Origin of the sequence: Rhizobium mulingense (genome assembly GCF_029194105.1) — a bacterium.
In the GTDB taxonomy this organism is placed as follows: Bacteria; Pseudomonadota; Alphaproteobacteria; order Rhizobiales; family Rhizobiaceae; genus Rhizobium; species Rhizobium mulingense.
The window spans coordinates 57,672-113,620 of record NZ_JARFVE010000003.1 but is presented as its reverse complement, the minus strand read 5'-3'; the positions used below and the strand labels follow the sequence as shown (position 1 = coordinate 113,620).

57 protein-coding genes and 3 pseudogenes (2 of these 60 cut by a window edge) are annotated in these 55,949 nt (G+C 61.2%); 39 read left to right on the top strand and 21 right to left on the bottom strand.

Going from position 1 to position 55,949, the window contains the following annotated elements:
• On the top strand, nt 1-683 hold the end of the coding sequence (locus PYR71_RS05490; protein WP_275618538.1) for a bifunctional sugar phosphate isomerase/epimerase/4-hydroxyphenylpyruvate dioxygenase family protein. 1,207 nt of this gene lie to the left of the window's left edge; only the last 683 of its 1,890 coding nucleotides appear in the window; the start codon falls outside the window, past its left edge; it ends in the stop codon at nt 681-683.
• A 106-nt stretch (nt 684-789) separates the two neighbouring features.
• Here the strand turns inward: PYR71_RS05490 and PYR71_RS05485 are convergent, their stop codons facing one another.
• From PYR71_RS05485 to otsB, 7 genes are all read right to left on the bottom strand, one after another.
• Nucleotides 790-1,554 carry an SDR family NAD(P)-dependent oxidoreductase gene (locus PYR71_RS05485; RefSeq protein ID WP_275618537.1) on the bottom strand — a complete coding sequence of 255 codons (765 nt, stop codon included), beginning with the start codon at nt 1,552-1,554 and terminating at the stop codon, nt 790-792.
• Nucleotides 1,555-1,596: 42 nt separating this feature from the next.
• Nucleotides 1,597-2,325: an SDR family oxidoreductase gene (locus tag PYR71_RS05480; protein WP_275619049.1), complete on the bottom strand. Its 729-nt coding sequence runs from the start codon at nt 2,323-2,325 to the stop codon at nt 1,597-1,599.
• Nucleotides 2,326-2,350: 25 nt separating this feature from the next.
• Nucleotides 2,351-3,607, bottom strand: a complete 1,257-nt coding sequence (locus tag PYR71_RS05475) for a sugar ABC transporter permease (RefSeq protein ID WP_275619048.1) — start codon at nt 3,605-3,607, stop codon at nt 2,351-2,353.
• Nucleotides 3,607-4,425 carry an ATP-binding cassette domain-containing protein gene (locus tag PYR71_RS05470; RefSeq protein ID WP_275618536.1) on the bottom strand — a complete coding sequence of 273 codons (819 nt, stop codon included), beginning with the start codon at nt 4,423-4,425 and terminating at the stop codon, nt 3,607-3,609. Before PYR71_RS05470 ends, PYR71_RS05475 begins: the two co-directional genes overlap by 1 nt.
• 67 nt (nt 4,426-4,492) lie before the next feature.
• Nucleotides 4,493-5,563 (bottom strand): ABC transporter substrate-binding protein, encoded by a 1,071-nt coding sequence (locus PYR71_RS05465; RefSeq protein ID WP_275618535.1) that lies wholly within the window; start codon nt 5,561-5,563, stop codon nt 4,493-4,495.
• A gap of 197 nt (nt 5,564-5,760) precedes the next feature.
• Entirely contained in the window at nt 5,761-6,645 is an 885-nt protein-coding gene (locus PYR71_RS05460; RefSeq protein ID WP_275618534.1) for an AraC family transcriptional regulator, read from the bottom strand.
• 183 nt (nt 6,646-6,828) lie between these two features.
• A complete protein-coding gene (gene otsB / locus PYR71_RS05455; RefSeq protein ID WP_275619047.1) occupies nt 6,829-7,560 on the bottom strand; it encodes a trehalose-phosphatase in 732 nt (243 codons plus the stop codon).
• A gap of 175 nt (nt 7,561-7,735) precedes the next feature.
• On the opposite strand from otsB, the gene PYR71_RS05450 reads away from it, so the two are divergent.
• The 5 genes from PYR71_RS05450 to repC all read left to right on the top strand — a co-directional run bounded on the left by PYR71_RS05450 (nt 7,736) and on the right by repC (nt 13,373).
• On the top strand, nt 7,736-8,821 hold the full coding sequence (locus PYR71_RS05450; protein ID WP_275619046.1) for an ROK family protein: 1,086 nt from the start codon (nt 7,736-7,738) through the stop codon (nt 8,819-8,821).
• Nucleotides 8,822-9,229: 408 nt separating this feature from the next.
• Nucleotides 9,230-9,406 carry a hypothetical protein gene (locus tag PYR71_RS05445; protein WP_183918477.1) on the top strand — a complete coding sequence of 59 codons (177 nt, stop codon included), beginning with the start codon at nt 9,230-9,232 and terminating at the stop codon, nt 9,404-9,406.
• Nucleotides 9,407-9,671: 265 nt separating this feature from the next.
• Nucleotides 9,672-10,889, top strand: coding sequence for a plasmid partitioning protein RepA (gene repA / locus PYR71_RS05440; protein WP_183918478.1), 1,218 nt, complete (start codon nt 9,672-9,674; stop codon nt 10,887-10,889).
• Complete coding sequence (repB, locus tag PYR71_RS05435; RefSeq protein WP_275618533.1) at nt 10,886-11,875, top strand: plasmid partitioning protein RepB; 990 nt, start codon at nt 10,886-10,888, stop codon at nt 11,873-11,875. Before repA ends, repB begins: the two co-directional genes overlap by 4 nt.
• A 199-nt stretch (nt 11,876-12,074) precedes the next feature.
• Nucleotides 12,075-13,373 carry a plasmid replication protein RepC gene (gene repC / locus PYR71_RS05430; protein WP_275618532.1) on the top strand — a complete coding sequence of 433 codons (1,299 nt, stop codon included), beginning with the start codon at nt 12,075-12,077 and terminating at the stop codon, nt 13,371-13,373.
• Between the two features lie 80 nt (nt 13,374-13,453).
• On the opposite strand, the pseudogene PYR71_RS05425 reads toward repC, so the two are convergent.
• Both PYR71_RS05425 and PYR71_RS30955 read right to left on the bottom strand, forming a co-directional pair.
• A pseudogene (locus PYR71_RS05425) lies at nt 13,454-13,776 on the bottom strand (type II toxin-antitoxin system RelE/ParE family toxin).
• Nucleotides 13,776-13,928, bottom strand: a pseudogene (locus PYR71_RS30955) (prevent-host-death protein); the annotation flags it as partial. The pseudogenes PYR71_RS05425 and PYR71_RS30955, both read right to left, overlap by 1 nt.
• Before the next feature lie 126 nt (nt 13,929-14,054).
• Here PYR71_RS30955 and PYR71_RS05415 point away from each other — a divergent pair.
• From PYR71_RS05415 to PYR71_RS05340, 16 genes and pseudogenes are all read left to right on the top strand, one after another.
• Entirely contained in the window at nt 14,055-15,047 is a 993-nt protein-coding gene (locus PYR71_RS05415; protein WP_275618531.1) for an LLM class flavin-dependent oxidoreductase, read from the top strand.
• Nucleotides 15,048-15,069: 22 nt separating this feature from the next.
• A complete protein-coding gene (locus PYR71_RS05410) occupies nt 15,070-16,419 on the top strand; it encodes an LLM class flavin-dependent oxidoreductase (RefSeq protein WP_275618530.1) in 1,350 nt (449 codons plus the stop codon).
• Between the two features lie 16 nt (nt 16,420-16,435).
• Nucleotides 16,436-17,635: a M20 aminoacylase family protein gene (locus tag PYR71_RS05405; RefSeq protein ID WP_275618529.1), complete on the top strand. Its 1,200-nt coding sequence runs from the start codon at nt 16,436-16,438 to the stop codon at nt 17,633-17,635.
• Nucleotides 17,636-17,643: 8 nt separating this feature from the next.
• Nucleotides 17,644-18,195, top strand: coding sequence for a GNAT family N-acetyltransferase (locus tag PYR71_RS05400; RefSeq protein WP_275618528.1), 552 nt, complete (start codon nt 17,644-17,646; stop codon nt 18,193-18,195).
• Between the two features lie 36 nt (nt 18,196-18,231).
• Nucleotides 18,232-20,007: an amino acid ABC transporter permease/ATP-binding protein gene (locus PYR71_RS05395; protein ID WP_275618527.1), complete on the top strand. Its 1,776-nt coding sequence runs from the start codon at nt 18,232-18,234 to the stop codon at nt 20,005-20,007.
• Nucleotides 20,008-20,099: 92 nt separating this feature from the next.
• A complete protein-coding gene (locus PYR71_RS05390) occupies nt 20,100-21,044 on the top strand; it encodes an ABC transporter substrate-binding protein (protein ID WP_275618526.1) in 945 nt (314 codons plus the stop codon).
• A gap of 71 nt (nt 21,045-21,115) precedes the next feature.
• Nucleotides 21,116-22,054 (top strand): ABC transporter substrate-binding protein, encoded by a 939-nt coding sequence (locus PYR71_RS05385; protein WP_275618525.1) that lies wholly within the window; start codon nt 21,116-21,118, stop codon nt 22,052-22,054.
• A gap of 17 nt (nt 22,055-22,071) precedes the next feature.
• Entirely contained in the window at nt 22,072-23,106 is a 1,035-nt protein-coding gene (locus tag PYR71_RS05380; protein WP_275618524.1) for an LLM class flavin-dependent oxidoreductase, read from the top strand.
• Between the two features lie 59 nt (nt 23,107-23,165).
• Nucleotides 23,166-23,762 (top strand): 2-hydroxychromene-2-carboxylate isomerase, encoded by a 597-nt coding sequence (locus PYR71_RS05375; protein ID WP_275618523.1) that lies wholly within the window; start codon nt 23,166-23,168, stop codon nt 23,760-23,762.
• 108 nt (nt 23,763-23,870) lie between these two features.
• The gene (gene msuE / locus PYR71_RS05370) at nt 23,871-24,431 is read left to right on the top strand and encodes an FMN reductase (RefSeq protein ID WP_183918490.1); all 561 of its coding nucleotides are present in this window, start codon (nt 23,871-23,873) and stop codon (nt 24,429-24,431) included.
• Between the two features lie 11 nt (nt 24,432-24,442).
• Nucleotides 24,443-24,640, top strand: coding sequence for a hypothetical protein (locus PYR71_RS05365; protein WP_275618522.1), 198 nt, complete (start codon nt 24,443-24,445; stop codon nt 24,638-24,640).
• 35 nt (nt 24,641-24,675) lie between these two features.
• Nucleotides 24,676-24,843 carry a hypothetical protein gene (locus tag PYR71_RS05360; protein WP_183918492.1) on the top strand — a complete coding sequence of 56 codons (168 nt, stop codon included), beginning with the start codon at nt 24,676-24,678 and terminating at the stop codon, nt 24,841-24,843.
• Between the two features lie 12 nt (nt 24,844-24,855).
• On the top strand, nt 24,856-25,008 hold the full coding sequence (locus PYR71_RS05355; RefSeq protein ID WP_183744554.1) for a hypothetical protein: 153 nt from the start codon (nt 24,856-24,858) through the stop codon (nt 25,006-25,008).
• A complete protein-coding gene (locus PYR71_RS05350) occupies nt 25,005-25,586 on the top strand; it encodes an RBBP9/YdeN family alpha/beta hydrolase (RefSeq protein WP_275618521.1) in 582 nt (193 codons plus the stop codon). The genes PYR71_RS05355 and PYR71_RS05350 overlap by 4 nt, the downstream gene beginning before the upstream one ends.
• Before the next feature lie 11 nt (nt 25,587-25,597).
• Nucleotides 25,598-25,905: pseudogene (locus tag PYR71_RS05345) on the top strand (hypothetical protein).
• Between the two features lie 3 nt (nt 25,906-25,908).
• Nucleotides 25,909-26,679 (top strand): gamma-glutamylcyclotransferase, encoded by a 771-nt coding sequence (locus PYR71_RS05340; RefSeq protein WP_275618519.1) that lies wholly within the window; start codon nt 25,909-25,911, stop codon nt 26,677-26,679.
• Between the two features lie 54 nt (nt 26,680-26,733).
• Here PYR71_RS05340 and PYR71_RS05335 read toward each other — a convergent pair whose 3' ends face one another.
• The 3 genes from PYR71_RS05335 to tauA are packed head-to-tail and all read right to left on the bottom strand — an operon-like array spanning nt 26,734 to nt 29,444.
• A complete protein-coding gene (locus PYR71_RS05335; protein WP_275618518.1) occupies nt 26,734-27,588 on the bottom strand; it encodes an ABC transporter permease subunit in 855 nt (284 codons plus the stop codon).
• Nucleotides 27,585-28,373: a taurine ABC transporter ATP-binding protein gene (locus tag PYR71_RS05330; protein WP_183918496.1), complete on the bottom strand. Its 789-nt coding sequence runs from the start codon at nt 28,371-28,373 to the stop codon at nt 27,585-27,587. Before PYR71_RS05330 ends, PYR71_RS05335 begins: the two co-directional genes overlap by 4 nt.
• 57 nt (nt 28,374-28,430) lie before the next feature.
• Nucleotides 28,431-29,444 carry a taurine ABC transporter substrate-binding protein gene (gene tauA, locus PYR71_RS05325; RefSeq protein WP_275618517.1) on the bottom strand — a complete coding sequence of 338 codons (1,014 nt, stop codon included), beginning with the start codon at nt 29,442-29,444 and terminating at the stop codon, nt 28,431-28,433.
• Nucleotides 29,445-29,646: 202 nt separating this feature from the next.
• Between tauA and PYR71_RS05320 the strand changes: the two genes are divergently transcribed.
• From PYR71_RS05320 to PYR71_RS05250, 15 genes are all read left to right on the top strand, one after another.
• Nucleotides 29,647-31,017, top strand: a complete 1,371-nt coding sequence (locus tag PYR71_RS05320) for an FAD/NAD(P)-binding protein (protein ID WP_183918498.1) — start codon at nt 29,647-29,649, stop codon at nt 31,015-31,017.
• A 142-nt stretch (nt 31,018-31,159) separates the two neighbouring features.
• Nucleotides 31,160-31,855, top strand: coding sequence for a GntR family transcriptional regulator (locus PYR71_RS05315; protein WP_183918499.1), 696 nt, complete (start codon nt 31,160-31,162; stop codon nt 31,853-31,855).
• A gap of 422 nt (nt 31,856-32,277) precedes the next feature.
• On the top strand, nt 32,278-32,880 hold the full coding sequence (locus PYR71_RS05310) for an amino acid synthesis family protein (RefSeq protein ID WP_183918500.1): 603 nt from the start codon (nt 32,278-32,280) through the stop codon (nt 32,878-32,880).
• 16 nt (nt 32,881-32,896) lie between these two features.
• Entirely contained in the window at nt 32,897-33,742 is an 846-nt protein-coding gene (locus PYR71_RS05305) for an alpha/beta fold hydrolase (protein ID WP_275618516.1), read from the top strand.
• Nucleotides 33,739-34,674 carry a flavin reductase family protein gene (locus tag PYR71_RS05300; protein WP_183918502.1) on the top strand — a complete coding sequence of 312 codons (936 nt, stop codon included), beginning with the start codon at nt 33,739-33,741 and terminating at the stop codon, nt 34,672-34,674. Before PYR71_RS05305 ends, PYR71_RS05300 begins: the two co-directional genes overlap by 4 nt.
• Entirely contained in the window at nt 34,671-35,711 is a 1,041-nt protein-coding gene (locus PYR71_RS05295) for an LLM class flavin-dependent oxidoreductase (RefSeq protein WP_183918503.1), read from the top strand. Before PYR71_RS05300 ends, PYR71_RS05295 begins: the two co-directional genes overlap by 4 nt.
• Nucleotides 35,712-35,715: 4 nt before the next feature.
• Nucleotides 35,716-37,179, top strand: a complete 1,464-nt coding sequence (locus PYR71_RS05290; RefSeq protein ID WP_275618515.1) for an aldehyde dehydrogenase — start codon at nt 35,716-35,718, stop codon at nt 37,177-37,179.
• 4 nt (nt 37,180-37,183) lie between these two features.
• Entirely contained in the window at nt 37,184-37,507 is a 324-nt protein-coding gene (locus PYR71_RS05285) for an NIPSNAP family protein (protein ID WP_183918505.1), read from the top strand.
• Between the two features lie 48 nt (nt 37,508-37,555).
• Nucleotides 37,556-38,566 carry an ABC transporter substrate-binding protein gene (locus PYR71_RS05280; RefSeq protein WP_183918506.1) on the top strand — a complete coding sequence of 337 codons (1,011 nt, stop codon included), beginning with the start codon at nt 37,556-37,558 and terminating at the stop codon, nt 38,564-38,566.
• Nucleotides 38,567-38,677: 111 nt separating this feature from the next.
• On the top strand, nt 38,678-39,550 hold the full coding sequence (locus PYR71_RS05275) for an ABC transporter permease (RefSeq protein WP_275618514.1): 873 nt from the start codon (nt 38,678-38,680) through the stop codon (nt 39,548-39,550).
• A 1-nt stretch (nt 39,551) separates the two neighbouring features.
• The gene (locus tag PYR71_RS05270) at nt 39,552-40,352 is read left to right on the top strand and encodes an ABC transporter permease (RefSeq protein ID WP_275618513.1); all 801 of its coding nucleotides are present in this window, start codon (nt 39,552-39,554) and stop codon (nt 40,350-40,352) included.
• Nucleotides 40,349-41,428, top strand: coding sequence for an ABC transporter ATP-binding protein (locus PYR71_RS05265; protein ID WP_275618512.1), 1,080 nt, complete (start codon nt 40,349-40,351; stop codon nt 41,426-41,428). Before PYR71_RS05270 ends, PYR71_RS05265 begins: the two co-directional genes overlap by 4 nt.
• 10 nt (nt 41,429-41,438) lie before the next feature.
• Nucleotides 41,439-42,893 carry an NAD-dependent succinate-semialdehyde dehydrogenase gene (locus PYR71_RS05260; RefSeq protein WP_275618511.1) on the top strand — a complete coding sequence of 485 codons (1,455 nt, stop codon included), beginning with the start codon at nt 41,439-41,441 and terminating at the stop codon, nt 42,891-42,893.
• A 45-nt stretch (nt 42,894-42,938) separates the two neighbouring features.
• Nucleotides 42,939-43,739: a phosphate/phosphite/phosphonate ABC transporter substrate-binding protein gene (locus PYR71_RS05255; protein WP_275618510.1), complete on the top strand. Its 801-nt coding sequence runs from the start codon at nt 42,939-42,941 to the stop codon at nt 43,737-43,739.
• A gap of 101 nt (nt 43,740-43,840) precedes the next feature.
• Nucleotides 43,841-44,092, top strand: coding sequence for a ribbon-helix-helix domain-containing protein (locus tag PYR71_RS05250; protein WP_323115698.1), 252 nt, complete (start codon nt 43,841-43,843; stop codon nt 44,090-44,092).
• 386 nt (nt 44,093-44,478) lie between these two features.
• Here the strand turns inward: PYR71_RS05250 and PYR71_RS05245 are convergent, their stop codons facing one another.
• The 5 genes from PYR71_RS05245 to PYR71_RS05225 all read right to left on the bottom strand — a co-directional run bounded on the left by PYR71_RS05245 (nt 44,479) and on the right by PYR71_RS05225 (nt 50,872).
• Entirely contained in the window at nt 44,479-45,456 is a 978-nt protein-coding gene (locus PYR71_RS05245) for an ABC transporter ATP-binding protein (RefSeq protein WP_275618508.1), read from the bottom strand.
• A gap of 4 nt (nt 45,457-45,460) precedes the next feature.
• The gene (locus PYR71_RS05240) at nt 45,461-46,288 is read right to left on the bottom strand and encodes a carbohydrate ABC transporter permease (protein ID WP_275618507.1); all 828 of its coding nucleotides are present in this window, start codon (nt 46,286-46,288) and stop codon (nt 45,461-45,463) included.
• A complete protein-coding gene (locus PYR71_RS05235) occupies nt 46,285-47,163 on the bottom strand; it encodes a carbohydrate ABC transporter permease (protein WP_275618506.1) in 879 nt (292 codons plus the stop codon). The genes PYR71_RS05240 and PYR71_RS05235 overlap by 4 nt, the downstream gene beginning before the upstream one ends.
• Nucleotides 47,164-47,229: 66 nt before the next feature.
• Entirely contained in the window at nt 47,230-48,513 is a 1,284-nt protein-coding gene (locus PYR71_RS05230; protein WP_275618505.1) for an ABC transporter substrate-binding protein, read from the bottom strand.
• Nucleotides 48,514-48,550: 37 nt separating this feature from the next.
• Nucleotides 48,551-50,872: an alpha-L-rhamnosidase gene (locus PYR71_RS05225; protein ID WP_275618504.1), complete on the bottom strand. Its 2,322-nt coding sequence runs from the start codon at nt 50,870-50,872 to the stop codon at nt 48,551-48,553.
• Between the two features lie 142 nt (nt 50,873-51,014).
• Here PYR71_RS05225 and PYR71_RS05220 point away from each other — a divergent pair, with 142 nt between their 5' ends.
• The gene (locus PYR71_RS05220) at nt 51,015-52,073 is read left to right on the top strand and encodes a LacI family DNA-binding transcriptional regulator (protein WP_275618503.1); all 1,059 of its coding nucleotides are present in this window, start codon (nt 51,015-51,017) and stop codon (nt 52,071-52,073) included.
• A 51-nt stretch (nt 52,074-52,124) separates the two neighbouring features.
• On the opposite strand, the gene PYR71_RS05215 is transcribed toward PYR71_RS05220, so the two are convergent.
• Nucleotides 52,125-53,036, bottom strand: coding sequence for a dihydrodipicolinate synthase family protein (locus PYR71_RS05215; protein ID WP_275618502.1), 912 nt, complete (start codon nt 53,034-53,036; stop codon nt 52,125-52,127).
• A 127-nt stretch (nt 53,037-53,163) separates the two neighbouring features.
• Here PYR71_RS05215 and PYR71_RS05210 point away from each other — a divergent pair, with 127 nt between their 5' ends.
• Nucleotides 53,164-53,868, top strand: coding sequence for a GntR family transcriptional regulator (locus PYR71_RS05210; protein WP_275618501.1), 705 nt, complete (start codon nt 53,164-53,166; stop codon nt 53,866-53,868).
• Between the two features lie 190 nt (nt 53,869-54,058).
• Here the strand turns inward: PYR71_RS05210 and PYR71_RS05205 are convergent, their stop codons facing one another.
• The 3 genes in view from PYR71_RS05205 to PYR71_RS05195 are tightly spaced (each overlapping or abutting the next) and all read right to left on the bottom strand, a layout consistent with a single transcriptional unit that may run on beyond the window.
• Nucleotides 54,059-54,895, bottom strand: coding sequence for an HpcH/HpaI aldolase/citrate lyase family protein (locus tag PYR71_RS05205; protein WP_275618500.1), 837 nt, complete (start codon nt 54,893-54,895; stop codon nt 54,059-54,061).
• Nucleotides 54,892-55,344, bottom strand: a complete 453-nt coding sequence (locus PYR71_RS05200) for a MaoC family dehydratase (protein WP_275618499.1) — start codon at nt 55,342-55,344, stop codon at nt 54,892-54,894. Before PYR71_RS05200 ends, PYR71_RS05205 begins: the two co-directional genes overlap by 4 nt.
• On the bottom strand, nt 55,344-55,949 hold the 3' portion of the coding sequence (locus tag PYR71_RS05195; protein WP_275618498.1) for an acetyl/propionyl/methylcrotonyl-CoA carboxylase subunit alpha. Its footprint extends 1,260 nt past the window's final position; the window shows 606 of its 1,866 coding nt (coding positions 1,261-1,866); the start codon falls outside the window, past its right edge; the stop codon is at nt 55,344-55,346. The genes PYR71_RS05200 and PYR71_RS05195 overlap by 1 nt, the downstream gene beginning before the upstream one ends.

The window sequence follows — 55,949 nt, the reverse complement described above, 5'->3', positions numbered from 1 at the left end:
TTCTCTATTTCCTCGACCGCCAGAGCGAGCTTGCCCGCATCTGGGAGATCGAATTCGATGCGATCGACGACGACACACCGCTGCAGCCGACCGGGCTGCAATCGATTGATCACATGGCGCAGACGATGAAATACGAGGAGCTTTTAACCTGGCTGTTGTTTTACACCTCGCTCATCGAGGCCGAGAAGACGCCGATGGTCGATATCGTCGATCCCTCCGGCATCGTCCGAAGCCAGGTGGTCGAGAACAAAGAAGGCTCGCTGCGCATCACCATGAACGGCGCGGAAAACCGCAACACGCTCGCCGGCCGCTTCATCGCCGAGACTTTCGGCTCCGGCATCCAGCATCTCGCCTTCAGGACCGACGACATCTTCGCGACCGCCGCTGCGCTTGCGGCCAACGGGTTCGTTTCCCTGGCGATCTCGCCGAACTATTACGACGATCTCGAAGCCCGCTTCGGCCTCCAGGCCGAATTCGCCGATCGCCTCAAGGCCAGCAACATCCTCTATGACCGCGACGAGGCCGGCGAATATTTCCAGCTCTACAGCCCGACCTATGGCGAGGGGCTGTTTTTCGAGATCGTCGAGCGGCGCGGTTATCGCGGTTACGGCGCTGCCAACGCCATCTTCAGGATCGCCGCGCTCCGCAAGCATCTGAGACCGGCAGGGCTGCCCCGCGCCTGAGACGCCTGTCAGGCCGAGGTTCTCTGCATAAGCTCGCCGCGGAAAGACTGGCAGGGCAAGGCTCAGCATAAACGCAGAGGCCCCTCCCCGCGGCCCCCGTCGACTTTTATCGCGTTGTATAACCGCCATCGATGACAAGCACTTCGCCGGTGACATAACTTGCCGCCGCCGAGCAGAGGAACAAGGCGGCGCCAGCCACCTCTTCCGGCTGTCCGACGCGCCCCATCGGGGTCATGCTGCGCCAGGTCGGGAACCAGTCGGGATTGTCGATGCCGCCGCGTGACAGATCGGTCTCGATATAGCCGGGAGCGATGGCGTTGACGCGGATGTTCTCGGCGGCGACTTCGCTTGCCAGGCTCTTCGTCATCATATGGACCGCCGCCTTCGAGGTGTTGTAGGCGGCCTGGTTCTGCGGAATGTTGGAAACGATGCCCGAGATCGAGCCGATATTGAGGATGACGCCGCCGCCCTGGCGCCGCATGGGAGCGAGTGCGGCGCGGCAGGCGCGGAAGACGGCGTCGACGTTGACGGTCATGATCTCGCGCCAGACGGCATCGGAGAATTCGCCGCTGTCGCCATGAATGGCAATGCCGGCATTGTTGACGAGGATGTCGAGCCGGCCTGTCCGTGAGAGCGTCTCGGTAACGAGCGCGTCGGCGGCATCGTCTTTCGTCAGGTCGACGGCGATGAAATCGTATTCGACACCGGCCTTGGCGAGCCGGTCCGCCGCCGCCGCATTGCGTGACCTTCCCGCGATGAGGACTTTGGCGCCGGCCTCGCCGAGCGCCTCGGCGATCGCAAGCCCGATGCCGCGCGTGCCGCCGGTCACCAGCGCCATCTGTCCATCCAGGCGAAACCTATCGAAGATCATGTCCGTTTCCTTCTATGATTGCGAAAGGCCGGCGCACCCTCGTCAGATATCCGTGCTTTGCGGCAGGATGACGAGATCGCGGATCGTGATGTTGCGCGGGCGCGTCAGCATGAAGAGCACCGCATCGGCCACTTCCTTCGCCTCCATCAGGCCGCCCGCGGCGAGCGCCTCGTCCAGCTTCTCCTGCGGCCAGTCGCTGAGAAGTGCGGTGACGACAGGTCCCGGGGCGATAGCGCCGACCCGTAAGCCGTGCTTGGCGACCTGGCGCCTCAGTGTGTGGACGAAGGCCTGGACCGCATGTTTCGAGGCCGTGTAGATCGGCTCCCAGACGACGGGGACCATGCCGGCAACGGAACTCGTCAGGATGATGTCTCCGGTCTTGCGCTCGACCATGTGCGGCAGGACGGCATGCACCGAGCGGAAGGCAGCGTTGACGTTCAGATTGAGCATCCGGTCCCAGGCGTCGGGGTCTCCGGTCAGCACCTCGCCGCCGATATAGGAGCCGGCATTGGCGTGGAAAATATCCAGCTGGCCTGTCTTCGCCAAGATCCCAGGCATCATCCGCGCTACGCTTTTCGGATCCGTGAGATCGATGACCAAGGGAATGGCATCGGTCCCGAGCGCCGAGCAGATTTCCTTCAATGCGTCTTCGTTCCGGTCGACCAGCACCACTCGGGCGCCGGCGGCAAGCAAGGCCTTGGCGCATTCCAGGCCGATACCCGATGCGGCTCCGGTGACGGCCGCGATCTTTCCAGACAGTTCCTGTCCCATTTTCATCCTCTGTTTCCTGAGTGCTTTAGGCCCGGCCGTGCGAGATGCGGGATCGGCGGGCCAGCGAGTCGACGACGACAGCGACGGCAAGGACGGCGCCGGTGATCATGTACCGAAGCGATGACGACAGATCGAGAAGCGTCAGCCCGCTGGCGATCGACTGGATGACGATGATGCCGAGAAGGGCTGAATAAGCGCTGCCGCGCCCGCCGAACAGGCTCGTGCCGCCGATCACCGCCGCGGCGATGGCGTTGAGATTAACGTCGCCGGTGCCGGCCTGCTGGCTTGCGGTCGCCAGCCGCGCTGCAGAAAGCACGCCGCCGGTCGCCGCAAGCAGGGCACAAGTGACGAAGGCGCTCGCATAGATGCGCGACACATTGATGCCCGAGCGGCGGGCGGCCTCTCTGTTGCCGCCGACGGCTTGCATGGAGCGTCCCCATTTGGTGCGCGTCAGCGCATAATTCATGGCGGCAACGAGCCCGACGAAGAGGCCGAACATCCAGGGGATGCCGCGGGACTGGTTGAGATAGAAAGCAACCGCTTCCAGGGCGACGGTGATGATGACCGCGCGCAGCAACAGTCCGCCAGTCGATTTCGACGACAGGCCGGCTGCCCGCCGGCGCGCCGATGTGCGGTAGCTCGCGAGGAAGAAGGCAATGCCGGCAAGCGCCACCAGCAGATAGGCGACCGGGTCCGGCATGACCATGATCTGCCCGAAATTGACGAGCCAGGAACCGTAGGGGAGATTGATCGAACCGGTCGCTCCGAGGATATAAAGCTGCAGGCCGAGAACCGCGAGCAGGCCCGACAGGGTGGAGACGAAGCTCGGCATGCCGAAACGGTTGAACAGGAAGGCGTAGAGCGAGCCGATCAGGGCGCCGACGATCATCGCGGCCAGGACTGCGAGCACCACCGGCCAGCCCTGATTGACCCAGAAAACGCCGACCAGCGCCGAGGCGAAGCCGCTGACCGAGCCGACGGAAAGATCGATCTCACCCACCATCAAGATGCAGACGATACCGAGCGAGATGACGCCGACCGTCGAGCAATCGAACAGCATGTTGACGAGATTGGCGCTGGAAAGAAACACCGGATTGAGCGCCTGGAATACCGTCCAGATGATCGCCAGGCCGACGATGACGGGTAGCGAGCCGAGGTCGCCGGAGCGGATGCGATCCCAAAAGGCGCGGATCGAGCCGGCTAGGCTGTCGTCATGGCGCACCCTTTCGTCACGTCGGTCGAGGAGCTGAGGAGCAGTCGGTTCGTTCGGGATCGTCTTCATCACGGCCTGCCCTCCTCGTTTTGCTGGCCTTGCGCCCGGCGGCGCATGGCGCGGCGAGAGACGGAATTGTTGGATGCGCCGGTAATCGCGCTGACGAGCGCCTCGTTGGAGGCATCGGGCATGAAGGTGCCGTTGTTGCGCCCGAGCCGAAGGACGACGATGCGGTCGGCGACGGCACGCACATCCTCCATATTGTGGCTGATCATGATGACGGCGAGGCCGCGTTCACGCACGCGCTCGATCAGGTCCAGCACTTCGGCGGTCTGGGCGACGCCAAGCGCTGCTGTGGGTTCGTCGAGCATGATCAGTTTCGGCTCCAACAGCAGCGACCGGGCGATCGCCACGGTCTGGCGCTGCCCGCCGGAGAGCGAAGCGACGGGCTCGCGCACGCTTGGGATTCGGGCCGAAAGCTCGTTTAAGAGCTTCCAGGCGCGAATCTCCATAGCGACCTCGTCGAGCTGGAAAGGGTTGAGCTCCTTGCCGAGGAAAATATTGGCGACGACGTCGAGATTTTCGCAAAGCGCCAGATCCTGGAACACGGTCGCGATGCCGAGGTCGAGAGCTGCACTTGGGCTCGACAGATGCACCGGCTTTCCCTCGAACAGGATGGTGCCCGAGCTCGGCTGGTGCACGCCGGCCAGGATCTTGACCAGCGTCGATTTGCCGGCGCCATTGTCGCCCACGAGCGCCACGACCTCGCCGGCATGCACGTCGAGTTCGATGTCGGTCAGTGCCGACACCGCTCCGAAATTCTTCGAAACTCCGCGCAGGCTGAGGACGGGCTGGCGCGAGTCAAAAATGTGAGAGGTTTCAGACATCGCCTGGCCTTTTCGAAATGCGAAAACCGGAAGCGCGGCCGGCGGCCGGCCGCGCCTCCTTTACGAGTCACTTGATGCCGAGCTTCTTGCAGCCCTCGGCGTAGCGGCCGGTGCACAGTTCCTCGGCGGTGTTGATCTTCTTGTCGATGATCTCGGCCTTGAGGTTTTCGGCGGTGACGACGGCAGGGACGAAGAGCTGTGCCGGCGTATCGTAGAGCGTCATTTCGGCCTTGACCTTTTCTCCCGCCAGGAGCTTGACCGCGACATCGGCAGCGGCAGCGGCGACGATTTCGCTCGGCTTGGAGATCGTGTTGTACTGATCCCCTGATATGATGAGCTGCAGCGCGGCGATCGTCGCATCATTGCCGGTCACCGGCGGCACGGGATCGACGCCGGCCGCCTTGAAGGCGGCGATGGCGCCGCCGCCGGTGCCGTCATTGGCGGCGACGACGCCGACGATCTGCTTGCCGAAGCGGGTGATCTGTCCGGCGGCCCATTGCTGGGCATTCGCCGGCTGCCAGTTCGGCGTGTCGAATTCCGCAAGCGTCTTGTATCCGCCACTTGCGAGTCCCTCGTGAATGCCGTCTTTGATCAGCCCCGCAGCCGCATCGGTCGGTGAACCGTTGATCTGCAGGATGCCACCGCCCTCTGTCGGCACGTTCTTCGCTTTCAAATGCTGGACGAGTGATTCCGCGATCGCCTTGCCGATCGCCTTGTTGTCGAAGGAGACATAGAAATCGGCCTTGCCGGTCGGAATCGGCCGGTCATAGGCGATGACCTTGACGCCCTGGCTCTGGGCAAGCTGAACGAGAGAGGCCGCCGCCGCCGAATCCACCGGATCCAGCACGATGACCTTGGCGCCCTGGGTGATGGCCGAATTGAACTGCTGCTGCTGTTTGGAGATATCGGCATCGGCGTTCTGATAGATGACCTTGCATGATGCGCAGAGCTTTTTCATTTCCGCCACGAAGCCGGGGTGATCGTGCTCTTCGTAGCGGGTTGAGCCCTGGTCGGGCATGAGGAACGCGACCGTCGCATCGGTAACGGCGCTTTGTGCAAAGGCGGAAGTCCCACCGAGCAAGGACAGCATAAGTGTCGCGGCGCCTGCCGCTCTTGTCGAAAATTTCATCATTTCCATCTCCTCCCATTGGAAAAAATCGTGTAGTCCGTGATTGCAGTGTTCGGCTGAATGAGTGGCTGTGCCTGTCCCAGCTGTTTGCTGTTTCTGAGGACAAGCGTCTCCTCTCGCGAGCCGCTCCTCGCGCGCTCACGTTCAAGCCTGCGTCAGTTTTCGTTCCTCCTCCTTATCCTCCCTATTGCCGTCTCCAGCGGACCTCATGCCGCCTTCGCCACATTGATATTGTCACCCAACAATCGCCGGAAGCGGGACGGTGTCATGCCTTTTTCCGCGAGAAACTGGCGGTTGAAGTTGGACAGATTGTTGAAGCCGACCTCGAAGCAGATGTCGGTGATCGACGCATGGTCGTCGCTCATCAGGATCTGGCAGGCGAGATTGATGCGCAGGCGTTTCACATATTGCACGAGCGACATGCCGGTATGGCGGCGAAAGGCGCGTGAGAAGGCGCCTGTGGACTGCCCGGCTATTCCAGCGAGATCGGTTTCATCGAAGGATTTCGTCAGATGTTCCCTGATATAGGCGAGCGCCTTGTTGATGCCGGCTGACATATAGCCCGAGGGATCGGGCAGATAGCTGGGGCTTGCGAGAAGCTGGGCGTCCTGCGCCCGGCTGAGCAGCCCGACGATCATCATGAAGAGCTCGATGCGGCGTACGCCCTGCGCCTGTTGCACCTCGTTCATCAGAGGCGCCACCTGCCGGCTGGTCTCAGTGCCGAAGAGCACACCCCGGCGCGACGCTTCGAGGACCGGCTCGAAGGGACCGAGCTCGGGCAGCACCTTCATTGTGTCGCTTATAAAATTCTCGCTGAACTGGATGAGTTGGCATCGAAGCGGAATGCTCGATCCCTTCGGGACGTCGCTTATCCAGTTATGAGGCAGGTTGGGGCCGGCCAGCACCAGGTTTCCGGGTTCGAACTCCCCGATGAAATCGCCGACGAAATAGCGTCCGGTCGTTGCCACGACGAGATGCAGTTCGTATTCCGGATGAAAATGCCATCGGACGGTATGATAGGGATAACCATGGGCCTTCGTTGCGAAGGATTCGCCCGGTCTGATCTGAACGACTTCCAAGTCAGGTTCCATCGTTTCCTCCTCCGTCCGCCGCCAAATTCCCTTTTGGCTTTATTATTAAACCGAGTGTATCGGGCTTGCTTCATACCCGCCACCACGATTCCCCGCCGAAACCGATACTTTTTTGATGATTGATGCTCCGCAGGCGGCGCAAAGACGACAACAATCGGTCTTTAAGATCGTCCGAAATCTAACTCAGGCGGCCAGGGCGGCAATGACATTCCTGACCAGCGCAGCTGAAGACAGCCGACTTGTGGCGCAACTCGGGGCCCCGATGGCCCCGACGCGCACAGAAACCCCGCCGCGGGCATTGGAGATGGCAAACATCGATTCGTCGGTCAAATCATCGCCGATGGTGATGGGGCAGCGGTTCTTGAAAGGATCTGACTGGAAAAACCGCTCCAGCGCATCGCCCTTGCTCGAGCGTGCCGGTCGGAGCTCGAACACCATTTTACCGAGCTGCAGCGCCCAATTCGGTCCCGCAAGTTCAGCATAATGGCGCATGCGCTCTTCGAGCACTTTTTCATATTCCGGCGCCAGCCGGTAATGAGCGGCAACGGCTGCGCCCTTATCCTCGATCAGAACCCCCGGATAATGCTCGGCCTCGGCGGTCAGTGCATGTTTCAGCGCCTGGAACTCGGGTGTCGCTTCAAGCGTGTGCATCCCGGCGGCGCTCCTGATTTCGGCGCCGTGCAGGCCTGCCGTCGGAAATGCAAACGGTTTGAACAGCGCGTCTGCATAGGCGAGCGAGCGCCCGGTGACCAGCGCCAAGGCGCCGCCGAGCTTGTTAGACAGACGGTGAAGTTGTCCCGGGAGAGCCTCGGGGACCTCGATCGCATCCGGCGTCGGTGCGAGATTGAGGAGCGTTCCGTCTATGTCAAGGAACATCGCCCAGCGATCCGGTTCCTCAAGCACCATTGAAAGCATTTCCTGGGTAGCGGCGTCGTCTTGCACGGCGTTCTCCAAACCTCTCTGCACTTATTGAAGCTAGGTCGCTGGTCGACGAGGGCAAGGTGACTTGCCAGGCTCCGGAACATCCGGGGCCGGCTTGCGTTTTGTCTGGCCGCTTGTTCAAGCACCCACGCCGCAAAAAGGTACCCTGATGGCCAAAAGCAGTTCCAAGCACGGTGATGAGGTTAATGCTCTTTTGGCACACGGAGCCACTGTTTTGCCGCTGGTCACGGTCGACGATTACAACAACGAACTGCGTGACAAGAACGGGTTCATTGGCGACAACGCCAACAAGAAGACCTTTCAGCAGAAGCTCGACGATTGGAGAAAGCGCATCCGCAAGGTCGGAGACGACCCGATAGGCAAGACCGCGACGACGAAGCTTTCCAAGAAAAAGATCGATGCCCTTCTGAAGGGCGACGATATGGAGGCAGCGGCATTGGTCATGGGGGCGGTGGAGGACTTCGCTCAGGATTTTGCCGATGTGATCGGAAAATTTCTGAAGGACAAGCGCTGGGTGAAGACGGAGCGCATCGTCGTTGGCGGTGGCTTCCGGCATAGCCGCTTTGGCGAGCTGACGATCGCCAGAACCATGGTTATTCTGAAGGCCGCCGGCATCGACGTCGAGATCGTGCCGATCGTTCATCACCCTGATGAGGCCGGGCTGATTGGCTCGGTCCACCTTATGCCCCGCTGGATGTTCAAGGGTCACGAGGCGATCCTGGCCGTCGATATCGGAGGCACCAACGTTCGCGCTGGCGTCGTGAAATTCGGAAAGGACAACGTGCCGAACTTCGCCGATGCGAGCGTTTGGGAATCAACGATCTGGCGTCATGCCGATGACGAGCCAAGTCGCACCGCAACTATCGAGCGCTTGACTGCTATGTTGCAGGAACTGATCGGCAAAGCCGAAAAGGCCAGTCTGAAGCCGGCGCCGATTATTGGCATCGCATGTCCGGGGATCATCAAAGCCGATGGCTCCATAGAACGCGGCGGGCAGAACCTGCCGGGGGGGAACTGGGAGAGCGACAGCTTCAACCTGCCCGCCGCGCTGATGAAGGCCATTCCTGAAATCGGGGACGACAGCACCTTCGTGATGATGCACAACGACGCTGTGGTGCAGGGACTGTCACAGATCCCCTTCATGACCGACGTATCGCGATGGGCGGTGCTGACCATCGGCACGGGCTTGGGCAATGCTCATTTTACCAATCGCGAGGGAATGAAGGCGCGATAGCGGCTGAACATTCTTTCTGCGCTCCATGGCTGGCGCAGACGTGGCAACAGATGCTTATGGTAAATGATTGGTAAATAAAGAGGAATTTGGCACACGGAAGTGAAGCTGCCATAAGATCCGCTAGGGAAAGCTCGTTCGTCGCAGGATATCCAGATGGGTTGGGCTGGGAGAATGGCATTCAGCCTGTCTATTGCCGCCGAGCATATCGATCGGCGCCTGATTCGCCTAGCAGGAGCTTTTGTCATTTTGTCGGGCAATCCTTCCCAGTATTGCAGGCTCCTTCTCCCCTCCCCTTTCTGCCTTGAATCGAAAAGATGGTGATAACGCCGGCGGGCGGTTCTCTGCAGGTTGAAATTGCGCTTATCTCTGCGGCTCCTCGCAAGCCCATACGCAGACGAAAGATGAAAGATGAACTTCAAGGGAATAAGCGCTCCGCTCAATGCCGGTCGTCTCGAACAAATGCTCGGCCTTGCCCCGTCACGCCGCGATCCCGAAGCCCAAGACGCAAATGACAAGTCCTCCGGCAATGAACCCGTTCGCGGGCTGGACGCCGAAAGCCTGTACCGCTCGTCTGTCTATAAGTGAGAAATCCTCAGCCGTGCCGTGCCGTGCCCAGCGACCGAGCCAGCCCGCGATGAGTCGGCAACGAGGTTTGGCGGTTCGGCCGGCTTCGGCGGAGCCGGTCCGGCGCCATTGTCAGCTGACAATTTCGCTAAGATTCCGGAATTCCACGTGATTTTTTCATCGAATCCGGTTCGTTATTGATTGGCTAACCAAGAAATCGCTTGACGGAATCACCAGACTCACGCTCATTTGCGCAAAATTACCCGATTTATCAGGATTTGCGTGAATGCCGACCAAGGCCGCGATTGTCGAGAAAGCCAAGAGAGCGAGTCAGGTCTCGATCGACGAGACCATAGCGCAGGACTCGACGATGCTCAGCAGCCAGTTGCAGGTGCTGTTCGAGCGGTTGTTTTCGCCCGATGCGCGCAAATCGCTGCGGCGGTTCAGCAGCACCGAGACCGCCAAGCTGCTTGGCGTCACCGACAGCTATGTTCGCCACCTCGCCGCCCAGGTGGAAAGCATCAATCCCGAAAAGACGGCCGCCGGCCGCCGGGTGTTCTCGCTCGAAGAAATTCATGCGATGCGCCAGCATCTCGGACGCACCAAGCCTTCCTATCTGCCGATGCGCCGGCCAGGCGACCATCTCCAGGTGATCGCCGTAACCAATTTCAAGGGCGGTTCCGGCAAGACGACGACATCCATCCATCTGGCGCAGTTCCTGGCGCTCCGCGGCTATCGCGTCCTTGCCGTCGATCTCGACCCGCAGGCATCGATGTCGGCGATGCTCGGCTATCAGCCGGAATTCGATGTCGGCGAAAATGAGACGCTTTACGGCGCCATCAAGTATGACGAGACACGCCGCGACGTTGCCGACATTGTCCGCCAGACGTATTTCCCCGGTCTCGATCTCATCCCCGGCAATCTCGAACTGCACGAGTTCGAACACGATACTCCAAAGGCGCTGGCCGATACCAACCGCGATGACAAGGACATGTTCTTCATGCGGGTCGGCAATGCACTGCATTCGCTAGAAGAGAACTATGACGTCGTCATCATCGACTGCCCGCCTACCCTCGGTTTCCTGACGCTGTCTGCTCTCTGCGCCGCGACCGCTGTGCTCATTACCGTTCATCCGCAGATGCTCGACGTGGCCTCGATGAACCAGTTCCTGACGATGACCTCCGACCTTCTATCCGTGGTCAAAGAGGCCGGCGGCAATCTTGATTACGACTGGATGCGTTATCTCGTCACCCGCTACGAGGCCAATGACGGCCCGCAGGCACAGATCGTCGCCTTCCTGCGCAGCCTGTTCGGCGAGCGCGTGCTGACCTCGATGATGGTCAAGTCGACCGCGGTTTCGGATGCGGGCCTGTCCAAGCAGACGATCTACGAGGCGGGGCGCGAGACGATGCATCGCCAGACCTATGATCGCGGCGTCGAATCCGTCGACAGCGTCAATGCCGAGGTCGAGCAACTCATTCGCAGTGCGTGGAGCAGGACATGAGCCCAAAAGGTCGCGATATCCTGAAGAGCATGGTCGGCGCCGTGGAGCCGGCACGGCCGGAGGCGCCGGGCGCGCCGCCGCCGCATCGCCCATCGGGAGCAGTCAAGGCGATGAACCTGTCGCTTGGGCGGCTAGGTGAGGAAGCGGCGGCCGCCAAGGCGCTGCGCGAATCGCTTGCCTCCGGCGACAAAGTGCTGGAGATCGATCCGGCTGCCGTCGAGATGTCCTTTATTCGCGACCGCATCCCGGTCGATATGGACCCCGAATTCGAGCGGTTGAAGCAGTCGATCCAGGAAAGCGGACAGCAGGTTCCGATCCTGGTGAGGCCGGATCCGGTAACGGCCGGGCGTTACCAGGCAGCCTATGGTCACAGGCGTCTGCGTGCGGCTGCGGAGATCGGGGTTCCCATCAAGGCTGTGGTGCGCAAGCTGACGGACGAAGAACTGATCCTCGCACAGGGTCAGGAAAACGGCCCGCGGGTCGACCTAAGCTTCATCGAACGGGCGCTGTTTGCGCGGCGCATGGATGAACACGGCTTCAGCCGCGACATGATTGCCCAGGCGCTGGCGACGGACAAGCCGGAAACGTCAAGGCTGCTGCAGGTGGCGCAGACGATCGATCCCGAGATCATTCTCGCCATCGGACCGGCGCCCAAGGTCGGACGGCCGCGCTGGTTGGCTTTTGCGGAGAAATTCAGGGAGGCTGGCGGGCAGAAGAAGGCGCGGGCCGCAATTGGTGCGGCAGCGTTCCAAACGCTGGACAGCAATAGCCGCTTCGACGCAATCTGGAAGGCGCTCGAGGAAAAGAGCGCACCGCAGCGAGCCGAGCAGACGCTTCGCACTCAAGGCGGCAGGCAACTTGCTTCGGTGACCCGCTCCGGGAAAACCTTTCGCATCACCGTCAAATCGGCGGAGTTTTCAGAATTCCTGGCTCAGCGGTTGGTCGGCCTCGCCGCCGAGTTCGAAGAGGTAAATGAGGTAAAATGAGGCAGTTAGACCGATTGTCAGCTGACAATTCGGATAGGAGATAACGCGCAAAAGAAAAAAGCCCCCGAACGTCACCGTCACGGAAGCTTTCCTCGTAGTCTTGAACACCTCCGAGAATCGCACTTCCGAGAATCGCTGTCAAGAGTTTTTGGCGTCGTTTTGGCGAGCGGATTTCTTTTGCCTCGTTGAGGTGGAAGAGATGGAAACCGGAAGTATAACGACGCCCTTCGGGCGGCGGTCGATGACGCTTGGCATGCTCGCAAGCCAGGTGATGGCAGGTGAAATCAGGCCTGACCAATCGGTCGACAAATGGAAGCTGTTTCGTGCGCTGTGCGAAGCAAAGCCGCTGCTTGGCATCAGCGACCGCGCACTAGCCGTGCTCAATGCGCTCTTAAGCTTTTATCCAAAGAACGAGCTGGCCCCGGAAAACGGGTTGATCGTATTCCCGTCGAATGTCCAGCTTTCGCTCAGAACGCACGGCATGGCCGAGCAGACCGTGCGGCGCCATCTTGCAGCACTCGTCGAGGCGGGCCTTCTCCTGCGCAAGGATAGTCCCAACGGCAAGCGTTATGTCCGCCGGGATAGGGCAGGGGAGGTAAACGATGCTTTCGGCTTCTCGCTGGCGCCGCTGCTGGCCCGCGCCGAAGAGATCGAGCAACTGGCCGCCGAGGTGATGGCCGAGCGGCTGCATGTTCAGCGTCTGCGCGAACGCATCACGCTTTGCCGCCGTGATATCGCCAAGCTGATCGAAGCGGCTGCCAAAGAAGACGTTCAGGGGGATTGGCAGGGCCTGTACCAGGACTTTCGAGACCTGGTCGAGGGGCTGCCCCGGTCGCCGACGACGGCACAGCTCGAACAATTGCAGGACGCATTGACGGCGCTCAGGGCGGATATCCTTAACCAGCTGGAAATTAGAGTTAAATCGACAAAACAGCGCGGCAATGCCGGTTATATCGAGCGTCACATACAGAATTCACACTCCGAATCCCTATCTGAACTTGAACCAAGCTTCGAAACGAAGCAGGGCGCGACGCCGAAGCAAGACAGCGGGCGAGGCCACGGGCTGGAAGAGGAGAGGAGCGAGGCCATCCGTTCGGATCGGCCGGGACAGCAGGGTGGACAACCCGGCCGCCGAGACGCCGCCGCCGGATTGAAATCCTTCCCGCTAGGCTTGGTTCTGCAGGCCTGCCCTGAAATCCTTGCCTACGGGCCGAATGGCAACGTCCGCAACTGGCGTGATTTGATGACCGCGGCTGTGACGGTGCGATCGATGCTCGGCGTCAGTCCGTCAGCCTACGAGGAGGCTGCAAACGCAATGGGACCGGAAAACGCCGCGACGGTGATGGCATGCATCCTGGAGCGGGGCGGCCATATCAATTCAGCCGGCGGCTATCTTCGCGACCTGACGCGGCGAAGCGAAAAGGGGGAATTCGCAATCGGCCCGATGTTGATGGCGCTCCTGCGGGCAAATGCGCCGGCCGGCCGAAAGGCGGGATAGGTTTTCCGCTCGTCTGGGTCATCCATGCTCGGATGATCGCCGGCGACGATGCCGAAACCGGAGAGGGGGTATGCCGGATGTTAGCGGATGAGCCTTCGTTCCAGGAAGGTCTGCATCTCGCGACGTCCGTCCGCCACGCAATAGACGACGACGTCGGTGCCGATGACACGGTAGATCATACGCCAGGGCCTGAGGTGCAGTTCGCGGTATTCGGAGATACCGATACTGGCCAATTCCTTCGGGATATTTCCGCGGGCCGGAATTTGTGGAAGTCGGCGCAGGCGCGTTCGATCTCCGTCAGGATGCGCTCTGCCGTCTCGGCGCCGTCGCGGGCGGCAATGAAACGATAGAGATCCTCGACGTCGCGTTCCACGTCCTCGGCGAGAAGAACACGGTAATGCATCATGACTGTCTGACGGCCAGACGTTTGCGGATGCGCGCGAAGGATTCCGATTGAGGACGCAGCCTGCCTTCCTCGACCTGTCGATTGGTGAGCGCCAGCACCTTCAGCAGCGCCAGCGTCTCCTTCGTTTCTTCATATTGGCCGACATCCTTCCGTCTCAGCTGCGGCTGCTTTTTTCCTCTGAATGTCCGCGAAAGAGAATGTCATTTCTTATAATGACGTTTGTCTACTGATTTTATAGATTACATTGTTGCAACCATTGGGCGGATTATGGCGCCATGACCTACCTCCTCAGCCTTCTCGACAAAAGCCCGATCGAACAGGGCCTCACTGCAGCGGATGCGCTGCGGGCGACGGTCAAGATTGCCGCCCGGGCCGAGGAACTTGGTTATCACCGTTTCTGGGTCGCCGAACATCACGGCATGTCCAATCTGGCGAGTTCGGCGCCGGAGGCGCTGATCGCCTACCTTCTCGCCAGGACCTCGAGGATCCGCATCGGTTCCGGCGGCGTCATGCTGCAGCACTACAGCGCCTATAAGGTTGCCGAGACCTTCAATCTTTTGGCATCGCTTGCGCCCGGCCGCGTCGATCTCGGCGTCGGTAAGGCGCCGGGCGGTTTTCCGCTCGCAACGCGCGCCCTGCAGCTTGCCGTCGATCCGGCCAGGAAGCCGGATTTCGCAAGCCAGCTTTCCGATCTCAACACCTATCTCGCCGCCAAACCCAGTCACCAAGGTGCGCAGGCGACTCCTTTCCCGCCGACGGCTCCGGAGCGTTTCCTGCTCGGCGCCAGCGTCGAGAGCGCCGAGCTCGCTGCCGAGAAAGGCTGGGAACTGGTCTTTGCCGGCCATCTGAACGGCGACTCCGACAATCTGCGCAGGACCTTCGAGGCCTATGAGCGGGCATCGGGCGGCAAGCGTCCCATCCTGGCGCTCGCGGCCTTCGCTGCCGAAAGCGAGGAATATGCTCGCGAGCGTGTCGGTAAGCTCAGGATCGTCAAGCTGTTCCTGCCGGACGGCCAGACCGTCAATGTCGGCAGCGAAGAGCAAGCGGCGGAATTTGCCCGGCAGGCCGGCCTCACCGATTACCGCATCGAGGAGAAGGTGCCGAGTGTGCTGCACGGCACGGCAAAGCAGATCCGCAACGAACTGGACGAGCTCCATCGCCGCTACGGCGTCAAGGAATTCGTGTTCGACACGCCGGCGCTTTCGACCGCTGACCGCCTTGCCTCCATCGAGCTGCTCGCCGCCGAGCGGCTTTCCCTCGTCGCCTGACCGTTTTCAAGGAGATTGATCCATGGTTCAGAAACACGTCACGTTCGGCATCATGCTGCAGGGTCCCGGCGGCCATATGAATGCCTGGAAACATCCCAGCGGTCCGGCCGATGCCAGCGTCAATTTCGATTTCTTCGTGAGGACGGCGCGCAAGGCGGAGGCGGCCGGCATCGCTTTCGCCTTCGTCGCCGACGGGCTCTATATCAACGAGCAGTCGATCCCGCATTTCCTCAACCGGTTCGAGCCGATCGCCATTCTCTCGGCGCTGGCGGCCTCCACTTCCAAGATCGGCCTCGTCGGCACGGTCTCGACTTCCTACAGCGACCCCTTCACTATTGCCCGCCAGTTTGCCTCGATCGATCTCATCAGCGGCGGCAGGGCAGGGTGGAATGCGGTGACCTCGCCGCTAGAGGGTTCAGGCAGAAATTACAGCCGTGAACATCCGGAGCACGAGTTGCGCTACGAGATCGCCGAGGATTACATCGATGCGATCAAGGGTCTCTGGGATTCCTGGGACGATGACGCATTTGTACGCGATCGCGAGACCGGCGTCTTTGTCGACAAGGCGAAAATGCATCGCCTTAACCACAAGGGCCGTTTCTTCCGCATTGAAGGCCCGCTCAATATCGGCCGTTCAAAACAGGGCCAGCCCGTCGTCTTCCAGGCGGGGGCTTCGGATTCCGGCATCAGGCTTGCCGGCAAGTATGCCGACGCCGTCTTCACCAATGGCGGGCCGTTCGAGGAGGCGCGAGGCTTTTATCGTCAGCTCAAGGATAGCGTCATCGCGCATGGACGGCCCGGCGCGGAAGTCGGCGTCTATCCCGGCATCGGCCCTATCGTCGGCAGAACAGCCGGGGAGGCGGAGGCCAAGTATCAGGCGATCCGCGATCTCGTCACGATCGAGGAGGCGCTCCTCTATCTCGGCAGGTTTTTCGATCATCACGATTTCAGTGTCTACCCGCTCGATGAGCCGTTCCCCGAGCTCGGTGATATCGGCAGGAACAATTTCCGCGCCACCACCGACCGCATCAAAAGAACGGCGCGCGAGAAAGGGCTGACGCTCCGTCAGGTCGCGCTCGATTCCGCCACCCCGCGCACTGCCTTTATCGGCACCGCCGAGCATATCGCCGACGAGATCATCCGCTGGGTGGATCACGGGGCCGCCGACGGCTTCATCCTCGGCTTCCCCGTCATCGCCGAAGGCTTTGACGACTTCGCCACGCACGTCCTGCCGATCCTGACGGAGCGCGGCTATTTCGATCCGGTCCTGAAGGGCGAGACTCTGCGCGACCACCTGGGCCTGCCCTTCCGGGAAAGCCGGTATGCGACCGGCGCTGATCACGTTGAGCAGGGGAGGGCTATCGGCGCCTGAGGCGCCGGTGAACGCCATGGACACTATCGCTCAGAACTCACCCAGCAACGATCCGGTCGAGAAGGGCATCGCCGCCTATCTCAACGAGATCATAGCGCTTCGCCGCGACCTGCATCAATATCCCGAGCTTGCCTTTCAGGAGCTCAGGACCAGCAAGCTCGTGGCATCCCGCCTTTCCTCCTGGGGCTATGAGGTGGCGACCGGCATTGCCGGCACCGGCATCGTCGCCACCCTCAGACGCGGCGAAGGCCGGAAACGGATCGGCATTCGCGCCGACATGGACGCACTGCCGGTCGAGGAGGCGACCGGCCTTGCCTATGCCAGCAGCAATCCCGGCGTCATGCATGCCTGCGGCCATGACGGTCATACTTCCATCCTGCTGGCGGCCGCCCGCTATCTCGCCGAGAGCGGCAATTTCAGCGGCACGTTGAGGCTGATCTTCCAGCCCGCCGAGGAAATCGGCGCCGGTGCCCGCAAGATGATCTCGGAAGGGCTGTTCGAACGGTTTCCCGTCGATGCGGTCTTCGGTTTGCACAACTGGCCGGGTGTGCCGACGGGGCAGTTCGGTTTCGTCACCGGCCCGGCCATGGCCTCGGTCGATCAGGCGGTGATCAAAATCGTCGGCAAGGGCGGCCACGGAGCCGAGCCGCACCGCGCCGTCGATCCGGTGCTGGCTTCCGCCTCCTTCATCACCGCGCTGCAAAGCGTCGTCTCGCGCAATGTCGATCCGCAGGACATGGCGGTCGCCACCGTCGGCTCGATCCATGCCGGTTCGGCCTCGAATGTCATCCCCGAGAGCGTGGAGATGAAGCTCACCATGCGGGCTTTCAGCGAGACGGTTCGCCAGCTGCTGCAGGAGCGTATTCCAGCCCTTGCCCGTGCGCAGGCCGAAAGCTTCGGCGCATCGGCGGATGTGAACTACCGCCTCGGTTTTCCGGCGCTGGTCAATCATCTCAAGGAAACCGCCTTTGCCCGGGATGTCGCCTATGATGCGCTCGGTCTTGCAGCGATCGAGAAAGATTTCCGGCCGCGGACCGCAAGCGAGGATTTCGCCTTCATGCTGCAGGCCAATCCAGGCAGCTATCTCTTCGTCGGCAACGGCGACAGCGCGCCTCTCCACAGCGCCCATTACGATTTCAACGACGCGATCATCGCGCCGGCCGCCCGCTACTGGGTCCGGCTCGCGGAAACATTCCTCACTGAAGACAATGGGTGACGAACGATATGAGCGATACGTTTCTCTACACGACCCCTCTCGATCCCCGTGCCAAGCCGTTGATCGATGAGCTGATCCACGAATATGACAGCCGCTACGGCACCTATTTCAATGCCGAAGGCGCTGCAGCCGAATTGAACCGCTATCCCCCCGAAGCTTTCGCGCCGCCTCTCGGCAATTTTCTTCTGCTGATCCGCACTGGCCAGACCATCGGCGGCGGCGCCTTCAAGCACTACGATGATCGCACCGCCGAGTTCAAACGCATCTGGACACGCTCGGACCTGCGCCGCCAAGGCCTTGCCCGCAAAGTGTTGGTGGAGCTGGAAACTCAGGCGGCCCGCCAGGGATATACCCGGATCTATCTGACGACCGGTTTCCGCCAGCCGGAGGCCGTCGGCCTCTATCTGAACTACGGCTACACCGCTCTCTTCGACACGGCGGCCGATCCCGAAATCTACAAGAGCCTGCCCTTCGAAAAGGACATCACCCATCTCGTTCCGCCGGTCTTCGGAACCGAGGCGGCCGAATCGCGCCTGCACGTGGCCGGCGCACATCTCTGAAAGCGACAAGACGATAATCATAAAAGGGAAGCAAGAATGGCACTGACGACGGATTTCGCGGGTATTGAGCCCGCCACCAGAACGGCAGAACCCCGGCAGGACTATTCCCGTTACCGCATCGTTCCGGCGCGCCATCCCGAGCGGCTGGCAGGCACGATATTCGCGGCCGTCGTTATCGTGGCCGTGCTTTATTCCACCTTCACCAATCCGCGCTGGGGCTGGAACGTCTTCGCCGAATGGTTCTTCGCCGAGCCGGTGCTCGTCGGCCTTGGCAGGACATTGCTCCTGACAGTGCTCGCCGCCATATCGGGCTCCATCCTCGGAACGGCCCTCGCGCTCGCCCGGGTCTCCAAGTCGCCGCTGCTCTCGGGCCTTTCCTGGGGCTATATCTGGCTCCTGCGCTCGATTCCCATGATCGTGCTGCTGCTGATATTGAACAATCTCGGCTATCTCTACCAAACAATTAGAATCGGGGTCCCGTTCACCAACACGGTCTTGTTCGACTATCCGACCGTACAGTTGCTGACGCCCTTCGCTGCTGCCTACCTTGGCCTCACGCTCAATCAGTCGGCCTTCTTCGCCGAGATCGTCCGCGGCGGCATTCTGTCAGTTGATCATGGGCAGCTGGAAGCAGCCGCCGCGCTCGGTCTGCCGCGCCGCCGCCAGGCCTTTCGCATCGTGCTGCCGCAGGCCATGCGCTCCATCCTGCCGACCGGTTTCAACGAGCTCATCGGATTGGCGAAAAGCACGTCCGTCGTCTACGTATTGGCGCTCCCGGAGCTGTTCTACACCGTCCAGGTGATCTACCGTCGCAATCTCGAAGTCATTCCGCTGCTGATGGTTGCGACCGTCTGGTATCTGATCATCATGACCGTGCTGTCGGTCGCCCAGCACTATATCGAGCGCTATTTCTCCAAGGGTGCCGTTCGCAATCCGACACCGCTGCCTTTCCAGGCATTTTTCGAACGCTTCCGCAGCCCGCTACCGGTTTTCGATGGCGCGACTGATAAAGAGCGCAATCTTGATTTCCATGATGCGACGGCTCTGCGGGCGGGCGGCACGGTGCGCATCCACGGCATCTCGAAGAGCTTCGGCTCGCTGAAGGTACTTGACGACGTCGAGCTCAACCTGCCGGCCGGCAGCGTGACCGCCATTCTTGGGCCCTCCGGTTCGGGTAAGTCGACACTGCTGCGGTCAATCAATCATCTGGAGCGTGTTGACGGCGGCTTCATCTCCATCGACGGCGATTTCATCGGCTATAGCAGGAAGGGCGACACGCTCTATGAGCTCAAGGAGAAGGATATCCTCAAACGCCGCGCCGATATCGGCATGGTTTTCCAAAGCTTCAATCTCTTCCCGCATCTGACCGTGCTCGAAAACCTCATAGAGGCGCCGATCGAGGTTCGCGGCGTTGGCCGCGAGGAAGCCGTGCAACTGGCGCAGGAGCTGCTGGCACGCGTCGGTCTCAGCGACAAGATCAATGCCTATCCGCGTCAACTCTCCGGCGGCCAGCAGCAGCGCGTCGCGATCGCCCGGGCGCTGGCACTCCGCCCCAAGGTTCTGCTCTTCGACGAGCCGACTTCCGCGCTCGATCCGGAACTCGTCGGCGAGGTGCTCGACGTGATCAAGGAATTGGCCCGCACCGGAACGACGCTCGTCATCGTCACCCATGAAATCGGATTTGCCCGTGAAGTCGCCGACACCGTCGTCTTCATGGAAAGCGGCCGCATTTTGGAGGCCGGTCCGCCGGCCCGGATCTTCACGCAAGCTGAGCATCCGCGAACCCGCGAATTCCTCGCCAAAGTTCTCTAGCGCTTGATAGCGCTGGCGAAATGCCGGGCCGCGACGGGCTGCTCCGGTCGAATAACAACGGTTACAATCTCAAGACGAAATGGAGAAGGGGTATGGCATTCACAGATAGAGTAAGACTTGTCATAGCGGGAGCCATCGCCATTAGCTCAATCGGTTTCGGCTCCGCTCAGGCGCAGCAGAAATTCGATCTCAGCCCAGAACAGTCGAACCGGCTGCGGGTGGAAAAGAACGAGAAGCGCATCGCAGAAATTAAGAACTTCAAGTTCGTCGAGAACGGTGTTTTCACCGTCGCCATCAGCTCCAGCGGCAATCTGCCGCTGCACGACTATGCCTCCGATTCTAAAACGGTCATCGGTTATGACGTCGACCTGGCGCAGGCGATTGCCGACAGCCTCGGCCTAAAGCTCAATCTCGTTTCCGTCGCCTGGGCCGATTGGCCGCTGGGGCTGGTATCCGGCAAGTTCGACGCGGTGATCTCCAACGTGACCGTGACGGAAGAGCGCAAGGAAAAGTTCGATTTCTCGACCTACCGCAAGGATGAGCTCGGCTTCTATGTCAAGGCCGACAGCCCGATCGCATCGATCAAGGAGCCGAAGGATATTGCCGGCCTGAAAGTCATTACCGATGCCGGCACCAACCAGGAAAAGATCCTGCTCGAATGGGACCGCCGCAATGTCGCTGCCGGCCTGAAGCCAATCGAAGTGCAATATTACGACGACGATGCGGTCAAGGATCTTGCCGTCCGGTCCGGCAGGGCCGATGCCGTCTTCAGCGTCAACGCCACCCAAGCCTATGCGGCGGGCATCAACGGCGAGACAAAGCTTGTGGGTACCGTCAGCGGCGGTTGGCCGATCACCGCCGAGATCGCAGTCACCACACGCAAAGGCAGCGGTCTGGCCGCTCCCTTGACCGGCGTCGTCAACGATCTGATTGCCAGCGGTGCCTACAAGAAGATCCTCGATACCTGGAATCTCGGATCGGAAGCGATTGACAAGGCTCAGACCAATCCGCCTGGCCTGCCGAAGAGCGGTTCGTAATGTTTATGGGACGGCCGGCCGTTCGTGCCGGTCCGTCCCTGCCTTTCACCGCAAACGGAGATATATCGAACGTGGCGAATTTTCTTGATATCCGCACCTTTTTCTTCGCGGCGCTGACGGCAGTCTTGACGGGCCTCAGTGCAGCCCATGCGGCAGATGATTTTGACTTGAGCCCGCAGCAGCCGGGCAGGCTTCATGCCGCCAGGAACGATGCGGCGATCGCCGCGATCCCGAAGGATTTCAAGTTCGTCACGCCGGGTAAATTCACCATCGCCGTCAGCCCCGGCGGCCCGCCGCTTGCGACCTATGCCACCGACGCCAAGACCGTGGTCGGCGCCGATCCCGATTACGCCTATGCCATCGCCGACTGCCTCGGCCTGGCGCTGGAGATCGTGCCGGTCGCCTGGATCGACTGGCCGCTCGGCTTAACCGCGGGCAAGTATGATGCCGTCATCTCCAATGTCGGCGTCACTGAGCAGCGCAAGGAGAAGTTCGATTTCTCCACCTACCGGCAGGGCCTGCACGGTTTCTTCGTGAAATCCGATAGTCCCATAACCTCGATCAAGGAGCCGAAGGATGTGGCAGGCCTGAGGATCATCGTCGGCGCCGGCACCAATCAGGAGCGTATCCTGGTCAAGTGGAGCGAAGAGGATGTTGCCGCGGGCCTGAAGCCGATCGAACTGCAATATTACGACGACGAGGCGGCGAGTCTTCTCGCGCTGCGTTCGGGTCGCGCCGACGTCATCGTCCAGCCGCACGCGCAGCTCGTTTTCATCGCGGCGCGTGACAAGAACATCAAGCGGGTGGGCACGCTGAGCGCCGGCTGGCCGGATCGTTCCGACGTCGCCATCGCTACCCGCAAGGGAAGCGGGCTCGCCGATGCGCTGACCATCGCCACCAATGGTCTGATCAAGGGCGGCACCTATGCGGGGATACTCGATCATTGGCATCTTTCCGAGGAAGCCTTGCCCGCGTCCGAGACCAATCCTCCCGGCCTGCCGAAATATTGATCGTCGGAAGTCATGCCATGAGCGGGCGCAAAATATTCATCAGTCATATCGGCTTCCTCACTCCCGGCAACTATCCCGATGACGATCCCTTGTCGGGATTGGAACAGACGCTCCAGCAACTGCATTATGGCGAGGCGCTTGGCTTTGACAGCGCCTGGGTCCGCCAGAGGCACCTGGAGCCGGGGATCTCGTCCGCCAGCGCCTTTCTGGCGGCGGCCACCCAGCGCACCAGCCGGATCGAGCTCGGAACGGCGGTCATCCCGATCGGTTATGAAAGCCCGTATCGGCTAGCCGAAGACCTCGCGACGGTCGATGTCCTCTCGTGCGGGCGGCTGAATATCGGCGTCAGCGCCGGCCGGCCGCTGCATGCCGCGCTGATCGGCCCGCTCGCCTTTGACGGCGACTGGACGCGTTACGATTTCTCGCATGATCGCGTGTTGCGCTTTGCCGACAATCTGCGCGGCACCTATTTCGGAGATGACGAGACCTTCATCAAGACGCCCTTCGGCCCACAGCGGCCGCGTCTGCAGCCCTATGCCAAGGGACTGATCGACCGGATCTGGTATGGCGGCGGGTCGCAGCACTCGGCTGGCTGGGCCGGCCGCAACGGCTTCAACTTGTTGACGGGGAATGTGATAACGGGGGAGGGGACCGACGATTTCTTCGTCGCCCAATCCAGGCTGATTAAAACTTATCGCGACTCTGGAACGCAGCGCCGCGTCGCGCTCGGCCGCGTCATCGTGCCTTTCGACAGCGCCGATGCGCCAACGCGCCGCCGCTATCGCGATTATGCGGATGGCCGCCATCAGCGGACGCTTTCGCCGCAGGGTGAGCGGCGCACCCTGTTCGCCTGTGATATTGTTGGCACGTCGGAGAAAATTTTGGAGCGGCTTTTCGCCGATCCGATCCTGCCTGAGATCAGCGAGTTGAGGTTGGAGCTCCCTTACGAGTTCGAGCACGAGGAATATCGCCAGATCCTCCACGACTTCGTGACAAAGATCGCCCCTGAACTCGGATGGAAAGCGCGGCCCGAAATTCGGGCCGCATCCTGAAGGGCCGTCGACCGCGCCCATTCGGCACCAAACAACCATTTTAAGAGGAACATCCGTCAGTGACCAAATCGGTGGAATATTTCTTTTCGATCGGCTCGCCCTGGTCCTACATCGGCTTCGATGCCTTTACCGAGCTGGCGGCGAAGAACGACGTCGTCGTCACGCCCTATCTGACGACGGTGGTCGAGGAGAATGGCGGCATCTTCTCACGCAACCGCCCGGAGATTCGCCGCGCCTATTGGACGCGGGACCTCAAACGCTGGGCGCGCGTGCGTGGCAGGGAATTGCGGCTCGAACATCGGCCGGAGCTCAGCGATCCGGCGCCGGCCTCCCTCTTCGTGATCGCCGCCTATCTCGACGGGCAGGACTGGATTGGCGTCGTCCGCGCCCTGCAGCATGCTTTCTGGAGCGAGGCGAGGGATATCGGCAAAGCAGATATACGCGAGGCGATCGTTACATCAGCAGGTTTCGATGGCGCAGCGCTTCTCAGGCGCCAAGCCGACGACGACGTCCAGAACAAATGGTCGGCAGACCGCGTGCATGCGCGCGACAGCGGCGTCTTCGGTTTTCCCAGCTATGTCTATGACGGCGAGCTTTATTGGGGCCAGGACAACCTGCCCTTCCTCGAGCGCCATCTGCGCGGTGACAGACCGTAAACTTCAAGGCGAATCTTTTTTCAATCGAGCGCCGAAGGAGAGATGCACATTCCTTTAATCCAGTAATTTTATAGACAATATTTGAGGTAACCACAGAGAGGAAAAACCATGTCAGGTTTCAAACTCGTCGGCATTGCCGGCAGCTTCAACCGCCCATCGAAGACATTGGCGCTCGTTCGGCATGTCGCCGAACGCGCCAGCATCAGATACGGCTTTTCGAGCAAAACCTATGACCTGCACGATGTCGGTCCGTCGCTGGGCGGCGCCTTGTGGCGCAAGGACCTCGACGAGCAGGCCAGGCGTGTCGTCGACGAGATCGTGAGGGCCGATGTGCTGATTATTGGTTCGCCGACTTACAAGGGCTCGTATCCCGGCCTATTCAAGCACCTCATCGATCTGATCGATCCGCAGGAGCTTCGCGGGAAGCCCATCATCATTACGGCGACCGGTGGCGGCGACCGGCATGCCTTGATGGTCGAGCATCAGCTTCGGCCGCTGTTCGGTTTCTTTATGGCCCATACGCTGCCGACCGCCGTTTATGCGTCCGACCGCGATTTTGCGGATTACACGATCTCATCCGATACGCTTTCGAGCCGCATCGGTGAAGTGGTCGGCGAATTGGCAGCTTTCTTTCCTGAGGCAAGCCCTGCAATAGCGGCGGCCGAATAGAGGACGTCTTTATGGTTCGATCTCTGAAGGCAGCGGTGGACAGCGCGGAACGGCCGGGATCGGGCGAGCAATTGTGGAGCGTCTTTGAATTCGCCCGACGATATCGCCTCGCCAAACGAGAAGAGAACCGTCTGTTGATGCTTTACGGACCGACTGCATCGCTTCGCGATCTGCTTGCCAATGCGCGACGCCATTCGCTGATTTCCTAACCGCCGAAAATATCTGTCCCTGACAGGAGGCTCGCATGAAGCTTGACTTCTACTTTTGGCTGAAACGTGCAGTCGGCTGCTTCCTCCGGAGCAAGGCGCGGGAGCCTGTAAACGGACTGGTTGCCGGCGAAGAGGAGCAGGACCGGTCAGCCCGCGAATACGAACTCCATTATTGGGGCGCGATGCCCGGACTTTGGTATTGAGGAGGGGGTGAGATGGCAATCGTCGTCGAGACCGGCGTCCGTCGGCACGACACCAGAAGAGCAACAGGAAGCCTCATATCGCCGCTCAGGCATGCGGCCGGAATATGCACGGTCGTCGGTTCCTTCACCTTCCTCTTCGCGCTGGTAATCGGGCTGATCCAATGAGCGAAGTCCTCATTCTTCCCGGATTGTTCGGCTCGGGAGAGGGGCATTGGCAACAGCACTGGCTGCAGGATCAGCCGGGCAGCCGTTATGTCGCTCAGGAGGATTGGGATCATCCCACCCTCGACAGCTGGCTGCCGCGATTGGAAGAAGCGCTTGAGGAGGCTGGCGAAGCCTATCTGGTTGCCCATAGTCTCGGATGCCTGCTCGCTGCCCGGCTGGCCGGACGAAGCGCTGCCCGCCGCGTAAAGGGAGCATTGCTCGTTGCGCCCTGCGATCTGCCGGCCACGGAAAATCTGCATCCCGGGCATATCGCCTTCGGCGGCATGCCGACGGCGCCTCTGCCATTTCCGAGCATCGTCGTCGGCAGCATGAACGACGCCTACATGACAGTCGATCGGCTGACCTTGTTTGGCCGCCTGTGGAAAGCCGAGACCAGGAATATCGGCCTTGCAGGCCACATCAATATCGCAAGTGGTTTTGGCCGCTGGCGAACGGGCTACCGGCTGCTGGATGCCTTGAAGATGCGCGCCGGCAATCGAAGGCGCAGCGTTTTCGCGCGGCCGGCGCTTGCGATGTGAATGGAAGCGGAATGTCCGATATCATCGACGATCTCCTGCGCCTCAGCGAAGATCCGAATGCCGACCCGAGGAGCAGGCGCCGGCAAACCATGGAGCGCCTAGTGCAGGCGCTGCTTGCCATGGCCGATGCCGAAATTGGGCCTGTCGAGGCGCAACATCGCCATTCGATCATTCATTTGACGACGAGCATCCACGACATGACTGGCAGGATCGCCGAGGCCGACGATACGTCATTTGCGGCAATCGTCAGGGAGGCCGCGATGCTGATCCACAGCCTGCGCGGCGCCGGGCCGATGCGGCCAGATTTACGGTGCATTGAAAGGTGAGGAATATCACCGAGCATAGGCAGGCTGGGATGCGGCGAAGCGAGGTTCAGATGCTCGGTGCAACCAGTATGGCTCTCACGGATGAGCTCGTCTCGCTCAGCCTTCGCCCCGAGCTCGATCCCGGCCCCGAGCCGCACCGGACACCGCTGAGCGAGATGGAGGTGGAGATGTTCGCCAGGCGGCTGCTTCAGGAATCCGACGGCGCGCCGCTTTGGGTCTTCGCTTATGGATCATTGATATGGAAGCCGGACTTCGATGCGGTCGAGTGGCAGCGTGGCGCGGCAAGGGGTTGGCATCGATCCTTCTGTCTGAAGATGACACGCTTGCGGGGAAGCCGGGCGCAGCCCGGCCTCATGATGGCACTTGATCGCGGCGGACGATGCAACGGCATCCTCTTCAGGCTTGCCGATGACGATCGCCTCGGCCAGATTCGACGCTTGATCCGCCGTGAGGTCGGCACGATCGAAGATGCAGCGACGGTTCGCTGGATTCCTGTTAAGACTGCACAGGGCTATGTGCGCGCGTTGGTCTTTTGGGCCGGCCTGAAGGGGGAGCGCGTTTCCCGCAGATTGCCGTTGGAGACGGTGGCGCGCGTGCTTGCCAGGGCCTGCGGACATATGGGCTCCTGCGCCGAATATCTCTATCTGACGGTGAAGCATCTGGAAGAACGCGGCATTCGTGATCGCAATTTATGGCGCCTCCAGGAGCTCGTCGCAGCCGAACTCCTGTCGATCCATGGCCTGAACGAGGTCACGCAAAGCCGCTAAGCGCCGTGCGCTTTTTTCAGACCCGCAGCGCTTTGACATCTTGAATGCAATCCCTCAGAGCTTGCCTTTCCAGGGCACGAGGTAGGTCTCCAGGAAACGGATGGCGGCCGAGAAGGTGAAGGCGCAGGCTGCAATGATGGCGATGCCGACGAAGACAACATCGGTTGCCAGGAACTGCGAGGCCGACATGATCATGAAACCGATCCCGCGCGTCGAGGCGATCAATTCGGCGGCGACCAGCGTGCTCCAGCCGACGCCGAGCGCAATGCGAATGCCGGTGAGGATTTCGGGCAGGGCCGACGGCAGGACGATGTCGATGAAGAGCTGCAGCCGGCTGGCACCCAGCGAACGGGCGGCATTGACGCGCTCGATCGGCAGCGAACGAACGCCGGCCTGGGCCGAAAGGCAGATCGGCGCAAACATCGCCAGCACCAGCAGCGTGATCTTCGAGGTTTCGCCGATCCCGAGCCAGATGATCATCAGCGGCAAGTAGGAGAGCGGCGGAAGCGGCCAGTAGAACTCGATCGGCGCATCGAGCACCCCTTTGGCCCATCGGTTCAGGCCCATGAGCAATCCTAGCGGAATGCCGGCGGAGATGGCGATCAGCGCTGCGACAACGATGCGGAACAGACTTGCAGCGACGTGCTCAGAAAGCGACGCACCGGCGTAACCGTCGCGACAGATGACGCCGATCTGCGTCAGCACCTCATCGGGACGCGGCAGGAAAAGGTGCGGGACGATGCCAAGGGCAGCGACGAGCCACCACAGCAGCAGAATTGCCAGGGCGGTGGCAACACTGATGGCCACCGTTGATCTCTCGCCGGCGCCGAAGCCGGCCATCTTCACCAGCTTGACCTGGCGGTTCTCTCTCTGCGCCGCAACCGGCGAGGCCTGCATTACATCGCTCATGCGGCGCTCCTCAAATCTTCGCTGCTGTGGAGAATGGCGCGGATCTCCTCACGCAGCTCGGCAAATTGCGGCGAGGCCTTGATCGATCGTCCGTCGCCGGTTTCGGCGAAGCGTCTGATAAAATCGAGATCGAAGCGCGCAACGACGCGCCCCGGCCGAGGCGACATGACGAGCACCTGCGTGCCGAGAAACAGCGCCTCTTCGATCGAATGGGTGATGAAGAAAACCTTCTTCGCCGTCTTGTTCCAGATGGAAACCAGCAGTTCCTGCATCTGCTCGCGGGTCAGGCTGTCGAGCGCGCCGAAAGGCTCGTCCATCAGCAGGATATCGGGATTGGTCGCAAGCGCCCGGGCGATGCCGACACGCTGGCGCATGCCGCCCGACAGCTCGTAGGGAAAGGCGCCGGCGAATTCGTCAAGACCGACGAGCCGCAGCAGTTCGAGCGCGCGCGCTTGCCGCTCCTTGCGGTTGACGCCGGCAAATTTCAGGCCAAGCGCGACATTGTCGGCCACCGATTTCCAGGGCAGCAGCGCATCTTTCTGAAAGACGACGCCGCGATCAGCACCCGGCCGTTCGACGGCGCGGCCATCGAGCGTGATCCGGCCATCTGACAGTGGAAGGAAACCGGCGATCGCGTTGAGAAGGGTTGATTTGCCGCATCCCGAGGCGCCGAGCGCGACGACGAAACTCCGTTCGGGAATATCGAAGGAAACGCGATCGAGCGCGTGGACGGTCCGCCCGTCCCGGGCTGCAAAGAAAACGCTGGCGTGATCGACTTTAAGCATGGTGCCACTCACAAGTTCGACGCCGGCGCGAGGATGGTCGCGCCGGCATCGGGAGGATCAGTTGCTGGCGCTGGTAAGCGCGTCGGCGGTGACGAAGGCGCCATAATTCGCCAGCACGTCGGAGACCTTGCCCTGTTCTTTCAGAAACGATGCCGTGTCCTTCAGGATCTTGCCGGCGCCCGCCTTTTCGCCGCCGCCGAGCCAGGCGTCCGACGCTTGGACCTCGGGGGTGAGCAGCGTCAGGTTCTTCAGCGCCGAGGCCTGCTGCTCGGCCGTTCCGCCGAGAAGCCTGGCGAGCGACTTGGCGTTATCGCTGTCGGGACCCCAGGCGGCTTTGTCCGATGCGAAGGAAGCGTAGTATTTGGTGACGACTGAGGCAAAGCCCTTCAGGAATTCCGGATTGTCGCCGGCAAATTTCGAGGTTGCAACCCAGGCCGAGAATGTCGGCGCGCCCTTGTCCGCCACATCCCTGGAGGTCACCAGAACCTTGCCGTTCTTCTTGAGTTCGGTGAGCGCCGGATCCCACACAAAACCGCCATCAATATCGCCGCGGTTATAGCTCGCAACGATCTCAGGCTGGGGGATTGCGAAGACCTGGACGTCTTTCTCGGTTAGACCAAGCGATTTGATCAGCGCCAGAAGCTGATAGTGGTCCGTGGAGACGGGCGCGGCGGCAAGCTTCTTGCCCTTCAGATCGTTCAGGCTTTCAATGCCCGAGCCGTTGCGGACGACAAGAGCCTCGTCGATGCCCGAGATAGAGGCGAGGTAGAAGGCCTTGACCTCGAGCCCGCGCGAGACCGCAGCCGCAAACGGACTGGAGCCGACATAGCCGACCTGAACATCGCCCGAGGCAATGGCTGCGAAGATTTCGGCGCCGGAATTGAACCTGCGGAAGTCGATATCGTATCCCGTTTTCTTGGCGAATTCGCCGTTGGCGATTGCCACTGAAGACGGCAATGCGTCGGTTTGATAGCCGACGACGACCTTCTTGTCCGCCGCCTCAGTGGCGAGCGCCGTTGCGAGAATGCCGATGCCGACGGCGATTGCGACAACCAAATTTCTGAAATTCATCCTGAGCCCCTTTGTTTCAAGGGCCACCCGGCCCCTTCATCTCACCTGCAAAAGGGTAACGGTTGATAAGGGGCTGGCGGGAGGAATAACAAACTATATTTATAGACTATGGAGATAATTGTTTCCATGATTCTGCCGCTTGAGCCATCCGCGTGGCGGTGAGTGACAAGAAGCGGCGTTACCGAGCTTCAGGGAGAATGCGTTGACATACGATGTGATCGTCGTCGGTTCCGGTTTTTCAGCGATCGCTGTGACCTGCAATCTCATCGAGCTGCTTCCCGCTTCGGCGAAGATTGCCGTCGTCGGCGACGATGCCGGTTTCGGACGCGGGACGGCATATAGGACGGAGCTCTATCTCCATCGCCTTAACGTGCCGGCCGGCCGCATGAGCCTGCTGCCCCATCACCCCGACGATTTCGTCGATTGGCTGAAGGCTCATGAACGCCCCATGCAGGCCGGCGATTTCGCCTCGCGCGGCGATTACGGCCTTTATGTCAGGGATACGCTTGCGCGCCTGCTTCGAAAGCGGGATGGCCGTTGCCGGGTCGATTTCATCAAGGCCAAAGCAGCCGGATGCGTGGAGCGCTACACAAACACGCTCGCCTTTCACCTCGGCAATGGCGACGAGGTCGCCGGGAAGAATGTGGTGCTTTGCCTCGGCGTCGGAAACGCCGACCTTCCGGTCGAACCGACGGGCGTTTCGTTTTCGCTGCGATCGCGGATCGTCGAGAACCCGTGGCGGCTCTCCTGGCTGAGGCGCGTCGCGCCCTCCGATGCGGTCTGTATTCTCGGCTCCGGCCTGACGATGATCGATCAGGTTCTCGCACTTCGCGCCCATGGCCACAGAGGCAAGATCGACGTGCTTTCGCGACGCGGCCTGGCGCCGCTCGGTCATGCGAGGACGCCGCCCGCGCCGCTGCCGATCGAGGATCACACGCTTCCCGCTACGATCAGCGGCGTGTTGAAGATCTTGCGGGAAAAGAGCAGGTCGGTCGCCGACTGGCGGAGCGTGATGGACGGCCTGAGGCCCGTCACGCAGGCTCTCTGGCAACGGCTTTCGAACGAGGAGCGAGCGCGCTTCCTGCGGCACGCGCTTCCCTGGTGGAACATCCATCGCCACCGGGTAGCGCCCGACGTATTCGCCGGCTTCGAGAAACTGGTCTTAGACGGAACCGTTCGCTTTCACGCGGGCTTTCTGAAATCGCTCGAGGCCGAAGATGACATGCTGGTCGCCGGATACAGGGTCAGAGCCAAGCGCGAGATCGCCGAGATCAGGGCGGGCTGGCTGGTCAACTGCACGGGTATGGAGCGCGCCGGGATCAGCCATTCGCCGCTTCTGAAGGAAATGAGCCGCTTTCAGCTGATCGTTCCCGATCCGCTCGGCCTCGGCATCCAGGTGAATGCGGCTTCCGAAGTGACGGCTCCGTCCCGGATCTCGCCCGCGCGGCTGTTTGCCGTCGGCGCCTTGACGGCCGGGCAATTCTGGGAGATCACCGCCGTCCCCGATATCCGGGTGCAGGCGAAGGCTGTGGCCGAAGAGATCGTCAAAGTGAGGCCCGCCTCCGACGCGTAGGCTGACAAACTTGGGATCGGCACGGTGTTGTTGAATTGCTGGCCGCCGACAGCTACAGTATTTGGTAGGCCATAATACGATTCCTGGTGGCTGCTGCAGCAAAGTTCGAGCCTGGGAAGTCAATCCAACACTGAGGTACAGCATGAGCGGTGCTCTGAAGGACGCAGCAATCAGAGTCGAGCGTCCTGCGAAGACCTTGCGGGAACTGGCGCTCGACAAGGTCCGCGAGGCGATCGTCAACGGATACTTCCGTCCCGGAGACCGGCTTGTCGAGCGTGACCTCTGCGCCCAGCTCGGCGTCAGCCGAACGGTGGTGCGCGAGGTTCTGAGACATCTGGAATCGGAAGGGCTGGTCGCCAATCTGCCGAACAAGGGACCGATCGTCGCCCAGCTGGATATCGACGAAGCCAAACAGATCTATGAAATCCGCGGTGCGCTCGAAGGCATGGCGGCGCGGCTATGCGCCGAACGTGGAAACCCCGAGATCGTCGCCGCGCTCGAGGAATCTCTGACCGCAATTCGCGACAGCTATCGCGACCAGGATATGGCGGGTGTGCTGGCCAATACCTCTTCCTTCTATCAAACGCTGTTCACCATGGTCGACAGGCATGTTGCCTGGGGCGTCGTCAATCTCCTGACCGTGCGTATAAACCATTTGCGCTCGATGACCATCAAGACGGAGAGGCGTGGCATCGAGGGGCCGGCACAGATGTCGAAGATCGTCGACGCTATCCGCCGCGGCGACGGCGAGGGGGCCTATCGGGCAGCGATGGACCACGTGGCCGCAGCCAGTGCGATTGCCGAAGCTGTGCTCTCCGCAAAGAAGACCTCCGAATAGACGCTGACGCCTCTGCCTCTGACGCCAGGGGCATCCACCTGTGATCCATCAGTATGTTCAATCTTGGTGCGCAGGACTTAGAGGTCATGCACTCCACACTTGACTCCCGACTTTGCTCAGTGTGATGGTATGCCATAATATGAGGCGCTTACATGGCCGATTCATCCGGCCCTTGGGTTCGCTTGCCTTGGCCGCCTCAAATGACTTGTCAGCTGACAACTGGGACTCTCCGGAGCTTTGAGATGTCGTGCATCATTGGCAGCCTTTTGCTCGCGGGCGGCACGAACCCAAAATGACCAGACATAACAGACTGCTACAAAACGATTCTTTCGAAACCCGGCTATGCCGCGTCGGCAATCCAGAGGAGCTTGACAGCACTATATTATGGTATACCATAATACGAAATAGAGATAAGGTGTCCCATGGCCATTCAAATTCGCAAGACGGGATTGCAGATCGAAACGACGCTGATCGAAGGCGGCAAGGCCGCGGCGGTGCCGCTGAAGCTGTTTTCGGCTTTCGCGGTCGTGAAGAACCCCTGGGCTGGCCGCGGCTTTGTCGAAGACCTCAAGCCCGAAATCCACGCCGGCGCGCCGGTTCTCGGCGAGTTGCTGACCAAGATGATCATCGATGCGGTCGGTTCCGGCGATGCCGTAGAAGCCTACGGCAAGGCCGCCGTGGTCGGCCTGGACGGTGAGATCGAACATGCCTCCGCGCTCATCCACACGCTGCGCTTCGGCAATTTCTATCGCCAGGCCGTTGGCGCCAAATCCTATCTCGCCTTTTGCAATACGCGCGGTCCTGCCAATGCGCCGATCATGATCCCGCTGATGGACAAGAACGATGAAGGCCGCCGTTCGCACTATCTGACCATCCAGACCTCGATCCCCGACGCGCCTGCCGCCGACGAGATCGTCGTGGCTCTTGGCGCTTCGGTGGGCGGGCGCCCTCATCACCGCATCGGCGACCGCTATCAGGATCTGAAGGACCTTGGGCAGGGCGTCGCCAACCCCGCGGGCGTTTGAAAGGGTGGGCGCTGAGATGCTGACAGCCGGATCGATCTCGGGCGCCGCTGCAGCAAAAGGCGCCGCCGGTGATTTGCCTCGAAAGGAGACGCCAGGCGGGACGGCCTATTACGAGACGGGCAGCGGCGAGCCGCTGGTTCTCATTCATGGCGTCGGCATGCGGCTCGAGGCCTGGGCGCCGCAGATCGCCTTTCTGTCGGCGGGCCATCGCGTCATTGCCGTCGACATGCCGGGACATGGCGAGAGCGCAAAGCTGCCGGCGGGCAGCCGCCTCGAGGAATTCGTCGCCTGGTTCGGGCGCTTTCTCGACGAGATGGCGATCGAAAGGGTGAATGTTGCCGGCCACTCAATGGGGGCGCTGGTATCGGGAGGGGCGGCGGCGACATTCGGCGAACGGATCAGCCGTGTCGCTTATCTCAACGGCGTCTACAGGCGCGACCCCAAGGCGAAAGCTGCCGTGCTTGCACGGGCCGCGGCCATTCCGGTGACGGGTGTGGATAAGGAAGGTCCCCTGGCTCGCTGGTTCGGCGATGATCCCGATAGCCTCATTGCGCGGGAATTGACGCGAGAATGGCTGAGCCGCGTCGATCCCGAAGGCTATGCGGTCGCTTACGCCGCTTTTGCCGGAGGAGATGAGACTTATGCCGATCGCTGGAAAGACGTGGCGGGGCCGGCCCTGTTCCTGACGGGGTCCGACGATCCCAATTCGACGCCGCTGATGGCAGAGCAGATGGCGGCGCTGGCGCCGAAGGCTTGGGTCCGCATCGTCGAAGGCCATCGTCATATGGTGAACCTGACCGCGCCTGATATCGTCAATTCGCTGCTCGCCGAGTGGCTGTCGTTCGGGGAGGATGAACGATGACAATCCAGTCTGTCGACCCAAGAGCATTGCGAGATGCGTTCGGAGCTTTTCCGACCGGCGTGACCGTCGTTACCGCCTGTGACGGGGAGGGGAACCCGATCGGCTTCACCGCGAATTCCTTCACATCCGTTTCCCTCAACCCGCCATTGCTGCTCGTCTGCCTTGCCAAGACCTCGCGTAATTTCGCCACCATGACCGGAGCGCCGCATTTTGCGATCAATGTGCTGTCGGAAACGCAGAAGGACGTATCGAATACTTTCGCGCGTCCTGTCGAAGACCGATTTGCGGCGGTCGAATGGGCCAAGGGATCGGCGGGCTGCCCCATCTTCTCGAATGTCGCGGCCTGGTTCGAATGCGCCATGGAAGAGGTCATTGAGGCCGGCGACCATGTCATCCTGATGGGCCGCATCGAGGCTTTCGACAATAGCGGCCGCAACGGTCTCGGCTATGCCCGCGGCGGCTATTTCACGCCGACGCTCGCAAGCAAGGCGGTGTCTGCGGCAGCTGAGGGCAGTATCGAACTTGCGGCCGTCGTCGAGCGCCGCGGAGAAGTTCTGCTGCTGGGCGAGGATGTGCTCTCCCTGCCGAACATCGACGCCCATGGCGGCAACCCGACCGATGCTTTGCAGGAATATCTGGAGACGCTCACCCGGCTGAAAATCAGCGTCGGCTTCCTCTATTCGGTCTATGAGGGCAAGAGCGACGGCAAGCAGCACATCGTCTATCACGCCGTTGCCGGCGACGGCGAGCCTGCCGGCGGCAGGTTCATCAAGCCCGACGCCTTGGCTGCGGCAAAATTCAAGACCAGCTCCACCGCCGATATCGTCAACCGCTTCGCGATGGAAAGCTCGATCGGCAATTTCGGCGTCTATTTCGGCGACGAGACTGGCGGCAAAATCCATCCCATTCCAGCCAAGGGCGCAATAGCATGAAGTTCTCCCTCTTCGTCCATATGGAGCGGCTCGACGCCAGCCAGAGCCATAAGAGCCTCTATGAGGAATTCGTCGCGCTTTGCGAGATCGCCGACAAGGGCGGTATGCATGCGATCTGGACGGGCGAGCATCACGGCATGGATTTCACCATTGCCCCCAATCCGTTCGTGACCATCGCCGATCTCGCCCGCCGCACATCGCGGGCAAGGCTCGGGACGGGGACGGTGATTGCCCCCTTCTGGCATCCGATCAAGCTTGCGGGAGAAGCTGCCATGACCGATATCATCTGCGACGGCAGGCTCGATATCGGCATTGCGCGTGGGGCCTATTCCTTCGAATACGAGCGGCTGCTGCCGGGTCTCGATGCCTGGGGTGCGGGCCAGCGCATGCGCGAGCTCATTCCGGCGGTCAAGGGCATATGGAAGGGCGACTACGCCCATGACGGGGAGTTCTTCAAGTTCCCCGCGACGACGTCTGCCCCGAAGCCGCTGCAGCAGCCGAACCCGCCGATCTGGGTTGCTGCGCGCGATCCGAATTCGCATGAATTTGCCGTCGCCAACGGCTGCAACGTTCAGGTGACGCCGCTCTGGCAGGGTGATGACGAGGTCCAGTCGCTGATGGACCGCTTCAATGCTGCCTGCGCCAAGAACCCCGATGTCGAGCGGCCGAAGATCATGCTGCTGCGCCACACCTATGTCGGCTCGTCGGAAGAAGACGTCGCCCAGGCGGCTCATGAACTCAGCGTTTACTACAACTACTTCTTCGCCTGGTTCAAGAATGAGAAGCCGGTCAGCCAAGGCCTGATCGAGCGGATTCCGGACGAGCAGATCAGAGCGAACGCCATGCTGTCGGACGAGGTCATGCGCACCAACAATGTCGTTGGCAACGTGCAGACCGTCATCGATCGGCTCAAGGTTTATGAAGCCCTGGGCTATGACGAATATTCCTTCTGGATCGACACCGGCATGAGTTTCGAGCGCAAGAAGGCGTCGCTCGAGCGCTTCATCGCCGAGGTCATGCCGGCATTTCAGGAGTAAGGCCATGCGGCGTTTCCAGCATTACATCGACGGCGAATTCTCGGACGGCGAAGCTTCCTATCCTAGCATCGATCCGGCTTCCGGCAAGGTCTGGGCGGAGATGCCGGAAGCGCGCGAGGGTGATGTTGATCGAGCTGTGAACGCTGCCGAAAAGGCGCTCTACGACGGCCCGTGGGCTAAGATGACGGCTACCCAACGCGGCAAGCTACTTTACAAGCTCGCCGATCTGGTTGCCGCCAACGCCCCGATTCTGGCTGAGCTGGAGACGCGCGACACCGGCAAGATCATCCGTGAGACATCCGCGCAGATCGCCTACGTCGCGGAATATTACCGCTATTATGCCGGCATCGCCGATAAGATCGAAGGCTCCTACCTGCCGATCGACAAGCCCGACATGGATGTCTGGCTTCGCCGCGAGCCGATCGGCGTCGTCGCCATGGTCGTGCCATGGAACAGCCAGCTGTTCCTGTCGGCGGTCAAGATCGGCCCGGCGCTCGCCGCCGGCTGCACGATGGTGGTAAAGGCCTCGGAAGACGGGCCGGCGCCGCTTCTCGAATTTGCGCGTCTCGTGCATGAGGCGGGCTTTCCCGCGGGCGTCGTCAATATTATCACCGGCTTCGGCGCCTCCTGCGGCGCGGCGCTTGGCAGTCACCCGAAAGTTGCGCACGTCGCCTTCACCGGCGGCCCGGAAACCGCGCGCCATGTCGTTCGCAATTCGGCCGAAAACCTCGCCTCCACCTCGCTTGAACTCGGCGGCAAGTCGCCCTTCATCGTCTTTGCCGATGCCGACCTCGAAAGTGCTGCCAATGCCCAGGTCGCGGGCATCTTCGCGGCGACAGGGCAGAGCTGCGTTGCCGGCTCGCGCCTGATCGTCGAGCGCAGCGTCAAGGACAAATTCGTCGCTCTGCTGCGGGAAAAGGCTACGGCTATCCGGATCGGCGCGCCGCTCGATATGGCAACCGAGGTCGGTCCGCTTGCTACCAAGCGCCAGCAGGACAATATCGGCGCTCTCGTCGAGCGGTCGATCGAAAGCGGCGCCCGTCTCGTCATCGGCGGGCGCAAGATCGACGGCAAAGGCTTTTACTTCCCACCGACGATCCTCGATTGCGACAATGTAGCCTCGCCCTCGCTGATCGAGGAATTCTTCGGGCCGGTCCTGTCGGTCGTGTCGTTCGAGACGGAGGCTGAAGCGCTGAAGCTGGCCAACGACACCCGCTATGGCCTGGCCTCCGGCATCTTCACCCAGAACCTGACCCGGGCGCACCGGCTGATGAAGGGCATCCGCGCTGGCATCGTCTGGGTCAATACCTATCGGGCCGTATCGCCGATCGCGCCGTTTGGCGGGTTCGGCCTCTCCGGCCACGGCAGGGAAGGCGGCATGGCCGCGGCGCTCGACTATACCCGCACCAAGACGATCTGGCTGAGAACGTCGGACGATCCGATCCCCGATCCTTTCGTGATGAGGTAGCGCCATGTTCTACGAAATCCGGACTTATCGGCTGAGGAACGGCGCGATCCCGCAATATCTCAAGGTCGTCGGGGAAGAGGGGATCGAGATCCAGAAGAGCCATCTCGGCACGCTCGTCGGCTACTTCTTTTCGGAGATCGGCACGATCAACGAGATCGTCCACATCTGGGCCTTTACGAGCCTGGACGATCGGGAGGCGAGACGCCAGCGGCTTATGGCCGATCCGCAATGGCAGGCCTTCCTGCCCAAGATTCGCGACCTGATCGAGGTGGCGGAAAACAAGATTATGAAGCCGGCAAGCTTCTCTCCCGGGAGCGGGGCGCGCTGACGGCATAAGGCATACCCGTAGGACAAACCACAACAGGGATAAGGGAACATGAAAACGACATTTGCTTTCGCGGCGGTTGCCGCATTCGTGGCGGTCTCCGCGCCGGCGCATGCCGACAGCATGGTCTTCTCGAGCTGGGGCGGAACGACCCAGGATGCGCAGAAGGCCGCATGGGCAAGCCCCTTCGCAGAGAAGACCGGCATCACCGTCGTGCAAGACGGCCCGACCGACTACGGCAAGCTCAAGGCCATGGTCGAGGCCGGTGAAGTCAACTGGGATGTCGTCGACGTCGAAGGCGACTATGCCGCCCAAGCCGGCAAGAACGGCCAGCTCGAGAAGCTCGACTTTTCCGTCATCGATAAATCGAAGCTCGATCCGCGCTTCGTCACCGACTATTCGGTCGGCAGCTTCTATTATTCCTTCGTCATCGGCTGCAATGCCGATGCCGTCAAAGCCTGCCCGAAGACATGGGCCGACCTGTTCGACACGACGAAGTTTCCCGGCAAGCGCACATTCTACAAGTGGTCGGCTCCCGGCGTGATCGAAGCGGCGCTGCTCGCCGACGGCGTGCCGGCCGACAAGCTTTATCCGCTCGATCTCGACCGCGCCTTCAAGAAGCTCGATACGATCAAGTCGGATATCATCTGGTGGTCGGGCGGCGCCCAGTCGCAGCAGCTGCTGGCCTCTGCCGAGGCGCCCTTCGGCAGCGTCTGGAACGGCCGCATGACGGCGCTTGCGGCGACCGGCATCAAGGTTGAAACCTCCTGGGAGCAGAACATCACCGCTGCCGATGCGCTTGTCGTGCCGAAGGGCGCGCCGAATGCCGAGGCCGCGATGAAGTTCATCGCGCTGGCAACCTCGGCCGAACCGCAGGCTGCCCTTGCAAAGGCTACGGGATATGCGCCGATCAATCTTGACTCGGCCAAGCTGATGGACCCGGAAATCGCCAAGACGCTGCCGGACCAGCAGACCGCAAGCCAAGTCAATGCCGATATGAACTACTGGGCTGATAATCGCGATGCCATCGGCGAGAAGTGGTACGCTTGGCAGGCGAAATAGTCCGAAACTGGAGATGAATGGCACGGCGAAAATCGCCGTGCCTCCTGCAGCGGCGGTACCCGTCCATCGGACCTCGCCGCCCGCGGAAATTGACGGGTGGGAAGGACTGTCATGTCGACGTTAAGCGACGCCTCCGGCGCAATTGAGCCTTTGCCAAAGATACGCAGGGCAACAGGTTTTGGCGGGGTCGTTCCGGCTCTTGCCTTTGTGGGCATTTTTTTTGTCGCACCAGTGGCGATACTGCTGCTGCGCAGCGTCCTGGAGCCCGTTCCCGGCCTTGGAAATTATGCCCAGCTGATCGGCTCTGCGACCTATCTCAAGATTTTCGCCAATACCTTCATCGTCTCAGGCCTCGTCACCGTGATTTCGCTTTTGATCGGTTTTCCCGTCGCCTGGGCGCTGGCGATCATGCCGGGTCGGCTGAGCACGGTGATCTTTGCGATCCTGCTGCTCTCGATGTGGACCAACCTGCTGGCTCGCACCTATGCCTGGATGGTGCTGCTGCAACGCACCGGACTCATCAACAAGATGCTGATGGGAATGGGTCTGATCGACCAGCCGCTGGCGCTCGTCAACAATCTGACCGGTGTCACGATCGGCATGACCTATATCATGCTGCCTTTCATCATCCTGCCGCTCTACGGCGTGATCAGGAAGATCGACCCGTCGACCCTGCAGGCGGCAGCCCTTTGCGGCGCCAACCGCTGGCAGTGCCTGACGCGGGTTCTGCTGCCGCTGGCGATGCCCGGCATGGCGGCTGGCGCCCTGATGGTCTTCGTGATGTCGCTCGGCTATTTCGTCACGCCCTCGCTTCTCGGCGGCACTGCCAACATGATGCTGGCAGAACTGATCGCACAGTTCGTGCAATCGCTGGTCAACTGGGGAATGGGCGGTGCAGCGGCGCTGGTTCTCCTGGTCGTGACGCTCTCGCTTTATGCCGTGCAGCTGCGTTTCTTCGGCAATCAGAATCCGGGACGACGTTGATATGCTGCTCAATTTCGACCGTCTCGGCTGGTGGAAATACGTCCTGCTCGCGATCACGCTTCTGACTGCAGCCTTCCTGCTGCTGCCGATCATCTTCATCGCGGCCCTGTCCTTCGGCTCCTCGCAATGGCTGATCTTTCCGCCGCCGGGCTGGACCTTCCAGTGGTACAGCGAACTCTTCGCCGACCCGCGCTGGCTGGAATCGGCTTTGACGAGCTTCAAGATCGCCGGCATCGTCACGGTTCTGTCGGTGCTGCTCGGCCTCGTCACGTCCTTCGGATTGGTGCGCGGTTCGTTCATGTTCCGCGATGCGCTGAAGGCGCTCTTTCTGACGCCGATGATCCTGCCGGTCGTGGTTCTCGCAGTTGCCCTCTACGCTTTCTTTCTCAGGATCGGCCTTGGCGGCACCTTGATCGGCTTTGTCATTTCGCACCTCGTGCTTGCGCTCCCGTTCTCGATCCTATCCATATCAAGTGCGCTGGAAGGCTTCGACAAGTCGATCGAGGACGCGGCCGTGCTGTGCGGCGCCTCGCCTTTGGAAGCGAAGATCAGGGTCACCCTTCCGGCGATCAGCCATGGGCTGTTTTCGGCCGCCGTCTTTTCGTTCCTGACATCCTGGGACGAGGTGGTGGTGGCGATCTTCATGTCGAGCCCCACCCTGCAGACGCTGCCGGTGAAGGTATGGGCGACGCTCAGGCAAGACCTGACGCCTGTTGTCGCTGCCGCATCGACCCTTCTCATCCTTTTGACGATCATCTTGATGGCGCTGGTTGCCGTCGTGCGCAAGGTACTGAAACAATGAACGAACCATTCCTTCAGATCCGCGGAATACGCAAGGAATACGGCCCAGTCGTCGCCGTGCATGACGTCAATCTCGACGTCCGGCGCGGTGAATTCCTGACCTTCCTCGGTCCGTCCGGATCCGGCAAGAGCACGACGCTCTACATCCTGGCCGGCTTTGAAAGTCCGACCAAAGGCGACATTACGCTCGAGGGGAAGACCCTGCTCGCCACGCCATCGCACAAGCGCAATATCGGCATGGTGTTCCAGCGCTACACCTTGTTTCCGCATCTGACAGTCGGCGAAAACATTGCCTTTCCGCTAAAGGTCCGGCGCAAATCGAAGGCCGAGATCGACAGCCAGGTGAAGGAGATGCTACGCCTCGTCCGGCTCGAAGGCTTCGAGGATCGCAAGCCGGCGCAGATGTCCGGCGGCCAGCAGCAGCGCGTCGCGCTCGCCAGAGCTCTTGCCTACGATCCGCCGGTACTGCTGATGGACGAGCCGCTGTCGGCACTCGACAAGAAGCTGCGCGAGGAAATCCAGCATGAGATCCGCCGCATCCACCAACATACCGAGGTGACGATCCTCTACGTCACGCACGATCAGGAAGAGGCGCTGCGGCTCTCCGACCGCATCGCGGTCTTTTCAAAGGGCGTCATCGATCAGATCGGCACAGGCCCGGAGCTCTACGCCAATCCCAAGACGCGCTTCGTTGCCGAATTCATCGGCGACAGTGACTTCATTTCATGCGACCTGGTGTCGTCTTCCGATGGACAAGCCACCATAGCGCTCGGAGGGGGAACCATCTTCAACCAGATTCCCGTGCATGGAAAAGGGACCTCCGGCGCAAGGGCGGCGCTGATGCTGAGGCCGGAGCGCATTCGGCTGTCGCGCGCGAGAGCCGCCGGCGCAGGTCTTGCCGCGACGGTCAGCGACATTACCTTTCTCGGCAACAATATCCACGTCTCCACGGAGACGGCGACAGGCGAGGCGCTTTCGGTTCGCTTGCCGTTCGGGCATGAGGCTATTGCGGGGCTCAATCGTGGAGATATAGTCCATCTCGATTTCGATCCCGGCGCCGCTCACGTATTCTGTTGAAAGTTGTCCCATGAAACTCAATGATCCCTCGCTGTTCCGCCAGGCATGCCCCATCGCCGATCGCTGGATCGAAGCGGAAGGTCGCGCGTCGGCCATGGTCCGCAATCCGGCGACAGGTGAGGTGCTGGGTGCGGTCCCCGATTTCGGTGCGACGGAAACGGAAGATGCCATTCGGGCCGCCGTCATCGCCCAGAAGCTTTGGGCGAAGAAGACCGCCGGGGAGCGCGCCGCCATTCTCAAGGCTTGGCATCGCCTGATGATCGAAAACCGTGACGATCTGGCGATGATCCTGACGCTGGAGCAGGGAAAACCCTTGGCTGAAGCCAAGGGGGAAATCACCTATGGTGCGAGCTTCATCGAATGGTTTGCCGAAGAGGCACGACGCATCAACGGCGAGATCGTACCAGGGCATCAGCCGGACAAACGCATCCTTGTGCTGCGCCAGCCGGCCGGCGTCGTGGCGGCGATCACGCCCTGGAACTTTCCGAACGCGATGATCACGCGCAAGATCGGCCCCGCGCTTGCCGCCGGCTGCGCCGTCGTTCTCAAGCCGGCGCTGCAGACGCCGTTCTCCGCGATCGCGATCGCCGTCCTCGCAGAGCGAGCCGGCCTGCCGCCGGGCCTCCTCAACGTTGTCACCGGTGACGCCGCCGCAATCGGCGGAGCGCTGACCGCCAGCCGCGACGTCCGGGTCCTGACCTTCACCGGCTCCACCCGGACGGGCGAGCTGCTTTACTGGCAATGCGCGCCGACGATCAAGAAGCTCGGTCTCGAGCTCGGCGGCAATGCACCCTTCATCGTATTCGATGACGCCGATCTCGATGCGGCGGTCGAAGGCGCCATCATCGCCAAATTCCGCAATAACGGCCAGACCTGCGTCTGCGCCAACCGGCTTTATGTCCAGGATGGCGTCTACGAGGCATTTGCAGCCAAGCTCGCCGAGGCAGTTTCGAAGTTGAAGGTCGGCAACGGTCTGGAGCGTGACGTCGTGCTTGGCCCGCTCATCGACGACAATGCCGTTGCCAAAGTCGAAAGCCATATCCGGGATGCCGTTGCAAAAGGCGCCGGGATCGTAACGGGTGGCAAGCGCCACGCGCTTGGCGGCCATTTCTTCGAGCCGACCATTCTGCGTGACGTTGCTGCCGGCATGCAGGTGGCGCGTGAGGAAACCTTTGGGCCTCTTGCCCCGCTTTTCCGGTTCCGCGACGAGCAGGACGTCATCGAGCAGGCAAATGACACCGAGTTCGGACTTGCCTCCTATTTTTATGCGCGCGATCTGTCGCGGGTCTTCCGCGTGGCCGAAGCGCTCGAATATGGAATGGTCGGGGTCAATACCGGTCTCGTCTCCACCGCCGAGGCGCCGTTCGGAGGCGTCAAGATGTCGGGCCTCGGCCGCGAAGGCTCCAGGCACGGATTGGACGAATATACCGAGCTCAAATATGTATGCCTGGGCGGCATTGCCTGATCCTCGACCTTTGCGTTCCAGCGCCGCCTGTAATGAAAGATCGGCATGCATCTCGTCAGCATTGCCATGTACCTGACGTCCCGGCCGCTCGCGGAGGCGACGGCCGAACTCTGGTCGTTTCTCCGACACTACCTCCTGCACTCCGGGCTCACGGGGGTGCCTGAAACGCTCGACCAGACGGTTGCCTATGACGAAGCCTGGCTGAGGCCGGACCTGCTTCTGTCGCAGGCATGCGGCTATCCTTTTGCCACGAGCCTGCGCGGCCGGGTGCGGCTGGTGGCCACGCCCGTATATAGCCATCCAGGCTGCGATGGGCCGTTGATGCGCAGCTTCATCATCGTCCGGAAGAATTCTTTCCTTCGCGTGCTGGAGGATCTGCGCGGCACGACAGCTGCGATCAACAGCCCTGACAGCAACTCCGGCAGCAATCTCTTTCGCGCCGCCGTCGCTCCGCTTGCGCGCAGCGGCCGTTTCTTTGGCCGGATCATCGAAACAGGCAGCCACGGCGGCAGCATTGCCGCCGTTGTCGAGGGCAGGGCGGAAAGCGCGGCCATCGATTGTATCGCTCTTGAGAATATCCGCCGTTTCGATACCGCCCTGGTCGAGGACATCCGGATCATCGCCGAAACACCCAAGGCGCCCGGTCTCCCGTTCATCACATCAGGCGACACATCGAGCCAAACAATCCTCCTCCTTCGAGGTGCGTTGCATGCCGCCATTAGAGAGCCGTCCTTGGCGGCCATGCGCGCGACGCTCGGACTGGTCGATATCGCGCTGCTCTCCGAAGCGGATTACGAGCCGCTCCTGTCAATGGCCGGCAATGCTTTGCCGCAGTTGAGAGCCTGAGTTTTTCTTTAAGCACCTCGTCAGGTCGCCCGAAGCGATGTGATGAATATTGACACTGTATGCGACGCTACCGATGATAAAAGGAACGATGGGGTATGCCAGTGGCGTCGGATAGCATTCATGTGAAGGTCAGTGGGCAGTTGCAGGATCATATCCAGCAGCAGATCGGTGACGACGGCCTCTATGAAAATGCCAGCGAATATATTCGCGCCCTTATTCGCCGCGACTTGCAGACCCGTGATGAGACCTGGGATATGCTGCAGAAGGAGCTTGCGCCTGCGATGCGGGCCGACGACAGCGAGTTTGTCGCCCTTTCGGCTGAAGACGTCATAGGCCGCAACAAGCGCCGATAGCGATGCGCTCTTATCGATTTTATCTGCGTGCTACCGCCGCGCAAGGACAGGATTTGGCGTGATACCTGCGAAGCTTGGGGAGAAACAAAGGCGCACATCTACATTCTCGGGCTGCACGCCTATTTGCAGCGTTTGTGTGGGGATCGGTTCTGCAACGTCTGGCAGTTCCGGCAGACATCAAGCGGTTAGCCTATTTCGGTCGTTACTATCAGTGTTCTTTCGCGAGCTTAATAACGGCGATCTTGGTATCATGGGCATTGTTCACGAACGGATGAATCTGCCGCTCCGGCCCAAAAAGGATTTGGCGGCACTCTCAAACAAAACAACCGTGAGGGGCGGGATCTTCGGTCGGTAGGATTGCTCTCGAGGAGGGGGTTAACCGAAACTCAGAACCGGTGTTCCGCTCCCTCCACCGGATCTGCCCAGACCTTCATGCCAGGCGCAAAAGGCGTTTCGCCTTCGGCGCGCACGACCATTTCGCCGAGGTCGGTGACATCGAGATAAAGGATCGCATCGGCGCCGAGCCGTTCCACATGGCGGATTCTGCCCTGCCACTGGCCAGGGCCTTCCGAAAGCCTGATATGTTCCGGACGGATGCCGTAGGTCGTGCAGTTCATTCGCCGTGCCGTCTCGCCGCCATAGAGGTTCATCTTCGGGCTGCCGATGAAGCCGGCGACGAAGGGTGTGGCGGGATTGCGGTAGAGCTCCATCGGGCTGCCGATCTGCTCGACGGCGCCACCGTTCAGCACGACGATCTTGTCGGCCATCGTCATGGCTTCGACCTGGTCGTGGGTGACATAGATCATCGTCGATTTCAGCCGAGTGTGGAGATCGGCGATCTCAAGCCGCATCTGGGCTCTGAGCGACGCGTCGAGATTGGAAAGCGGCTCGTCGAACAGGAAAACCTTGGGATCGCGGACGATCGCCCGGCCTATGGCGACGCGCTGTCTCTGGCCGCCGGAGAGCGCTTTGGGCTTTCGCTCCAGCAACTGGGTGAGTTGCAGCGTTTCCGCAGTCGCCGCGACCTTGGCGGCAATTTCCGCCTTTGGACGGCGGGCGAGTGAAAGGCCGAAGCCTATATTCTCCGCAACCGTCATATGCGGGTAGAGCGCGTAGCTCTGGAACACCATGGCGATGCCCCGCTCGGAAGGCTCGGCATAGGTCACGTCCTTGCCGCCGATGGTCAGCCTACCTGAAGTCGTCTCTTCCAGACCAGCGATGATGCGCAGCAGCGTCGACTTCCCGCATCCCGACGGGCCGACGAAGACGACGAATTCGCCGGAGGCAACCTCAAGATCGATACCTTTGATGACTTCGAGTGCGCCGAAGCTCTTGCGAACCTGTTTGAGAGTGAGCTCAGCCATTCTGCTACCCTTTGACTGCGCCTGATGTCATGCCTGCGACGATCTGGCGGTTGAAGAAGATGAAGACGATCAGCGGCGGAATCGTTACGAGGAGGATGTTCATGAAAAGCAGATTGTACTGGCTCGAATACATGCTCTGGAAATTATAGAGCGTCAGCTGCACCGTCACGTTCTCCTTGCCCGGCAAGTAATAGAGCGGATTGGTGAAATCGTTGAAGATCGCGATCGACTGGACGACGATATTGGTCACGGTCACCGGCTTCAGCAGCGGCAGGACCACCCGGAAGAAGATCTGCCGGGGCTTGGCGCCGTCGATCAGCGCCGCCTCGTCGAGATCGCGCGGGATGGTCGAAATGAACGACCGATAGAGCAGGACCGAAAAGGAGAGATTATAGGCAACCTGGATCAGGATCATTCCAGTCATGGTCTTGAAGAGGCCGATGCCCTGCAAAAGGCCGATGGTGGGAACAACGGCCGGCGGCATCATCAGGCCCATGAACAGCGCAGCGAAAGCCACGCGGTTCCACGCCGTCTTGCGGCGCTGCATCACATATCCGACCATCGCCGACAGCAGGATCAGGATCGTGACGGAAACGACCGTGATCAGTGTCGAATTGAAATAGGCAAGCACGAGCTGATAGTCGCGCGCCTTGAAGACGGCGACGAGATTGTCCCAGAACAGCCAATGCTCTGGGAATTCGAAATCGAGCCGGGAGGCCTCCGATTTCGATTTCACCGCCTGCAGGGCGACGAAAACGAAAGGCATGACGAAGATGATGGCCGCGACGGCAAGGGCTATCGCGCCCGTCACATAGGGGCGGACGCTTCTCATTCCTCGACCTCGCGTCGGTTGAACCACAGGGTGAAGGGCAGGATGATCACGGCGATCAGTGCGAACAGAATGACGTTGCCGGCCGTCGACAGCCCATAAAAACCAGCCTGGTACTGCTTGTAGATGACCGAGGCGATCACATCGGAAGAGAAACCGGGTCCGCCGCGGGTCATGGCCCATATGAGATCGAAGGAACGGAGCCCACCGATCAGCGACAAGGTCACCACGATGACGGTGGCGGGACGCACGAGCGGCAGGGTGATCCGAGTGAATTGCTGGAGCCGCGTGGCGCCGTCGATCCTCGCCGCCTCGTAATAATCCGGGCTAATCGCAGCAAGACCGGCGATGAAAATCAGGGTGGCGAGGCCGACGCCCTTCCAGACATCGACCAGGGCCACCGAAAAAAGCGCAAGTGTCGGATTGGTCAGCCATCCCGGCCCCGGTATTCCAAGCGTCGCGAGCGTAACATTGATGATGCCCTTGGTCGGATGCATCATGACCGTGAAGGTTATGCCGATGCCGATCGTCGAGACCAGCACGGGAAAGAAAACCAGCGTGCGCAGGAAGCCACGGGCGAAGATATTGCTGGTGAGCAGCACGGCCAGCAGCAGTCCGCAGACCGTTTTCAGGCCTGAGGTCGTCACCGCGTAGATCAGCGTGTTGATCAGACCCTTGATCAGGAAGGGTTCGGAAAAGAACTGCTGGAAATTTTCGAGCCCGATGAACTGGGCCGTCGAGAGATCCCAGCGCGTCAGGCTATACCAGAGAGACGATATGGTCGGAAAAAGGAACAGCACGCCGTAAATGATGGCGGCGGGAATGAAAAACCACAGCGGGTAGGGCGATTTGCGCGAGTGCGGGCGTGTCTCGGTCATGACTACCTCTTCGATCGGGGGAAACCTCGCCCCGTCAGGAGCGAGGTTAGCTGGCCCGAACGACCGCTACCAGTTGGGCAGGCCGAGCTGCTTGGCCTGTTTGCGCACATCCTCGTCATAGAGCTTCGCTGCCTCGGCGGGCTGGCGAATCCCTGAACCGACTTCGACGGTGATCTGCTCGAGAGCCGGACCCTTCACCGGCGATACGAATTCCAGTGCCGGGGTCGTCTTTCCCTTGGCGTCGAAATAGGGGAGCATGTCCTTTACGGCAGGCGGTACGTCGGCAGGCAGATCGCAGCCGTCTATCAGCGGAGGCCCCTGCACGGTGTTGGTTTCCACCATGATCTTGCAGCCTTCGACGCTTCCGGCGAAATCCACGAACTTCTTCGCTTCCTCTGCGTGCTGGCTGGTCAGGGGAATATAGAGGGCGGGCGGCATCCAGACCGTCAGGCCGTTCGTCGCCGCATCGTCGCTCGGCTGCGCGAAGAAACCGACATCTGCAAGATTCTCGGGATAATTCTGCTTGATGGCGCCGATGGCGAAGCTCAGCATCGGATAATGCGCTGCTTCGCCGGTCGCCACCATTCTGAGGCCGTCGTCATAACTTGCCGCGCCGAAATCCTCGTTCATAAGGCCGGCGTCGTGAACATCCTTCAGCCGTTCGAAGCCTTTGGTGGCGGCGGGCGTCTCCGCATATTTCGCCTTGTTGGCAGTATAGTCGGCGGCGAAGTTCGGCACGGCGGCATGAAGATTGTAATAGTCGGCCAGAACGAACAGCTGCGATGTCCAGGTATCGCGATAGGTCTGCGCAACGGCGACCTTGCCCGAAGCCTTGACCTTGGCATTGTTGGCCATGAAATCCGCCCACGTCTTCGGAACGGTGAGGCCGAGGTCCTGATAGATCTTCCTGTTGTAGAGGATGCCACCCGCCATCGCCGTGCCGAAGGGAACGCCGTAGAGCTTGCCATCGGCACGGACGACCGACTTGAAGCCTTCATCCACCTTCGCCTGCGACGCAAGACCGCTCAGATCGACAAGTGTCTGCGCCGGCCTCAGCGCCTGTAAGAGAGATCCAGAATTATAGAGGAACACATCGGACATCTCCCCCGTCGCCAGGCGCGTCTTGATGATGTTGTCACCCTCGCCACCACCTGCCCGCGGCTCGATTTCGATCGTCACGTCGGGCGCCTTGGCCTGGTAGGCCGCAACCAGTGCTTCGGCCGCCGCGACCGTGTCGGGGTTGTTGTCGATCAGGAAAGACAATGCGGTTTCTGCATGAGACGGGCTGGCCGCGGCCAAGGCCAGAAGCGCGGATGCGCCGGCAAGAATGTACCTTATCCGATGTGTCATGACGTTCCTCCTCTGAACGGTGTGACCTATATGCTCCTCAAGAATCGCGTAGGGAAAACACCAGCACGTGCGTGCCCGGAGGAAGAACGGCCTCCTCGACGACAGGCTCTCCGTTGAGCAAAGGGTTCCGGTGTCGCCGTCCCGGCCGGAAGCGGCCGATGCAGCCTTCCGGAAGCGTCAGCACGTAGGTGACCTCGTTTCCAGCGCACTGCCAGCCGGCCTCGATGCGGCCCTTGCTGATGTCATGATAGGCTGAAACAGGCGAGAGCGACGGGATTGGTGCCGGGTCTATGATCACTTCGGCAAAGCCGGGTGCTGCCGGGCTCGGCGAAATGCCGGCGACGCATTCGAACAGCCATTGGCAGACCGCCCCATAGGCATAGTGGTTATAGCTGTTCATCTCGGGTTCGTAGATGGTGCCGTCGGGCGCCATGGAGTCCCAGCGCTCCCAGATCGTCGTTGCTCCCTTGGAGACCTGGTAGAGCCAGCCCGGCACGTCTTCCTGCAGGAAGACTTTTTCGGCAAGGTCATCCATTCCGAGCTTCGTCAACGCCGGCAGCAGGGCAGGGGTGCCGATGAAGCCGGTGCCGATCTTGTAGTCGGCATCGATGATCACCTGCCTGAAATGCTGCCGGGCCGCCTGATCATGCTCTGCAGGTATCAAGTCGTAGAGGAAAGCGAGTGCATAAGAGGTCTGGTCGTTGTGAGCGAGTCGTCCCGCCGGCGTGATGAACTCGTTGGCGAAAGCGTGCCTGATTTCTTCGGCGCGGCGCTTCATCTGCTCTTCAAGCGTTTCTTCGCCGAGAACGGCGGCGATTTTTGCCAGAAGATCTGTCGAGATGAAGTGGTAGAGGGTAGCTGCACAATCGTCGGCAATCGTCGGGCGCGGCTTTCTGTTGTCGCCGACCGGCTGCAGCCAGTCGCCGAAGGTGAAGCCGCGCGCACCCCAGCGTGACGGCGGGCGCACGATCGGGCCATCCGAAATGGACCAGACGAAATCGACCCAGCGCACCATGGAATCCAGGCATTCCGAAAGAACGGCCCGATCGCCGTAATGGGTATAGAGAACCCAGGGAATGACGACGATTGCGTCGCCCCAGCCGGTCGAGCCGGCATAACCAGGGAAGTTGGCGGGGTGCAGACGCGTCGGGTCCGGCGAGAAATGCGAGACGGCGCCGTCATCGCGCTGGTCGGCCATTACATCCCGCAGATATTTCCTGAGGAAGGATTGACTGTCGCTCAGCCAGCAGGCGGTTGCGGCAAACACTTGGGCGTCACCGGTCCACCCAAGCCGTTCGTCGCGCTGCGGGCAATCTGTGGGCACCTCGACGAAATTCGCGCGCTGCGACCAGATGGTATTCTCAACCAGGCGATTGACGAGAGAATTGCCTGAAGTGAAGCCGCCGGCGGGTTCCGGCACCGACGAGATCGGGATCGAGGCGATTTCGAGGATCTCTGCGTTTCCAGTAATCGTCACTCTGGCATAGCGGAAACCGTGGAAGGTGAAGTGCGGCGCATAGGTCTCGTCGCCGTCTCCGCGCAACGTGTAAAGCGTGTGCGCTGCGGCCGTACGGAAATTGCGATTGTCGAAATGGCGGCCCGGCCCGAGGACTTCCGAATGCTCGACCCGCACTTCGCTGCCACGGACGCCGCGGACCGTATATCTGACATAACCGCCGGCATTCTGGCCGAAGTCATAGACCGTCCTGCCTTCATCATCGCTCCAGCTGTCGATGGGGGCGAGCGGCTGCAACTCCCGCACTGCCGCGGTCTCATGGGCGACGAGCAGCCCCCTGTCGAACGGCAGTCTCTCGGTCCCATGGGTTTCGTCCAGGTTTTCCCGGAGCGCGTCATAGATCTCGCCGAAATAGATCCCCGACTTCAGAATTGGCAGAAGGCCGCTCCGCCAGCTCGGATCGGTGGACAGAATGGTGCCGTCCCCTCCGACCAGATCGGCAATGGCGCCGATCCTGTCGCCCCAGCAATTCGGGATCGCGCTGACGCCCCACATGATCGGCGATCGGTACCATCCGTCGGCGAGCCAGATCTCGATCCGGTTGCGGCCTGGTTTGAGTAGGCTCGAGACGTCGTATCGCTGATAGGCAATGCGATCGTCATAGTTCGTCCAGCCCGGCGTCAAGAGATCGGTGCCGACGCGCCCACCGTTGATGAAGCAGCGGTAGAGGCCGAGCGCGGAGATGAAGAGCTCGACCGGACGTCCGGCGCCATCGTAATCGAAGCTCTTGGAGACGAAACTTGCCGGCGTTCCCTGACCGCCGTCCGACAGTGGCGCGATCATGTCTCCAGACCAGGCGCGCGAAACGCGATCGCCGCTGATGGCTGCCGGCTGAAAGTTCATCAAGTCCCTCCCGGATAATGTAGAACGTTCTCCATATAACGTTCTACATTTTTTTCGGAAGCGCAATAGAAATTTCGTCGCCAGTCTGCCATGTTGGTTCTGCGAGCAATTGTGACGGCTCGCAGAGTAGCCCAGAGATCTCATGTCGATCGAAGAGAAGAAAAGACTGCAACGAAATGATCGCGTGACGATCCGGACAGTGGCAACGCATGCAGGCGTATCGGTCGCCGCGGTTTCCAAGGTGATGCGAAACGCCTACGGCGTCAGTGAAGCGCTACGGGCGAAAGTGACCGACGCTATTGAAGTGCTTGGATATCGTCCTTCACGCGCGGCGCGCGGGTTGCGGGGCCGCAGTTTCACCATCGGCGTGCTTTTGATCGACATCCGCAATCCCTTCCTTCCGGAGGTGATTGCCGGGGTGAACGGCGTGCTGGCGCCTTCGCATTACCAAGCGATGATCGGCGTCAGCGATGCGCGCGTGCAGCTGGAGACGTCGCTGATCGAGTCGATGATCGACTACAAGATGGACGGCCTGATCCTGGTTGCGCCGCGCCTGCCCTCTGACATCATCGCAAAGTTTGCTGCTCAGATACCGATCGTCGCGATCGGTTATCACGATGCCGGCGCTACGGCCTTCGATACGGTAAATGCCGACGACCAGCGTGGAGCCGAGATTGCGGTTGAAGCTTTGCTTGCCTGCGGCTATCGCGACATCGAAATGCTGAGCCTCGGCGAGCGTGAGGGGCACCAGGTTTCCGTCGTTCGCCAGCGTGAGATCGGCTTCCGCCGGGCGATCCAGCGTGCCGGATTGGGATCGTCTGCGCCGATCACGAAAATTCCGATCGCCCCGCCAAAGCGGGAGGAAACGATGCGAAAGTTCCTGTCGAGGAAGAACAGGCCGCGCGCCGTGTTCTGCTGGAGCGATCTGGACGCCATCACCCTTCTGAGCCTGGCGATGGAAATGGGTGTGCGTGTGCCTGAGGATCTTGCCGTTGTCGGATATGACAATTCGTCGACCGCAGCGCTCGGCCTCGTCAATCTCGCAAGCATCGATCAGTCGGGCAGGGAGCTCGGTCAGGTCGCCACCCGGACGTTGATTTCGAGAATAGAGGGCCGCACCGGCGCCGAGCATATTTTCCAGATGCCGTCGCTGGTCAGCCGCAACAGCTTGATCCGCTCCGGCATGGCGCCGGTCACTTAGAGCGAGGCATGGAAAGGCCGGCAGCTCATGTGCGCTGCCGGCCTCGCAATCTCAGGCGGCCTTGCCGAGTTTCGAGGGCCGCGTCGCGGCAGCCTTCTCGACCATGGCGGTGACTTCGGTGCGCCGTGCCCCTGAAAGCGGCAGGCGCGGCATGCGGACGCGTTCGGAGCCGCGGCCCATGATCTGCTCGGCGAGCTTGATCGACTGCACGAGGTCATGCTCGGCATCGAGATGCAGAAGCGGCATGAACCAGCGGTAGATCCTGCGGGCCTCTTCCCAGTCGCCGCGTTCGGCGGCGGCAACGAGCTGCACGGATTCCTCAGGGAAGGCGCTGGTGAGGCCCGAGACCCAGCCCTTGGCGCCGAGCATCAGACCCTCGAGCGCGACGTCGTCGAGGCCGGCAAAGATATCGAAACGGTCGCCGAAGGCGTTGATGAGGTCGGTGAAGCGGCGCGGATCCGGCGCACTTTCCTTGACCGCCTTGATATTCGGCACGTCGGCAAGCACTTTCAGCACGTCGACGCCGATGTTGACGCGATAGGCCGGCGGGTTGTTGTAGAGCATGATCGGCAGCGAGGTTGCCTCGGCCACGGTGCGGAAATGCGCGATCAGCTCTTCCGGCTTGGGCACATAGACCATGGCCGGCAGCAGCATCAGGCCGTCGGCGCCGAGCTTTTCGGCGTCGCGGGCATAGGCGACGGCGCGCCGCGTGTCGAATTCGGAGACGCCTGTGACGACGGGAACGCGGCCGTTGACGACCTCGACGGCGGCTTTGAGGATCGTGCGCTTCTCATCGGGATCGAGCGAGTTGTTCTCGCCGCAGGTGCCCATGACGATCAGCCCGTTGACGCCGTCATTGACGAGCGCGTCCTGAACGCGCTGGGTCGAGGGCAGATCCACGGAAAGATCTTCGTTGAATTGTGTCGTTACGGCGGGAAATACGCCCTTCCATCCTGTCGTCATCGCTTGAACCCCGTTGAAGTCAGCAGTGTTATATACAAACTGTCGACAGAACTCAACCCGCTTTATCAGGACCGTTGCAGAAACCGGCCGAAACGCAATACAAGGCTTCAGGACAGAGGCAGGACATATGCAGAATGAGACGGAAAATGTACGGGTGCGCGGCTCCGGCACGCAGAGCGTCTATGTGACGCTGCGCCGGGAGATCCTGTCGATGGCTTTGGAGCCCGGTAGCCCGCTCGATGAGGTCCGACTGTCGGAGCGTTTCGGGATGTCGCGGACGCCCATTCGCGAGGCGCTCCTGCGGCTTGTCGCCGATGGGCTGGTCACGACCCTGCCGAACCGGAACACGATCGTCGCGCCGATCGATTTTGCAAGCCTGCCTACCTATTTCGAAGCGCTGACGCTGATGTACCGGGTCACGACGCGCGGGGCGGCCGAAAGGCGGAACGGCGAAATCATGAAGAGCATCCGCCAGCATCAGAAGGATTTTGCCGATGCCGTCGCCGCGCGCGATGCCTATGCGATGATCGAGGCGAACCGCGAATTTCACGTGGCGATCGCCGAGCTTGCCGGCAATGCCTATTACACGGCCTTCTTTGCCAAATTGCTCGACGAAGGCCGCCGCATCCTTCGCCTTTACTACTCGACCTTCGACGACCGCCTGCCGCGCCAGTATGTCGACGAACACGAGGAAATCATCGCCGCGATCGAAGCGGGCGATGCCGAGCGGGCAGACCGGCTGGCAGTTGCCCACGCCGGCCAGATCGTCCACCAGATCCAGGACTATCTCGCCCGCAACCTCGACCGTCCGATCGCGATCAGCTTGTCCTGAAGCGCCGGATCAGAGTACCCGCTGTTCTTGGCCTCCTTCTCTGTAACCTGTGATTACCTTTCCAGGGGCGATGGGGGAAACCGGTATTGGGGGAGGGCCGGGGGTGGCAAGCTGCTAGCCAATGCCTACGGGCTGCCTCCGTCAGAACCACCGGCATCAAAGCCTGCGGCAAAACCGGCTAACCCGAACTTTATGGTCCGGCGCTCTCCAGAATGCGGGTCGCGAGCTTCAGATGCGGCAGATCGAGCATGCGTCCGTCCACCTGGATGACACCCGCATCGGGGTGGGCGGCAAAGGCGGCGGCGACCTTTTGCGCCCAGGCGATCTCGGAGGCATCCGGCGTGAAGGCGTGGTTGATCGTTTCCACCTGGCTCGGATGGATGGCCATCATGCCGGAGAAACCGTCGCGCCGGGCGCGGCCGACATAGGCCCGCAGACCGTTGAGATCGCGAAAATCGGGAAATACTGTATCGATCGCCGGAACGGCTGCGGCATGGGCTGCAAAGAGCGTCAGCGAGCGGGCAAGCTCGTAAGGCGGCGTGTAGCGTCCGTCCGTCCTGCGCGCCGTCGAAGCCCCGATCGCAGCCGGCAGATCTTCGGCGCCCCAAGTCAGGCCGCAGAGCATGTCCGAGACCTCGTGATAGCTGCCGATCTCGAAGATCGCCGATGGCGTTTCGGTCGCGATTGGCAGGATGGGAAGAGCCGCCGCGAGCGAGCTTGCAAGCTTGCGCACCGAAGCGGCGCCTTCGGCCTTCGGCAGCATGAGCCCGAAAGGCTGAAGACCGTTCAGGGCGGCGAGGTCATCCTCGCATTCCGGCGAGGCGAGGGGATTGATGCGGATCAGCAGCTTGGTCTTGCCGGCATGGCGTTGCACGAATTCATGCACGCTGTCGCGGGCCTTTGGCTTGTTGGCCGGCGCGACGGAATCTTCCAGATCGAGAATGACGGCATCGGCGCCCGATGTGAGCGCTTTTGCAAAGCGCTCCGGCCGGTCGCCGGGCACGAAAAGCAGCGAGCGCAGCCTCATGATGGCTTCCCCTTCAGCATGGCGGTACGCAGGCACTGGCAGACGATCTCGTCGCGCTGGTTCAGCGTGACATGACGGAAAGTTACGATGCCGGCATCGGGGCGGGAGTTCGAGCGGCGCAACTCCGTCACCTCCGTTTCCACCCGCAGCGTATCGCCGATGAAGACCGGTTTCGGCATCGTCACCTTGTCATAACCGAGATTGGCGACGAGCGTGCCGAGCGTGGTGTCGCCGACCGAAAGGCCGACGGTCAGCGCAAAGGTGAAGGTGCCGTTGACGACGATCCGGCCAAACTCGGTGCCGGCCGCATATTCGGCGTCGAGATGTAGGGGCTGCGGATTGTGGGACAGCGTCGTAAAAAGCAGGTTGTCGGTCTCGGTGACGGTGCGGCGGATGTCATGGGCGATGCGGTCGCCGACCATCCATTCATCGAAATAGCGGCCGGCCATTACTCCTCTCCCTTCATGACGGTGACGACCAGCTGGTTTTCCGAGACGCGGACGCCGGGGGAAACCTGCAGTTTGCCGACGATGCCGTCGAAGGGCGCCCGCAGCGAATGTTCCATCTTCATCGCTTCGACCGTCAGCAGGCGGTCCCCCTTGGCGACACGATCGCCCTCAGTGACCTCCACCGAAATGACGAGGCCCGGCATGGGCGACAGGATGGCGCCATCGCCCACGCCGTGATTTGCCTCGACCTCGCCCGCATGGGGCAGGCCGATCGACCAGGCATTGCCAGCATCGAAAAGCACCGTCGTCTCGTCCGTCTCGATCGTCTTTGCTTCGAGGCCGGCGCGCGCGCGTCCCCAATGGAGATGACCGTCGATGCGCAGGCGCACGCGGCTGTCGCTTGGCCCAGCAATGCGGAAGCCGGTCAGCGCGGACCAGGGATCGCCATGTGCAGCCTTCGAAAGTGCCGTGGCCGCTTTTTCAATGACGGTTTCATCAGGCTCGCTGGCCACGAGGCTTTCGCCATGGCGCTCGAGGAAGCCGGTATCGATCGGTGCGGCGCGAAAATCCGGATCATTCGCGATGCGGGCGAGAAGGCCGGCATT

Coding starts and splice junctions, on each gene's coding strand:
- PYR71_RS05260 (WP_275618511.1), top strand. CDS start 41,439: ATGAAACTCAATGATCCCTCGCTGTTCCGCCAGGCATGCCCCATCGCC.
- PYR71_RS05295 (WP_183918503.1), top strand. CDS start 34,671: ATGAAGTTCTCCCTCTTCGTCCATATGGAGCGGCTCGACGCCAGCCAG.
- PYR71_RS05460 (WP_275618534.1), bottom strand. CDS start 6,645: ATGGAACCTGACTTGGAAGTCGTTCAGATCAGACCGGGCGAATCCTTC.
- PYR71_RS05390 (WP_275618526.1), top strand. CDS start 20,100: ATGGCATTCACAGATAGAGTAAGACTTGTCATAGCGGGAGCCATCGCC.
- repC (WP_275618532.1), top strand. CDS start 12,075: ATGGAAACCGGAAGTATAACGACGCCCTTCGGGCGGCGGTCGATGACG.
- PYR71_RS05450 (WP_275619046.1), top strand. CDS start 7,736: ATGGCCAAAAGCAGTTCCAAGCACGGTGATGAGGTTAATGCTCTTTTG.
- PYR71_RS05305 (WP_275618516.1), top strand. CDS start 32,897: ATGCTGACAGCCGGATCGATCTCGGGCGCCGCTGCAGCAAAAGGCGCC.
- PYR71_RS05265 (WP_275618512.1), top strand. CDS start 40,349: ATGAACGAACCATTCCTTCAGATCCGCGGAATACGCAAGGAATACGGC.
- PYR71_RS05400 (WP_275618528.1), top strand. CDS start 17,644: ATGAGCGATACGTTTCTCTACACGACCCCTCTCGATCCCCGTGCCAAG.
- PYR71_RS05235 (WP_275618506.1), bottom strand. CDS start 47,163: ATGACCGAGACACGCCCGCACTCGCGCAAATCGCCCTACCCGCTGTGG.
- PYR71_RS05255 (WP_275618510.1), top strand. CDS start 42,939: ATGCATCTCGTCAGCATTGCCATGTACCTGACGTCCCGGCCGCTCGCG.
- PYR71_RS05225 (WP_275618504.1), bottom strand. CDS start 50,872: ATGAACTTTCAGCCGGCAGCCATCAGCGGCGATCGCGTTTCGCGCGCC.
- PYR71_RS05470 (WP_275618536.1), bottom strand. CDS start 4,425: ATGTCTGAAACCTCTCACATTTTTGACTCGCGCCAGCCCGTCCTCAGC.
- PYR71_RS05330 (WP_183918496.1), bottom strand. CDS start 28,373: ATGCTTAAAGTCGATCACGCCAGCGTTTTCTTTGCAGCCCGGGACGGG.
- PYR71_RS05245 (WP_275618508.1), bottom strand. CDS start 45,456: ATGGCTGAGCTCACTCTCAAACAGGTTCGCAAGAGCTTCGGCGCACTC.
- PYR71_RS05415 (WP_275618531.1), top strand. CDS start 14,055: ATGACCTACCTCCTCAGCCTTCTCGACAAAAGCCCGATCGAACAGGGC.
- PYR71_RS05395 (WP_275618527.1), top strand. CDS start 18,232: ATGGCACTGACGACGGATTTCGCGGGTATTGAGCCCGCCACCAGAACG.
- PYR71_RS05365 (WP_275618522.1), top strand. CDS start 24,443: ATGGTTCGATCTCTGAAGGCAGCGGTGGACAGCGCGGAACGGCCGGGA.
- PYR71_RS05335 (WP_275618518.1), bottom strand. CDS start 27,588: ATGAGCGATGTAATGCAGGCCTCGCCGGTTGCGGCGCAGAGAGAGAAC.
- PYR71_RS05380 (WP_275618524.1), top strand. CDS start 22,072: ATGAGCGGGCGCAAAATATTCATCAGTCATATCGGCTTCCTCACTCCC.
- repA (WP_183918478.1), top strand. CDS start 9,672: ATGCCGACCAAGGCCGCGATTGTCGAGAAAGCCAAGAGAGCGAGTCAG.
- PYR71_RS05485 (WP_275618537.1), bottom strand. CDS start 1,554: ATGATCTTCGATAGGTTTCGCCTGGATGGACAGATGGCGCTGGTGACC.
- otsB (WP_275619047.1), bottom strand. CDS start 7,560: ATGCTTTCAATGGTGCTTGAGGAACCGGATCGCTGGGCGATGTTCCTT.
- PYR71_RS05315 (WP_183918499.1), top strand. CDS start 31,160: ATGAGCGGTGCTCTGAAGGACGCAGCAATCAGAGTCGAGCGTCCTGCG.
- PYR71_RS05405 (WP_275618529.1), top strand. CDS start 16,436: ATGGACACTATCGCTCAGAACTCACCCAGCAACGATCCGGTCGAGAAG.
- PYR71_RS05360 (WP_183918492.1), top strand. CDS start 24,676: ATGAAGCTTGACTTCTACTTTTGGCTGAAACGTGCAGTCGGCTGCTTC.
- PYR71_RS05350 (WP_275618521.1), top strand. CDS start 25,005: ATGAGCGAAGTCCTCATTCTTCCCGGATTGTTCGGCTCGGGAGAGGGG.
- PYR71_RS05445 (WP_183918477.1), top strand. CDS start 9,230: ATGAACTTCAAGGGAATAAGCGCTCCGCTCAATGCCGGTCGTCTCGAA.
- PYR71_RS05220 (WP_275618503.1), top strand. CDS start 51,015: ATGTCGATCGAAGAGAAGAAAAGACTGCAACGAAATGATCGCGTGACG.
- PYR71_RS05480 (WP_275619049.1), bottom strand. CDS start 2,325: ATGGGACAGGAACTGTCTGGAAAGATCGCGGCCGTCACCGGAGCCGCA.
- repB (WP_275618533.1), top strand. CDS start 10,886: ATGAGCCCAAAAGGTCGCGATATCCTGAAGAGCATGGTCGGCGCCGTG.
- PYR71_RS05270 (WP_275618513.1), top strand. CDS start 39,552: ATGCTGCTCAATTTCGACCGTCTCGGCTGGTGGAAATACGTCCTGCTC.
- PYR71_RS05475 (WP_275619048.1), bottom strand. CDS start 3,607: ATGAAGACGATCCCGAACGAACCGACTGCTCCTCAGCTCCTCGACCGA.
- PYR71_RS05310 (WP_183918500.1), top strand. CDS start 32,278: ATGGCCATTCAAATTCGCAAGACGGGATTGCAGATCGAAACGACGCTG.
- msuE (WP_183918490.1), top strand. CDS start 23,871: ATGTCAGGTTTCAAACTCGTCGGCATTGCCGGCAGCTTCAACCGCCCA.
- PYR71_RS05355 (WP_183744554.1), top strand. CDS start 24,856: ATGGCAATCGTCGTCGAGACCGGCGTCCGTCGGCACGACACCAGAAGA.
- PYR71_RS05465 (WP_275618535.1), bottom strand. CDS start 5,563: ATGGAAATGATGAAATTTTCGACAAGAGCGGCAGGCGCCGCGACACTT.
- PYR71_RS05410 (WP_275618530.1), top strand. CDS start 15,070: ATGGTTCAGAAACACGTCACGTTCGGCATCATGCTGCAGGGTCCCGGC.
- PYR71_RS05240 (WP_275618507.1), bottom strand. CDS start 46,288: ATGAGAAGCGTCCGCCCCTATGTGACGGGCGCGATAGCCCTTGCCGTC.
- tauA (WP_275618517.1), bottom strand. CDS start 29,444: ATGAATTTCAGAAATTTGGTTGTCGCAATCGCCGTCGGCATCGGCATT.
- PYR71_RS05205 (WP_275618500.1), bottom strand. CDS start 54,895: ATGAGGCTGCGCTCGCTGCTTTTCGTGCCCGGCGACCGGCCGGAGCGC.
- PYR71_RS05230 (WP_275618505.1), bottom strand. CDS start 48,513: ATGACACATCGGATAAGGTACATTCTTGCCGGCGCATCCGCGCTTCTG.
- PYR71_RS05300 (WP_183918502.1), top strand. CDS start 33,739: ATGACAATCCAGTCTGTCGACCCAAGAGCATTGCGAGATGCGTTCGGA.
- PYR71_RS05290 (WP_275618515.1), top strand. CDS start 35,716: ATGCGGCGTTTCCAGCATTACATCGACGGCGAATTCTCGGACGGCGAA.
- PYR71_RS05280 (WP_183918506.1), top strand. CDS start 37,556: ATGAAAACGACATTTGCTTTCGCGGCGGTTGCCGCATTCGTGGCGGTC.
- PYR71_RS05285 (WP_183918505.1), top strand. CDS start 37,184: ATGTTCTACGAAATCCGGACTTATCGGCTGAGGAACGGCGCGATCCCG.
- PYR71_RS05275 (WP_275618514.1), top strand. CDS start 38,678: ATGTCGACGTTAAGCGACGCCTCCGGCGCAATTGAGCCTTTGCCAAAG.
- PYR71_RS05210 (WP_275618501.1), top strand. CDS start 53,164: ATGCAGAATGAGACGGAAAATGTACGGGTGCGCGGCTCCGGCACGCAG.
- PYR71_RS05215 (WP_275618502.1), bottom strand. CDS start 53,036: ATGACGACAGGATGGAAGGGCGTATTTCCCGCCGTAACGACACAATTC.
- PYR71_RS05200 (WP_275618499.1), bottom strand. CDS start 55,344: ATGGCCGGCCGCTATTTCGATGAATGGATGGTCGGCGACCGCATCGCC.